Origin of the sequence: Moorena sp. SIO3A2, from assembly GCF_010672265.1 — a bacterium.
GTDB classification, from domain to species: domain Bacteria; phylum Cyanobacteriota; class Cyanobacteriia; order Cyanobacteriales; family Coleofasciculaceae; genus Moorena; species Moorena producens.
Map to the genome: position 1 here is coordinate 1 of NZ_JAAHHC010000024.1, position 57,671 is coordinate 57,671.

At 42.9% G+C, this 57,671-nt stretch carries 43 protein-coding genes and 7 pseudogenes; 36 read left to right on the forward strand and 14 right to left on the reverse strand.

From position 1 onward, the window contains the following. Positions 1–125: 125 nt before the first annotated feature. Positions 126–416 (forward strand): annotated as a pseudogene (locus F6K64_RS23540) (RRXRR domain-containing protein); the annotation flags it as partial. 3 nt (positions 417–419) lie between these two features. On the opposite strand, the pseudogene F6K64_RS23545 reads toward F6K64_RS23540, so the two are convergent. Both F6K64_RS23545 and F6K64_RS38375 read right to left on the reverse strand, forming a co-directional pair. Beyond that, positions 420–1,025 (reverse strand): annotated as a pseudogene (locus tag F6K64_RS23545) (iron-containing alcohol dehydrogenase); the annotation flags it as partial. Positions 1,026–1,444: 419 nt separating this feature from the next. Beyond that, positions 1,445–1,609, reverse strand: a complete 165-nt coding sequence (locus F6K64_RS38375) for a carbohydrate porin (protein WP_131827430.1) — start codon at positions 1,607–1,609, stop codon at positions 1,445–1,447. Positions 1,610–1,725: 116 nt separating this feature from the next. Between F6K64_RS38375 and nadA the strand changes: the two genes are divergently transcribed. The 21 genes and pseudogenes from nadA (at position 1,726) to F6K64_RS23650 (ending at position 30,645) form a co-directional block, all read left to right on the forward strand. Next, positions 1,726–2,700, forward strand: a complete 975-nt coding sequence (gene nadA, locus F6K64_RS23550) for a quinolinate synthase NadA (protein WP_008190756.1) — start codon at positions 1,726–1,728, stop codon at positions 2,698–2,700. Between the two features lie 147 nt (positions 2,701–2,847). After that, positions 2,848–4,572: an L-aspartate oxidase gene (gene nadB / locus F6K64_RS23555; protein ID WP_008190757.1), complete on the forward strand. Its 1,725-nt coding sequence runs from the start codon at positions 2,848–2,850 to the stop codon at positions 4,570–4,572. Then, positions 4,569–5,405: an SAM-dependent methyltransferase gene (locus F6K64_RS23560; RefSeq protein WP_008190760.1), complete on the forward strand. Its 837-nt coding sequence runs from the start codon at positions 4,569–4,571 to the stop codon at positions 5,403–5,405. Before nadB ends, F6K64_RS23560 begins: the two co-directional genes overlap by 4 nt. Before the next feature lie 18 nt (positions 5,406–5,423). Beyond that, the gene (ybiA, locus tag F6K64_RS23565; protein ID WP_008190762.1) at positions 5,424–5,864 is read left to right on the forward strand and encodes a riboflavin biosynthesis intermediates N-glycosidase; all 441 of its coding nucleotides are present in this window, start codon (positions 5,424–5,426) and stop codon (positions 5,862–5,864) included. Between the two features lie 591 nt (positions 5,865–6,455). Next, complete coding sequence (locus tag F6K64_RS23570; protein ID WP_287266411.1) at positions 6,456–8,120, forward strand: methyltransferase domain-containing protein; 1,665 nt, start codon at positions 6,456–6,458, stop codon at positions 8,118–8,120. A 360-nt stretch (positions 8,121–8,480) separates the two neighbouring features. After that, positions 8,481–9,875, forward strand: a complete 1,395-nt coding sequence (locus F6K64_RS23575; RefSeq protein ID WP_287266413.1) for a flavocytochrome c — start codon at positions 8,481–8,483, stop codon at positions 9,873–9,875. Positions 9,876–10,106: 231 nt separating this feature from the next. Then, positions 10,107–11,798, forward strand: a pseudogene (locus F6K64_RS23580) (vitamin B12 dependent-methionine synthase activation domain-containing protein); the annotation flags it as partial. A gap of 384 nt (positions 11,799–12,182) precedes the next feature. Next, entirely contained in the window at positions 12,183–19,844 is a 7,662-nt protein-coding gene (locus F6K64_RS23585; protein ID WP_287266415.1) for a type I polyketide synthase, read from the forward strand. Positions 19,845–19,947: 103 nt separating this feature from the next. Beyond that, entirely contained in the window at positions 19,948–20,694 is a 747-nt protein-coding gene (locus F6K64_RS23590) for a sulfotransferase-like domain-containing protein (RefSeq protein WP_287266417.1), read from the forward strand. Between the two features lie 568 nt (positions 20,695–21,262). Further along, entirely contained in the window at positions 21,263–22,189 is a 927-nt protein-coding gene (locus F6K64_RS23595; RefSeq protein ID WP_287266419.1) for a glycoside hydrolase family protein, read from the forward strand. 4 nt (positions 22,190–22,193) lie between these two features. After that, positions 22,194–22,307 (forward strand): annotated as a pseudogene (locus tag F6K64_RS23600) (element excision factor XisI family protein); the annotation flags it as partial. Positions 22,308–22,325: 18 nt separating this feature from the next. Next, positions 22,326–22,526, forward strand: a pseudogene (locus tag F6K64_RS23605) (element excision factor XisH family protein); the annotation flags it as partial. Beyond that, entirely contained in the window at positions 22,514–22,849 is a 336-nt protein-coding gene (locus F6K64_RS23610) for a XisI protein (RefSeq protein WP_071106653.1), read from the forward strand. The pseudogene F6K64_RS23605 and the gene F6K64_RS23610, both read left to right, overlap by 13 nt. A 56-nt stretch (positions 22,850–22,905) precedes the next feature. Continuing rightward, on the forward strand, positions 22,906–23,649 hold the full coding sequence (locus F6K64_RS23615) for an isochorismatase family protein (protein WP_287266421.1): 744 nt from the start codon (positions 22,906–22,908) through the stop codon (positions 23,647–23,649). A 13-nt stretch (positions 23,650–23,662) separates the two neighbouring features. Beyond that, complete coding sequence (locus tag F6K64_RS23620; protein ID WP_287266424.1) at positions 23,663–23,818, forward strand: hypothetical protein; 156 nt, start codon at positions 23,663–23,665, stop codon at positions 23,816–23,818. An 86-nt stretch (positions 23,819–23,904) separates the two neighbouring features. Then, a complete protein-coding gene (locus tag F6K64_RS23625) occupies positions 23,905–24,702 on the forward strand; it encodes an SDR family NAD(P)-dependent oxidoreductase (RefSeq protein ID WP_287266427.1) in 798 nt (265 codons plus the stop codon). A 231-nt stretch (positions 24,703–24,933) separates the two neighbouring features. Further along, on the forward strand, positions 24,934–25,791 hold the full coding sequence (nadC, locus tag F6K64_RS23630; RefSeq protein WP_287266430.1) for a carboxylating nicotinate-nucleotide diphosphorylase: 858 nt from the start codon (positions 24,934–24,936) through the stop codon (positions 25,789–25,791). A 120-nt stretch (positions 25,792–25,911) separates the two neighbouring features. Next, the gene (locus tag F6K64_RS23635) at positions 25,912–26,976 is read left to right on the forward strand and encodes an alcohol dehydrogenase family protein (protein WP_287266433.1); all 1,065 of its coding nucleotides are present in this window, start codon (positions 25,912–25,914) and stop codon (positions 26,974–26,976) included. A 50-nt stretch (positions 26,977–27,026) separates the two neighbouring features. After that, positions 27,027–28,433 (forward strand): MurL C-terminal domain-containing protein, encoded by a 1,407-nt coding sequence (locus F6K64_RS23640; protein ID WP_287266436.1) that lies wholly within the window; start codon positions 27,027–27,029, stop codon positions 28,431–28,433. A 61-nt stretch (positions 28,434–28,494) separates the two neighbouring features. Next, on the forward strand, positions 28,495–29,616 hold the full coding sequence (locus tag F6K64_RS23645) for a TauD/TfdA family dioxygenase (RefSeq protein WP_287266439.1): 1,122 nt from the start codon (positions 28,495–28,497) through the stop codon (positions 29,614–29,616). A gap of 105 nt (positions 29,617–29,721) precedes the next feature. Further along, on the forward strand, positions 29,722–30,645 hold the full coding sequence (locus F6K64_RS23650) for a phytanoyl-CoA dioxygenase family protein (RefSeq protein WP_071106660.1): 924 nt from the start codon (positions 29,722–29,724) through the stop codon (positions 30,643–30,645). A gap of 160 nt (positions 30,646–30,805) precedes the next feature. On the opposite strand, the gene F6K64_RS23655 is transcribed toward F6K64_RS23650, so the two are convergent. The 5 genes and pseudogenes from F6K64_RS23655 to F6K64_RS23675 form a co-directional block, all read right to left on the reverse strand. Further along, entirely contained in the window at positions 30,806–31,081 is a 276-nt protein-coding gene (locus F6K64_RS23655) for a hypothetical protein (RefSeq protein ID WP_287266443.1), read from the reverse strand. Between the two features lie 138 nt (positions 31,082–31,219). Beyond that, positions 31,220–32,635: an ABC transporter substrate-binding protein gene (locus tag F6K64_RS23660; RefSeq protein WP_287266444.1), complete on the reverse strand. Its 1,416-nt coding sequence runs from the start codon at positions 32,633–32,635 to the stop codon at positions 31,220–31,222. A 582-nt stretch (positions 32,636–33,217) separates the two neighbouring features. Continuing rightward, a complete protein-coding gene (locus tag F6K64_RS23665; protein ID WP_287266446.1) occupies positions 33,218–34,654 on the reverse strand; it encodes an ABC transporter substrate-binding protein in 1,437 nt (478 codons plus the stop codon). 59 nt (positions 34,655–34,713) lie between these two features. After that, positions 34,714–36,138 carry a serine/threonine-protein kinase gene (locus F6K64_RS23670; protein WP_008190803.1) on the reverse strand — a complete coding sequence of 475 codons (1,425 nt, stop codon included), beginning with the start codon at positions 36,136–36,138 and terminating at the stop codon, positions 34,714–34,716. A gap of 514 nt (positions 36,139–36,652) precedes the next feature. After that, a pseudogene (locus F6K64_RS23675) lies at positions 36,653–37,565 on the reverse strand (LysR family transcriptional regulator); the annotation flags it as partial. A 118-nt stretch (positions 37,566–37,683) separates the two neighbouring features. Here F6K64_RS23675 and F6K64_RS23680 point away from each other — a divergent pair. The 5 genes from F6K64_RS23680 (at position 37,684) to F6K64_RS23700 (ending at position 44,551) form a co-directional block, all read left to right on the forward strand. Beyond that, a complete protein-coding gene (locus F6K64_RS23680) occupies positions 37,684–38,400 on the forward strand; it encodes an NnrU family protein (protein WP_008190806.1) in 717 nt (238 codons plus the stop codon). An 86-nt stretch (positions 38,401–38,486) separates the two neighbouring features. Continuing rightward, positions 38,487–38,918 (forward strand): thioredoxin, encoded by a 432-nt coding sequence (trxA, locus tag F6K64_RS23685; protein ID WP_008190808.1) that lies wholly within the window; start codon positions 38,487–38,489, stop codon positions 38,916–38,918. 745 nt (positions 38,919–39,663) lie between these two features. Then, positions 39,664–41,730, forward strand: coding sequence for an NAD(P)H-quinone oxidoreductase subunit 5 (locus tag F6K64_RS23690; RefSeq protein WP_008190813.1), 2,067 nt, complete (start codon positions 39,664–39,666; stop codon positions 41,728–41,730). Positions 41,731–41,834: 104 nt separating this feature from the next. Next, on the forward strand, positions 41,835–43,418 hold the full coding sequence (locus F6K64_RS23695; protein ID WP_008190814.1) for an NAD(P)H-quinone oxidoreductase subunit 4: 1,584 nt from the start codon (positions 41,835–41,837) through the stop codon (positions 43,416–43,418). A gap of 521 nt (positions 43,419–43,939) precedes the next feature. Beyond that, complete coding sequence (locus tag F6K64_RS23700) at positions 43,940–44,551, forward strand: Uma2 family endonuclease (RefSeq protein WP_287266448.1); 612 nt, start codon at positions 43,940–43,942, stop codon at positions 44,549–44,551. A 169-nt stretch (positions 44,552–44,720) separates the two neighbouring features. Here the strand turns inward: F6K64_RS23700 and F6K64_RS23705 are convergent, their stop codons facing one another. Continuing rightward, on the reverse strand, positions 44,721–45,470 hold the full coding sequence (locus tag F6K64_RS23705) for a Uma2 family endonuclease (protein ID WP_287266450.1): 750 nt from the start codon (positions 45,468–45,470) through the stop codon (positions 44,721–44,723). Between the two features lie 90 nt (positions 45,471–45,560). Further along, the gene (locus F6K64_RS23710; RefSeq protein WP_287266453.1) at positions 45,561–46,388 is read right to left on the reverse strand and encodes a Uma2 family endonuclease; all 828 of its coding nucleotides are present in this window, start codon (positions 46,386–46,388) and stop codon (positions 45,561–45,563) included. Between the two features lie 63 nt (positions 46,389–46,451). On the opposite strand from F6K64_RS23710, the gene F6K64_RS23715 reads away from it, so the two are divergent. The 5 genes from F6K64_RS23715 to F6K64_RS23735 all read left to right on the forward strand — a co-directional run bounded on the left by F6K64_RS23715 (position 46,452) and on the right by F6K64_RS23735 (position 50,026). Continuing rightward, positions 46,452–46,625, forward strand: coding sequence for a hypothetical protein (locus tag F6K64_RS23715; protein ID WP_154659977.1), 174 nt, complete (start codon positions 46,452–46,454; stop codon positions 46,623–46,625). Positions 46,626–46,888: 263 nt separating this feature from the next. Continuing rightward, positions 46,889–47,014, forward strand: a complete 126-nt coding sequence (locus tag F6K64_RS23720; protein ID WP_267872122.1) for a hypothetical protein — start codon at positions 46,889–46,891, stop codon at positions 47,012–47,014. Between the two features lie 9 nt (positions 47,015–47,023). Further along, positions 47,024–48,199: an agmatine deiminase family protein gene (locus F6K64_RS23725; RefSeq protein WP_287266456.1), complete on the forward strand. Its 1,176-nt coding sequence runs from the start codon at positions 47,024–47,026 to the stop codon at positions 48,197–48,199. A 292-nt stretch (positions 48,200–48,491) separates the two neighbouring features. Then, complete coding sequence (locus tag F6K64_RS23730) at positions 48,492–48,986, forward strand: tellurite resistance TerB family protein (RefSeq protein WP_071106672.1); 495 nt, start codon at positions 48,492–48,494, stop codon at positions 48,984–48,986. Positions 48,987–49,174: 188 nt separating this feature from the next. After that, entirely contained in the window at positions 49,175–50,026 is an 852-nt protein-coding gene (locus tag F6K64_RS23735) for a tRNA-dependent cyclodipeptide synthase (protein WP_071106673.1), read from the forward strand. Positions 50,027–50,201: 175 nt separating this feature from the next. Here the strand turns inward: F6K64_RS23735 and F6K64_RS23740 are convergent, their stop codons facing one another. From F6K64_RS23740 to F6K64_RS39060, 3 genes and pseudogenes are all read right to left on the reverse strand, one after another. Then, entirely contained in the window at positions 50,202–50,363 is a 162-nt protein-coding gene (locus F6K64_RS23740) for a hypothetical protein (RefSeq protein WP_229420232.1), read from the reverse strand. 149 nt (positions 50,364–50,512) lie between these two features. After that, a complete protein-coding gene (locus F6K64_RS23745; RefSeq protein WP_502708061.1) occupies positions 50,513–51,313 on the reverse strand; it encodes a Uma2 family endonuclease in 801 nt (266 codons plus the stop codon). Continuing rightward, positions 51,289–51,375: pseudogene (locus F6K64_RS39060) on the reverse strand (hypothetical protein); the annotation flags it as partial. The gene F6K64_RS23745 and the pseudogene F6K64_RS39060, both read right to left, overlap by 25 nt. Positions 51,376–51,408: 33 nt before the next feature. Between F6K64_RS39060 and F6K64_RS23750 the strand changes: the two are divergent. The 3 genes from F6K64_RS23750 to F6K64_RS23760 are packed head-to-tail and all read left to right on the forward strand — an operon-like array spanning position 51,409 to position 54,680. Then, positions 51,409–51,591: a hypothetical protein gene (locus tag F6K64_RS23750; protein WP_271968388.1), complete on the forward strand. Its 183-nt coding sequence runs from the start codon at positions 51,409–51,411 to the stop codon at positions 51,589–51,591. A gap of 30 nt (positions 51,592–51,621) precedes the next feature. Then, positions 51,622–52,206, forward strand: a complete 585-nt coding sequence (locus tag F6K64_RS23755) for a hypothetical protein (RefSeq protein ID WP_008190833.1) — start codon at positions 51,622–51,624, stop codon at positions 52,204–52,206. Continuing rightward, entirely contained in the window at positions 52,188–54,680 is a 2,493-nt protein-coding gene (locus F6K64_RS23760; protein WP_411550863.1) for an NACHT domain-containing protein, read from the forward strand. The genes F6K64_RS23755 and F6K64_RS23760 overlap by 19 nt, the downstream gene beginning before the upstream one ends. Before the next feature lie 511 nt (positions 54,681–55,191). Here F6K64_RS23760 and F6K64_RS23765 read toward each other — a convergent pair. Next, positions 55,192–55,563: a hypothetical protein gene (locus F6K64_RS23765; RefSeq protein WP_229419075.1), complete on the reverse strand. Its 372-nt coding sequence runs from the start codon at positions 55,561–55,563 to the stop codon at positions 55,192–55,194. Between the two features lie 723 nt (positions 55,564–56,286). Here F6K64_RS23765 and F6K64_RS23770 point away from each other — a divergent pair. Continuing rightward, positions 56,287–56,919: a hypothetical protein gene (locus F6K64_RS23770; protein WP_287263256.1), complete on the forward strand. Its 633-nt coding sequence runs from the start codon at positions 56,287–56,289 to the stop codon at positions 56,917–56,919. A 227-nt stretch (positions 56,920–57,146) separates the two neighbouring features. Here the strand turns inward: F6K64_RS23770 and F6K64_RS23775 are convergent, their stop codons facing one another. Continuing rightward, positions 57,147–57,521 (reverse strand): hypothetical protein, encoded by a 375-nt coding sequence (locus F6K64_RS23775; RefSeq protein ID WP_044495632.1) that lies wholly within the window; start codon positions 57,519–57,521, stop codon positions 57,147–57,149. Positions 57,522–57,671: the final 150 nt, after the last annotated feature.

Sequence of the window (57,671 nt, forward strand, 5' to 3'; positions counted from 1 at the left end):
TAGCAATCTTTTTGTTTGTTTAGGATTTTTTTGGATGTAGTTCCAAGTGTAGCTCATGGTTTTTGAGGTTGATAAAAGTGATTAATTTTATCTTATTTTACCATAAGTTTGTTTTTTGGAGAGGTCTAATGTCGAGAGTTCATAATATTCTCACATGGGTAAAAAAACTTACTCGATTTTGTCCGATAACTGGCATTTCTCAGGAATTAGTTAGGTTCGATACTCAGAAGATGGAAAACCCTGAAATTTCTGGAACAGAGTATCAGCAGGGCACACTCTACGGATATGAAGTTAGAGAATATCTACTTTCCAAATGGAATCGTAAATGTGCTTACTGTGGTGTGACTGATACTCAACTAGAGGTCGAACACATCAAACCTAAATCAAAGGGCGGTTCTGACCGAGTAAGTAACCTAGCAAGTGAGGTATGGTTCCAGTGTATGAGTGAAGGAGTCAACTATCCCGTTACTGATTTGGTGTCGTGGCAGGGAAAAAGTTACTGTGGGGTCTAGTACGGAAAAGCGGGGAAATACTAACTCGCTTCTCCTCTGGAGTTTTTCTTGACTGGAACGTCTAGTTACTACAAAATAAGAGTTCATTTCTGAACCAGTCGCTGGCAAGGTTAGTACTGTCCCCAAAGGCAGTGCTGCTGTTAATGGAGCATTGGCAACTAAGATGTCCCACAAGTCCCCAACAAACGGAACCGCCACTGCGATAAATTTGGTAGCATCAATTACAGAACCGCCACCGACAGCTAACAGGTAAGTTATCTCTTCAGTGCGAGCAAACTTGACAGCATCTAACAGTATTTCCAGCTCAGGGTTAGGGGTGATACCACCGAATTCTAGAACTGTATGTTTGGCAAGAGCAGCTTTGACTTGTTCATATACCCCGTTCTTTTTAATGCTGCCGCCACCGTAGGTCATTAAAACTCTGGCATCGGTGGTAATCTCATTAGCAATAGCTGCAATCTTACCTTTACCAAATAGAACTTTAACAGGGTTGTATAAGTCGAAGCAATCCATTGGGTTACCTTCGATAGTGATAAACTAAAACGTTTGGTTGGTTTTGGTTAGGCTATCTATAAACATAGCAATCAACTATCAATATTCCGAGCCTAGGTTGTCTTTTATTTTCAGTCTTTTCATGAAGCCAGTTAGTTGTTCAGTTTGAGATTCACTTGATTAACCTTCCCTAATTCGGCTGAATTAAAAATCTTACCCCTTTAATTTTATTTATAATCTAATTTGGCTGTTTTTTTTAATAAAAATTAACATAGCCCATAAGTAAGTTTTCCGATCATAAAAGTTGTAATAGTAAAACTATACACTTGTCAATACCCTCCCCCAAAATTACTGAATCGAAGAGTGGGGGGATATCACGGGGAGCGAAATCGGCTCATAGTTATAATCATCAAATCAACAAAATCAAATCAACAAACAAATTAAAAACCAAATTGGATTTTGATCATTGGCACTAGGATACTAGGGTTTTTACTGTTGTGTTCTGGGTACAAAATTACAACTAGACCGGGAGTGATGCAGATCTTGTGATGAATCGGGTAGCGATAAAAGGTCTCTAAGTGGTAAGATCCGCAGAAAGATAGCAGAACTTAAGGAAATTTTCCTAGTACACCACCCAGTGGGCTACCGCAGATTTAATATTTATTAAAGAAAGAAAAGCTTCAAAAACTAGTAAACTAGTCAGAAATAGGTAAATAATACGATGTTTACAAATGTCCTCCCAAAAACAACCCTAGAGTTGGAGTATCCGCCCAAAGACCTTTTTGAAGCGATTGAAGACCTCAAACAAGAATTAAACGCAGTTATTCTCGCTCACTATTACCAAGAACCAGATATTCAAGATATTGCTGACTATCTCGGCGATTCTCTAGGTCTTTCTCAACAAGCGGCGGCTACAGATGCAGATGTTATCGTCTTTGCTGGGGTTCACTTTATGGCAGAAACTGCCAAAATCCTTAACCCCAATAAATTGGTACTACTCCCCGATTTAAACGCAGGTTGCTCCCTAGCTGACAGTTGCCCTCCCCAAGAATTTGCGGCATTCAAAGCAGCCCATCCTGACCATTTGGTGGTATCTTACATTAATTGCTCCGCTGCCATTAAAGCGATGAGCGATATCATTTGCACCAGTTCTAACTCAGTTAAAATCGTCAACCAAATTCCGAAAGACCAGCCGATTATTTTTGCCCCAGATAAGAACTTAGGTCGCTATGTCATGGAGCAAACCGGACGGGAGTTAGTCCTGTGGGAGGGGAGCTGTATTGTCCATGAAACCTTTTCTGAGAAAAAGATCGTGGAACTGAAAATACAGCATCCTGAAGCGGAGTTTATTGCCCATCCAGAATGCGAACCCCCTCTATTGCGTCATGCCAGTTACATTGGTTCCACAACAGGTTTGTTAAAGTATATCCAGCAAAGTTCAACGGAAAAATTTATCGTGGCTACTGAGCCAGGAATTATTCACCAAATGCAAAAGAGGGCACCCCAGAAAAATTTCATACCTGCTCCAGGTATGGATAGCAATTGTGCCTGTAACGAATGCCCTCACATGCGGCTCAATACTTTGGAGAAGCTGTATCTAGCCATGAAGCAGAAAACACCAGAAATTACTATGCCGGAAGATATCCGAGTAGCGGCGTTGCGACCAATTCAACGGATGTTGGAGTTATCAGTGTAGTGCTGTAGTGCCCCTGAGCAGGTTGACACAATTACTTGACAAAAGTATAAGTTATAAGTTAGAGCTTATAACTTATTAAGCAATTTGTCTTGTGAAAACGAATAACTGCTTAGGGATTAATCAAAAATTAGTGACATATGATCTATCGTGCAAGATTTTAAATCATCCCCTGACGAGTCTTCCAGATCTGCCAATACTCCCTCCCAATTTGACATCATAGTGGTCGGCAGTGGTGCAGCTGGGCTTTATGCAGCCCTTTGTCTACCTGCTCATTTGCAGGTAGGTTTGATTACCAAAGACACCCTGAAAACAGGCTCTAGCAACTGGGCTCAGGGAGGAATTGCTGCTGCTATTGACCCATCTGATTCCCCAGAGCTTCACCTAGAGGATACCCAGCGAGCGGGTGTTGGTCTTTGCGATCGCGAGGCGGTAACGTATCTGGTGGAAAATGCCTCTGCTGCCATTGACTCTCTAGTGAAGATGGGAGTAGCCTTTGACCGCAAAGGCAAAAAGCTAGCCATGACCCTAGAGGCAGCCCACTCTCGTCCCCGCGTCCTCCATTCCGCAGACACCACCGGTCGAGCAATTGTGGATACGCTGACTGGTAAAGTTTTAGAGCGTCCAAATATTCAGGTGCTATCTCACGCAGTGGCTTTGAGTTTATGGCTCAATCCAGCAACTGGTCATTGTCAGGGGATTAGCCTCCTCCATCAAGGTCAGATATCTTGGCTAAGAGCCTCTGCGGTAATCCTAGCAACAGGTGGTGGCGGTCAAGTGTTTGCCCAGACCACTAACCCAGCCGTAAGTACAGGAGATGGAGTAGCACTGGCTTGGCGGGCTGGGGCAATTGTTAGAGATTTGGAGTTTTTCCAATTTCATCCCACAGCTTTAACCAAACCAGGGGCACCTCGATTTTTGATTACAGAAGCTGTCCGGGGAGAGGGGGCACATTTAGTAGATCACAAAGGCGATCGCTTTGCTTTTAATTACCACCCTTCAGGGGAATTGGCTCCTAGAGATGTGGTAAGTCGGGCAATTTTTAGTCACTTAGAAAAAACCTCCGCCGATCCTAGCCACGGGAATGTTTATTTAGACTTGCAACCCATTGAGCCAGAGCAAATTCGCTATCGTTTCCCCAATATTATTAACGTATGTCAACATTGGGGCATTGATATCTTCAAACAACCCATTCCCGTTGCACCTGCTGCCCATTACTGGATGGGAGGAGTGGCTTGCGATCTGAGCAGTTGCACCTCGATTCCGGGGCTATATGCCATTGGTGAAACAGCTAGTACGGGGGTTCATGGTGCCAATCGCTTAGCGAGTAATTCCTTATTGGAATGTTTGGTTTTTGCCGCCCAATTAGCTGAAATTCAAACAGCTCCTAATCCAGTTCTGCAGGAATCCCTACCCTTTATAAAAGAGAAAGGTGACTGGGCAAGGGACATCGAGAAGATAGCATCAGTAAGGCAAAGTTTACCCTCCCTGATGTGGCAAAGTGCAGGAATTTGTCGCTCCCAGGAAGTTTTGGAGTCAGCCCTTGCTGAAGTTAATTCCTGGCGCTCTGAATTGGCTGGCTTAGAGGTGAGTCAATACTTGCTCGATTTACAGCCCAACCAAACAGTTAAATTTGAGTCACCATTAGCCGAGCAGCAATTGCGAACGGCTGCAGAAACCTTCAATCTCCTGGATATTGCCCATTTAATTCTCAAAAGTGCAGCATTGCGCACAGAAAGTCGGGGCGGACATTACCGCAGGGATTATCCCCAAACCTCACCCAGTTGGCAAGTTCACACCTTATTACAGGGCGAGCGCTGGTGGAAATCTCCACAACTTTCTCTAAGGTTAGAACCCAAGGAGATAGCGGTATGAATACCACTTATTCAGAAGCGGTGAAAACAGCGCAAACCTATTATGATGGTGCAGAAACAGACCGATTGTATGCTACTTTCTGGGGTGGTGAGCATATCACTTATGGGATATACAAGAGTTCGGATGAACCGATCCATGATGCCTCCAAGCGCACGGTGGAAACAATTGCCCAAACTCTGGAAAATCTAGCTCCCGATTCACGAGTCATCGATCTAGGTGCTGGTTATGGAGGGGCGGCGCGGTATCTGGCCAAAACCTACGGTTGTTCTGTCTGCTGTCTCAATTTAAGCGAGCGGCAAAATCAACGCAACCGCCAACTGAACCAAGAGCAGAATTTAGCCCACTTAGTTGAGGTAACTCAGGGGAGTTTTGAGGATATTCCCTATCCAGACAATTCCTTTAATATTGTCTGGTCCCAGGATGCCATTTTACACAGTAGCGATCGCACTCAGGTCTTTGAAGAAATTAAGAGGGTTTTGCAGCCAGGGGGAGAGTTGATTTTTACTGACCCCATGCAAAGGGAGACTTGTCCACCAGGGCTACTGCAACCAGCCTTTGACCGTCTGGGTATCAAGGATATGGGTTCCTATCGCTTTTATAGTCAGACAGCCCAGGAATTGGGTTTTGAGGAATTGCACTTTATTGACCTTTCTGAACATGTGCCTACCCATTATCGACGATTTGGGGAAGAAGTGCGCGTACGCTATCAGGAGGTAGTCAGAATTACTTCCACCGAATTTGCCGATAAAACCTTGAAAAGCATTGAACCCTGGATCGAGTATTACGAAAAAGGGTACATGCAGTGGGGCATTTTGCATTTTCGCCTGGGGTAAAATTTTGGGAGTCAAGCTGTGACCATTTACTTTTACGACATTAGCGAAAAGCCCTATGGTTGTTTCTCCAACTTTTCCCCCCATGGGTTTGAACTGGACGGACTCTGGTGGCCCACCTCAGAGCATTATTTCCAAGCCCAGAAATTTGCTGGTACGTCCCATGTAGAAGAAATTCGCTCTTGCAAGACTCCCGCAGAAGCTGCGAGCATGGGACGAGAGCGTACTCGTCCTCTGCGCAGGGATTGGGAAGAAATCAAAGAGGATGTTATGGGGCGAGGCTTACTCTGTAAGTTTCAAACCCATGCTGATATCCGCGAAATTCTGCTGGGGACAGGGGACGAACTAATTGTGGAAGATGCTCCCCAGGATTATTATTGGGGTTGTGGTAAAGATAGGAGCGGTAAGAATCGCCTGGGAGAAATTTTAATGGAAATCCGAGCTATCTTAAGGGAATCTTGAGCAGGAGGAATTCCGAACAAGCATGACAGAGTTAATGAAGGCAGTTATTCTTACTGAATTTGGGGCATTGCTTAATAATGGAATGATTTTAAGCATTTTGTAGAATGGGCATCTTGGTGGAACTGGCATCTTGCCAGTTTCAATCCAGTTTCAATATATTTTCGGGCGGGCAGGATGCCCACTCTACTCCTATTCATTCAAAGATTCAGTAACACCTAAAAAAGAGCCCGAAAAACTGGTACATACCCAAAGTACCTAAACCAGTCCGGAAAAAGGTAGAACTGTTAATTAAAGTTGGAGCTTGTAAGGGTTTTCTGGCTCTACCGGATTGGGGATGTAAAACTGTCAGTAAATAATTAATCTAATCTTGATTGGGCGGGAGTTTTAGTTGTTCAGATAAGGATTTTTCAGAAATAACCTGCCCAATCATACTTAGTGGGCTCATACTTACTGGGCAATAAGCGCGTTTTTCTGCATACTAGGTTCCCTAGAGCCATTTTTCTGTACTCCATCCGAAATGCTTGATCCGAAATCCTTCCCACATAACCAGGATTGTTGACTTTTTAAACACGAAATTACCTTGGAATAACCATGACACTATCACAACCAGAAAAAGAATATCCTCTCTCAAAAGATGAAGCTTTGATTTACGATTGGCGCATCCATAGTATTCGCCAAGCACTGAAACAAAAAGGAAAAGCCACAGGTCCTTTGCAAATTGAAGATTTGCTAGAATTGGATCACCTAGACCAATACCACTACTTTGGCACCAAAGCTTGCGATCGCGCTATCAACCGTTTGGCACTATCCCCCAACTCGCGAGTTTTGGACATTGGCAGCGGTGTTGGTGGGCCTGCTCGATACATTAGTTATAAAACGGGATGTCACATCCAATGTGTGGAATTAAGAAATAATTTTAACGAAATTGCCCAAGAACTCACCCAACGAGTGGGACTTGACAAACGCATCCAATACCTCACAGGCAATATTCTAAGTCCCCAAGTCATTGACGCCCTGTTACCAAGCTCATTTGACAGCATCATTTCTTTTTTATCATTTTTACACATTGAAAACCGCGATAAAATACTGGAAATTTGTTTTCGCTCTTTGAAGGACAACGGCCTGATCTATATCGAAGACTACGTGGCTAATGGCCCTCTGACACCAGACGTTAAAACCACTCTAGAAGAAGTAGTTCAATCCTCTTATTTACCAACCCGCGAAACCTACCGCAATCACCTCGAGCGTGTAGGATTTGCTGACATTTGTTTCATCGATTTAACAACAGGATGGAAAGGTTGGGTAAAAGAACGCTATCAAAAATTCCTCCAATCAAAAGAAGAATCAATCAAACTATTCGGTGAAAACGTTTATGAACACCGTCGTCAATTTTATCAAACCATTAGCGACTTGTTTCAAAGCGGGAAGATTGGTGGCTCCTCCATCCTTGCAAAAAAACCTTGTGTTCCAAAAATTCACCAAGTACCTGATACATATTTCTGCTCTGTAACCTCTGTCTATAGTGAACAATACCATTTCTTTCTCGAAGATGGTTCTCTACTTGCTCTAAGATATTTCAAAACAGGAACAATCGAGCATTATTCAGCCTGGTGGAGCGACACCAAGGGCTACTCCCTGGAACTTATCAATACCTCCGAACACCAACGCTCAGATCAACACATCTCTATCAAAAACAACGATGGAACCGGAACCATTTGTTTGCCAGAAGCTAATATAGAAATTCAATTCCAAGTTGCCGCCGAATTCACTTGGGCGGTTCCCGCTGAAAAAAATCATCGCGCCGTCATTCACCAACCAAAACTCCTGTGCACTGTGAACACAGGCGATCGCACTCAAAAAGCTATAGGTTATTGCAAAATTTATGATGGAGATTACCCCAAGTTTTGGGGCTACCACTTTGTTCATGCCTTTTTCCCTGATTACGGAATCATTTGGAGTGCTGAAGCCACATTTGGCGAAGAAAAATACAATTATTTCAAGCTCCTCAACACCTCCCAAACAGAAAAAGAAATATTGTTAAACGGAGAAGATTCTTACCATCGCAAAACAAGTGCCCATGGCCGCATTCAAGACAAAATATATCACTTGAAATTCGACAATAATGCTTTTGCCAATTGGTCGAGTATCCTGCGAAATCAACCATCGACTATGGAAAGTAAGCTATGCTTGGAATACAGACCCGCTATTCTAGAAATAGACGACCAAAAAGTTGGCGAAGGAATTTGTTTAAAATAATTTTGTTTCGGCACAATTACATAAATTGATTATAAATTAGTTCAAGGCTATCATATCGAAAAAAAAACAGCTGCTCAAAAAATAGCTAATCCATATAAAATTACCGAGAAACGATGGTGAAAACCCCTGTATTTTAAGCAGGGACTTAAACCGAGCCGTTTAGGCGCTTTCATATTTATCTGTCCTGCCTATGGTAAAATGATTCTTAAAGGGAGAGGTTATAGCAGAAGTCAGAAGTCAGAAGTCAGAAGTCAGAAGTCAGAAGTAAAACTATTGCGCTTACTTAGCTTTGAGACTTTTGTTATGTCCTAACTGCCCTGGCGACTGCTATAACAGCAGATTAACAATAGCAGTGAAGTGATGGATAAGTCTACTTTCTCTAATTGGGATACAGAGGCAGACGTGGTAGTTGTTGGTAGTGGAGTTGCTGGACTAGCGGCTGCGGTTGAAGCCAAAAATGCTGGTGCATCGGTAGTTGTTCTGGAAAAACGCAGCAGCTGTGGCGGAAATTCCATCATGAGTGATGGAGGGGTGGCGCTTGCGGGGACTGATTTTCAGAAACAATACGGTATTCTAGATTCTTGGGAACTCATGTATGAGGATATGTTGAGAGCTGGCTTGAATATGAATGATGCATCTCTGGCTAAGATAGTTGCTCAACAGTCTAATTCTGTACTAGAGTGGCTTACTGAATATTTAGCTGTCAAATTTAGAGATAAGCCCATAATCTTTGGCGGCCATTCTGTTCCTCGTATCCATCTGCTACACAATTTTTCTGGAACAGCAATTGTGAAACCTCTTCTTTCAAAGGTAAAGGAGTTGGGCATTGATATCAAAACCAATATTTGCCTCACAAAGTTCGGAAAGGATGTTCGAGAGATTGAAGTTTATGACAAAAAGGAAAACCAAGCCAGAGCAGTCTATGCAAATACCGGTGTCGTTTTAGCTACTGGTGGTTTTGGCGGAGATGTTGCTTTCCGAATCCTTCATGATGCTCGTCTAACCAGCACCGTAGGTAATACTAATCGTTTGGATACTACAGCAGAAGGAATGCTAGAGGCGATCAAGATTGGTGCTAGTTCTGTGCATTTAGAATATATTCAGTTATCACCTTGGAGTTCTCCTGACGAGAAACGTGATAAAATTGCTACCGAATTTTTTTATACAGTTTTTCCCTATGGGATAGTGGTTCATCCCTTAACAGGAAAGCGATTTTTTAATGAATTAGCGGACAGAAAAATTAGAGCAGATTCAATTTTAGACATTGGTCAACCCAGCATTGGTATTGCTGATTTGGAAGGCATGAACATTTCTGGTCACAGTATGGATCGGTACTTAAGCAGGAATATTGTGAAAAAGTTTGAATACTTGGAGGAACTTGCTGCAGCATATTCTCTGCCTTATCACGCTTTAAAAGAAACTCTCGATCGCTACAACAAGTATGTCGAGAATAAGAAAGATGAGAGTTGGCAAAAGCCTATTCCATTAGAGGCAAAACCTCTCCATGCTCCATATTATGCTATGCGATTGTGGCCTAAGGTACATTACACTATGGGAGGCGTTACCATCAACGCTAAAGCTCAAGTTATTGATAATAATGGCCAGCCCATAAAAGGCTTGTATGCTGCAGGAGAAGTGACAGGAGGTATTCATGGTGCCTCTCGCCTAGGGGGTTCTTCTTTAACTGAATGCCTGGTGTTTGGTAGAATCGCCGGTAGAAATGCTGCTTTACAAAAATTTACATCAATCTCCTAGACTTATTCTAGTAAGTTATGGAAAACTTTATATATATTCTGTTTGCTAAATAATAATTTGTAATTTGTGTTGTTGACTGACATGCTGGAATATACCGATGTACATACAATAGGCAAATTGCAACATGGCTAGCTTTGTATACTGAAGGGTATCAACCAAATCACTATTGATTTAGCCATAAAAACTTTAGCTATTTTATCAATGGGTGTCGATCTCCCACAACTAACAATGAACAAAATCGTTTTAGAACGTCTCAAACAACATATTATTGATAGCGAATCGATTGGTTTAGAGGAAGCTTTAGAGGAAGCTTTAAAAGACTATTCACCCCGACAGATTATTAACACTTGCCTCTTACAGGCTATGAGGACTGTCGGCGAATTATATGGTTCAAGAGAAATTCCGTTACCGTCCGTTATAAAATCGGCGGAGACTAAAAAAACGGCGGTAGCGTATTTAGAAACCCATATGGATAAGGAAGAAGCTGACGATATTACTCAGGGTAAATGTCTGATTGCGACGGTAGAAGGTGACCTTCACGATCTTGGTAAAAATCTAGTTGATATTATCCTTTCTAGCAATGGTTACAAGGTAATTAATTTAGGCATTAACCAACCAGTTGACAACATTCTCAAAGCCTACGAAGAACATCAACCAGACTGCATTGCCATGAGTGGCTTGTTGATCAAGACTATGGCAGTTATGAAAGATAATTTGGAAATTTTTAATCAAAAAGGCATTACCGTTCCTGTTATCTTAGGTGGCGCTGCATTAACTCCTAAATTTGTGGAAAAGGATTGCAAAACTACCTATAAAGGTCAAGTTGTATATGGTAAAAATGCTTTTGTTGATTGGCATTTTATGGATAAACTAATGGCAGCAAAAGCTGAAGATAATTGGGACGACCTGAAAGGATTTTTAGATGAAGAAACTTCACCTCCCCCCCCACTAACCTTAGAAGAGATGGGGCAAATGCCATTTGCAGAAGCCAATCAATATAAACTTTATATGAATGACTCATTTGTTTATACTGAAGAATCTTTGGCAAAAGAATCATCGGCAAAAAAATCTGTGGTCATTGATACTAAGCGTTCCCATGTAGTAACTTTAGATGTAGAACGCCCTACTCCTCCTTTTTGGGGAACTCAAGTATTAAAAGATGGAGACATATCAATTGAAGACATTTACCCTTATGTAGATGTACAGCTTTTATACGTCGGACGGTGGCGATTCCGTAAGCTAAAAGATCAATCACAACAAGATTATAATGAGTTTTTATCCACAAAAGCTTATGGAATTTTAGAAGAATGGAAAGAGAAAGTTATTGCCGATGACCTAATACATCCGGCAGCAATTTATGGCTATTTCCCTTGTAACGCGGAAGGGAATACAGTGTATGTCTACGATCCACAAGATCACAATAAACTACTAACAAGCTTTGAATTCCCCCGTCAACGGGTCGGAAAACGTCTTTGTATTGCGGATTTCTATGCCACTAAAGAATCAGGTCAAATTGATGTCTTCCCCATGCAAATTGTAACAGCAGGTGAAATAGGAACCACACATGCACAGAAGCTATTTGAAGCGGATAGTTATCTTGACTACCACTATTATCATGGTGTGGCGATGCAGATGGCAGACGCTATAGCGGACTGGCTGCACGCTAGAATCCGTAAGGAGTTAGGATTTGGGGCGGAAGAACCCGATAATATAACCGATATAATGCGCCAACGTTATCGAGGATCTCGTTATAGTTTCGGTTATCCTGCTTGTCCTAATATGGCAGATCAATTCAAACAAATGGATTTACTCGATACCTCTCGCATCGATGTGTATATGAATGAAAGCGAGCATCTACTACCGGAACAGTCTACCACGGCGTTTGTTGCTCATCATCCTGTAGCAAAATACTTTAATACTTAGTTAATTAGATATAGCGTTTCTAGGACTCATGAGGTACACAGAATTGTTTGACTATTGGCTCTTGCCTCTTCTCTCTTACCTGCTCCCTGCTCCCTGCTCCCTAAAACCTTAGGTGCGCTTGACCCATTAAGAATTAAATTCGCCACGGGTCGCACCTCAGATATTTGTACCTCACAAGTCGTAGAATTGCTATAAATAAGCCTATAATGGTGGGTTAATTACAACCTTTTTTGGTCTCGCGTAGAGACAGAAAGTTTGTATATAAATTTTCGACAATAATATATAGCGCTTTTAAGTTGAATGGAATACAAAATCATGTAATTTCATGTGATAAAATTCTGACGGGCAGGGATGCCCATCCCACTCATATTGGATTGAATTAAAGTGAAAACCGCTATAACATCAGAAATGATAATTGACAAAGACTTAATTTATGCAAAACAAAATTTTATCAGCTTACCTAATTTATTTAAATTACAAGCACAAAAAACGCCAGAGGAAATTGCAATCGTAGATCGTACAAATTCAATTACCTATCAAAAACTAGACCAGTTGACAGATAACTTAGCGGGTTACCTTCAAAAACAAGGAGTCACTTCAAATCAACCTGTTGGAGTTTTACTGGAAAAATCTCAAGACTATATTATTGCTTGTATCGCTATCCTAAAAGCTGGTGGGGCTTTTATGCCCCTAGAATTAAAATATCCTGATGCTTTGCTTGCCAAAATAGTGGCAGATGCTAAACCTAGTTTAATTATTAGCAAGAGCCAATATTACCAAAGATTAAGTAGTAAAAACCCTCTACAAATTTTACCTATAGATAGAGAAGATAACTGGAACTTTCCCCTAAACCCAGAACAAAAATTACCATCCATAGACCCTAAAAATATAGCCAATATTATCTACACATCGGGAAGTACAGGAGAACCAAAAGGCGTAATATTAACCCATCAGGCAATTGTTACTGGGGAATTGAGGCGAGAGCAAGTAAGTCTCAGTAAATCAGGATATCCTATAGCATATGTATTATTTCAATGGGAAATATATAGACCTTGGATTAAAGGTGCAACTATATATATTGTTCCTGATGAAATAATTTACGATCATCAGCTATTTTTAGACTTCATATCTCAAAATAAAATCAAGGAAATCACCATATCTCCTTCCTTAATACAAAGTATTTTGAATACAGTTGAAATCGAAACTATTACTGCACAATTATCAGGGTTGGAAGTTGCTTGGGTAACCGGAGAAGCACTAACACAACAACTAAAATATCAATTGATAGATAGACTCCCATCTGCTCGCTTATTCAATTATTATGGGATAAATGAATGTTTTACCGTTGCTATTGATAACCTGCGAGAAAGCGAAGATTTACCATCAGGATTCTGTGCTGTTGGGATTCCTTTTGAGGACGATGAAATTATTTTATTGGATGAGAATGGGCAGCAAGTTACTCCAGGAAATGAAGGGGAGATGTATATCCGTAGTCCCTGTATGTTTCGAGAATATTTGAATAAACCCAAGCTGACTGCTGACAGTTTTGTTGACATTAACGGCAATCGCTTTTTTAGAACAGGAGATTTAGCAGCTATTTTACCCAACGGCAAACTAGAAATTAGGGGTCGTTGTAATTATATGGTCAATCTGCGGGGATATAATGTATCTTTAGCTGGGATTGAAAACACCTTATTAGAACATCCTGAAATAAAAAGCTGTGTAGTTATTATTCAAGGCAAAGAAGAAGCAGAAAAGAAACTGATCGCCTATTTCGTACCTCAGAAACAAAGCACTGAAGCCCAGGAGATTAGGCAGATAAAATTAAGGTTACGTCATCATTTACAAGACCATTTACCTCCTCATATGATTCCATCGGTGTTTGTGGTAATTGATAAAATTCCCATGACACCGATGGGTAAGTTGGATCGTCGCCAACTACCAAGTCTAGACCATTCTCGCCCAGAATTAGCAGTACCTTTAGTCAAATCCCAATCGGATACAGAGAAACGTATTGCTCAGATTTGGCAAGAAGTACTTCAGTTAGAAGAAGTAGGAATTAATGATAATTTCTTTGATTTAGGTGGTAATTCTTTACTGCTGATCCGGGTTCACAAAAACCTGAGCAAAATCTTTGCAATTCATCTACCTGTAACAACACTGTTTGAACACCCAACCATCGCTACTCTAGCTCAACACTTGGAGCAAGATAAGGGAGGAAAAACAGCCGCTAAACAGTACCATAAAAGAAAGAAATCCATCGGGCATGGGTCTGATATCGCCATAGTTGGTATGTCTTGTCGGTTTCCTGGGGCAAACAATACCGATGCTTTCTGGAACAATTTACGAGATGGGGTAGAATCAATTTCTTTCTTTAGCGATCGCGAAATTGAGCTAGAAGATCCAAACTGGATCGAACACCCCAATTATGTTAAAGCCAGTCCTATCTTGCCAGATATTGACCTATTTGATGCTGAGTTCTTCGGCTACAGCGATAAAGAAGCTGAACTAATGGACCCCCAACATCGGCTTTTCCTGGAATGTGCTTGGGAAGCACTGGAAAATGCTGGCTATAATCCTGGAAATTATCCAGGTGCGGTGGGAGTTTATGGGGGTTCGAGTCCCAGCACCTATCTAATTAACAATATATCTCATAGCTTAGGATCTTCTCGGACAAGTCCTTTGCTTACCCATTGTCTATTTAGGGGCACTAAAGATGTCCATACCGACCTAGGCAATGGGGGAGATTACTTACCCATGCGGGTCTCCTACAAATTGAACCTAAAAGGGCCTAGTCTTAATGTTCAAACTGCCTGTTCCACCTCACTAGTTGCGGTTCACTTAGCTTGTCAGAGTTTACGCAGTGGTGAATCTGACTTAGCACTAGCTGGGGGGGTTTCGATCTTCGTTCCTCAAAAGACTGGTTATTTATACCAAGAAGGCATGATGTTGTCTCCCGATGGTCACTGTCGTGCTTTTGATGCTGAAGGTCAAGGAACTTTATTTGGTAGTGGAGTTGGCATAGTTGTATTGAAGCGATTAGAGGAAGCGATCGCTGATGGAGACCATGTATATGCCACCATCAAAGGGTCAGCAATTAATAATGATGGGGCGGTTAAAGTTAGCTACACAGCTCCTAGTATAGAAGGACAGATAGCAGCCATTTCCGAAGCACTGGCTATGGCTAACATAGATCCTAGGACGGTGAGTTATGTGGAAACCCATGGAACTGGGACACCCCTGGGAGATCCAATTGAGATTGCAGCACTGACAAAAGCGTTTCGACAAAGTACGAACAGCCAAGACAATAATTTTTGCGCGATTGGATCGGTTAAAACTAATATCGGGCATCTCGATGTCACAGCAGGGATAGCAGGTCTAATTAAAACAGTGCTGGCACTCCACAATAAAGCCATCCCGCCAAGCTTGCACTTTAAAGAACCCAATCCCAACATAGATTTCCCCAATAGTCCCTTTTACGTTAATACAGCCCTCACCCCATGGGAACCAAAGGTCACGCCTCTTCGTGCTGGAGTCAGTTCTTTCGGTATGGGCGGAACCAATGTCCATGTTGTTCTAGAGGAAGCCCCGAAACAAGTTGAAAGTGGATCCCCCCTAACCCCCCTTAATAAGGGGGGCATAAGCGAAGCATCCCATGGCTTCCCCCTTAATAAGGGGGACATAAACGAAGCATCCCATGGCCTTAATAAGGGGGGCATAAGCGAAGCATCCCATGGCGTCCCCCTTGCTAAGGGGGACGGGAGGGGGATCGACGGGGGTGATGCAAAAGTCAAAAGTGAACGTTCTCTGCATATTTTGACTCTATCAGGGCAAACAGAGCAGGCTGTGGCAGAGTCGGTACAGAATTATATAACTTATCTGGAGTCCGATCCAAAGGCAGAGATTGGTGATATCTGTTTTACTGCCAATGGTGGACGTCAGCATTTTAACCATCGTTTGGCTGTTATTGCTGGCTCCACTCAAGACCTTCTCGAGCAGTTGCAAAGGTTTGGAAAGCCTGTTGATATCAACGATAGTTCCGAACCCCCAACAATTCACTCCCTCAAAGCAGACTCTACCAAGCAGATTGCCTTTGTGTTTACCGGACAAGGTTCTCAGTATATTGGTATGGGTCGTCAACTCTACGAAACTCAGCCCACTTTCCGCAAAACTTTAGACGAATGCGATCGCATCCTCCGTTCCTACTTAGATATTCCCTTGTTAGAAGTTCTCTACCCGGATTTAGATAACAGGGAACAGGGAACAGAACCTGACTCACCCATTCACCAAACAAGCTATACCCAACCTGCCATCTTTGCCATTGAATATGCCCTGGCCGGGTTGTGGAAATCCTGGGGTATCGAACCGGATGTAGTAATGGGTCATAGCATTGGGGAGTATGTGGCGGCTTGTGTTGCTGGGGTTTTTAGCCTAGAAGACGGACTGAAACTAATTGCCCAACGGGGTAGGTTGATGCAATCCTTACCCCAAGACGGAGAAATGCTAGCGTTGTTAGCTTCAGTTGCAGAAGCAGCAGAAGCAATTAAACCCTATGGCCGGGATGTGTCTGTTGCTGCGATTAATGGACCCCAGAGTGTGGTAATTTCGGGAGAAAGAGCCGCGATTAACACCATTGAGCGCAATCTTGCCGCAAAGGGAGTCAAAACCAAGAAATTAACTGTTTCCCATGCTTTCCACTCTCCTTTGATGGAACCGATATTGGGAGAATTTGAGCAGGTGGTGGCACAGGTGCGGTTTAATCTACCACAGTTAAAACTAATCAGTAATGTTACCGGAGAACTAGCCACAGAAGAAATAACCACTAGCAAATATTGGTGCGATCATCTCCGGCAGCCTGTGCAATTTATGGCTAGTATGTCAACCATTGCACAGCAAGGGATAGATGTATTGGTAGAGATTGGAGCCAAACCAATTTTATTAGGAATGGGTCGTCAGTGTCTCCCAGAACATCAAGGGTTATGGTTACCTAGTCTGCGTCCTGGACAAGAAGATTGGCAACAAATATTAACCAGTTTGGCAGAACTATATTTGCATGGTGTGCCAGTCAATTGGCTCGGTTTTGACCAAGACTTTGCTCGTCACCGCATTCCCTTACCGACTTATCCTTTTCAAAGGCAACGTTATTGGGTGAGTCCAGAGGATAGTTTAATGGGAATAACTGCCCCTTCAACATCCCCAGGAGCGATTGGCGCGGTAGCGCCAGGGCTAAAAGCGATCGCACCAAAAGATATAGGTAAAAAGCCGGATATTGCTGACTGGTTTTATATTCCATCTTGGAAACGGTCTATTACCCCCGCTTATCAACCAGGTGAAAAGCTGCTTGAGTCTGACACTCTAGTATTTATCGATGAGTGCGGACTCGGAGAAAAACTCGCAGAAAAACTGGCAATACAGGGGAGTGACGTTGTAAGGGTGAGTCACGGTTCGGAGTTTGCTAAGCAAAGCGATCGCGTCTACACCATTAATCCGACCCAAGCTGATGACTACCATACCCTACTCCAAGAACTGAAACAACTGAATAAAAACCCCAGTAGCATTATTCATCTGTGGAGTGTCACCCCAAATAACCACACAGAATTAGGAATAGAATCTTTTGAAGCATCTCAGGATTTGGGTTTATACAGCCTGATATTTCTTGTCCAAGCCCTTGAAAAACTGAATTTTATTGATCCACTCCAACTTACAATTGTATCAAACAACCTGCAGGAAGTGAGCGGAGAGGAAGTATTATCTCCAGAGAAAGCAACATTGCTGGCAGCCTGTAAAGTTATTGGACAAGAATATCCAAATATAAACTGTCGCAGTATCGATCTTGTTCTTCCGCCATCCCAAAAGCAAAACCAGGAAAAACTTGTTACCCAACTACTGGGGGAAATTAAAGCACAGTCGGAAGATTTAACCATCGCTTACCGGGGTAAACATCGCTGGGTGCAAAAGTTTGAACCCATGGGATTAGAAAAACCGGAAGCAGGGACATTACCTCTGACAGAAGAAGGGGTTTATCTGATTATCGGTGGACTAGGGGCGATTGGTATGTCCCTAGGGTTACACTTGGCAAAAACTGTACGGGCCAAACTAATCCTAATAGGGCGTTCGCAGTTTCCTGCCAGGGATGATTGGTCTCAATGGCTAGCTACTCACAATGCAGAGGATCGGATTAGTCGCAAAATTCAGAAATTGCAGGCTATGGAGGCTATGGGAGCGGAGGTGATGGTACTCAGTGCTGATGTAGCCGATGGACAACAAATGGAAGAAGCGATCGCACAAGCAGAGGCTCGGTTTGGTAACATCAATGGAGTCATCCACAGTGTTATGTTTACTGGAGACAAGGCATTGTGTTCCATCAAGGAGATAACTAAAACTGATATTTGGCAGCACTTTCAAGGAAAAGTACAGGGAACCATAGTTTTATCAAAGGTTTTGCACAACAAAAACCTTGACTTTTGCATCTTAATGTCCTCCATAGCATCAGTACTGGGAGGTTTGGGGGACGTTGCTTACTCGGCAGCCAATCTGTTTATGGATGTTTTCGTTCACCAGCAGAACCGAAGTAATTCCGTTCCTTGGCTGAGTGTGAACTGGGAGACTTGGGAATTCGAGAAACAAGATCAAAATTATGAGATTGCAGCAGGGCTGGCTGAATTTGCCATAACTCCAGAAGAGGGTATCCAAGCCTTTGAAAGGGTTTTATCCACTCAAGAACTCAATCAAATTCTTGTTTCCAGTGGAGATTTACAAACTCGTATCGATCGATGGGTCAAGCTTAAATCTGTAAAACAACAAAATAATTCCCAAAATCAAGTATCATCTACACCAGTTACCTTCCGCAAGCAATTGGAGACAGCTCCTGTGGGAGAGCGTCAGGGATTATTGGTTACTCACGTCCGGGCGCAGGTAGCTAGGGTACTGGGAATTTCTCCTGAGCGAATAACATTAGAGCAAAAACTCATAGACTTAGGATTAGATTCTTTGATGTCTATTGAGTTGAGAAATGCTCTTCAATTGAGTCTGGGTTTGTCTGTGCCTTCTACTTTACTCTTTGACTATCCCACACCAGAAGCGTTGACTAGTTATTTGGTGAGAGAAGTTGCTCACTTGGAGGACTCAAAAAGTTTAAGCAATGGCTCCATCAAACAAGGTATAGTTGAGGATGACTCTTACCACTCTACCTTAGTATCGATTCAGCCAAATGGTTCAAAACCTCCTCTGTTCTTTGTCCCCGGAGTCTTGGGAAATGTTTTCGATATCTATCCCTTGGCACAACACCTAGATTCAGAGCAACCTTTATACGGCTTGCGATCGCTTGGTTTAGATGAGGGGGAAAAGCCATTAACCCGGATGGAAGACATAGCAGCCCACCACATCCAAGCCTTACAAGCCGTTCAGCCTGAAGGGCCATACTTTCTGGGCGGTCATTCAGCAGGAGGAAAGGTGGTTTTTGAGATGGCTCAACAGTTAAAAAATCAGGGACAGGAGGTGGCTTTACTTGCCATTATGGATGGTTTAGGGACAAATCTGCAAAAATATCAAGATTTTGCTGAGTGGGACAATAGCAAACTGATCGACGATCTAAGCAGTTTCTATCAAGGTTCTTTGGGAGAAGCGGTCAAAGTTGATCCTGAAACACTTCAATCTATTGGAGAAGACCGCAAGTTAGATTACCTTCTGGAAAGATTGACCATAGGTGGTTTGAATTTAAGCCAAGGTGAACTAAAACGCATTTTTCAAATTTACAAAGCTAACGTTCAAGCTGATGTTGACTATATTCCACAGGAGAGTTACCCAACTGCAATTACTTTCTTCCGAGCTATGGAAACAGAAGTCTTTGAGGCTACCCTCGGTGAAACAACAATACTGGAAGACCCAACTTGGGGCTGGGGAGAGATTTCTGCTCAACCTGTGACAATTCACAAGATTCCAGGCAACCATTTCACGATGATGCGAGAACCCAATGTTGGAGTTCTAGCTCAAACCCTTAGGACTTGTCTGGAAAGCTACCCACGGGCGGTGCATCACCCCCTATGAATGGAAGAGCCCAATTTCTTTTCCTTTTCCGAAGCTCCCTGCTCCCTACTCCCTGTTCCCTGTTCCCTTGTGTTTTATAAAATTACCAACAAATAGAAAAACCATGAGAAAAATATTAGCTTTATGGGCGACACCTCGCTCCACCTCCACTGCCTTTGAAAATATGATGCGCCAAAGAGGTGATTTTTTGGTTTTTCATGAACCTTTTGGCTTATCCTATTACAATTCCCCAGAGCGTCGCGGTGCCAGTCGTTATCCAGATCTAGAACTTAACCCTGAATATAATCACCAAAAAATCTGGCAAAAACTACGACAAGAAGCAGATTCCAAAGCAGTTTTCATCAAAGACATGTCTCATTTTACGTTCTACTTAGCTGATCGAGAATTTTTGTCTATATTTGAAAATACTTTTCTGGTGCGTCATCCCAATAAAACGCTACCATCACTTTACGATAAATGGCCTGATTTTACGTTAGAAGAAACGGGTTATGCCGAACTATACAAACTCTTTGAAATGGCTAAGGAATTCAACGGTAAAACTCCAGTGGTAATTGATTCGGACGATTTGGTACAAAAGCCCGAAGCAACCGTTAAAGCCTACTGCGATGCTGTGGGTATACCGTTTATTAAAGAAGCCCTAGAATGGGAACCAAAATTCCGCCCTGAACTTACCCATTGGGAAGGGGGGTCTTGGGTACTTAACGCCATGTTTAGTACTGGCTTTAAGGAACAAAAAAGAGATAATTATGTGTCAGTAGAAGATAATAAACACTTACAAAATGCTTATGAATTTTGTTTGCCTTATTACGAAAAGCTTTACGAATATCGAATTCGTATTGCTGAAAATTGATCTTGAAATTAATTAACATTATAGCAACTATAGCAATTCTACGACTTGTGAGGTACAAATTTCTGAGGTGCGACCCGTGGCGAATTTAATTCTTAATGCGGAAAGCGCACCTAAGGAGGGAGCAGGGAGCAGGGACTGAGGCCGTAGGCCACGCTACGCGAACGGAGCAGGTAAGAGAGAAGAGGCAAGAGCCAATAGTCAAACAATTCTGTGTACCTCATGAGTCCTAGAAACGCTATATTAAATTTACAATTCAAGCTGTAATATTCCAAGAAATCCAATGATTAACTGGGGAATGGTAAAATTAGAAGGCGATATCAAAAATTAGATATCAAACTCATACCAAACAAACGTTTTATAACAGTTTATGGCAACCGTTTTTACTATACGGCGCTTTGCATAACTATTAAGTACACTGAATTTTTTTCCTATTCTCTCTTACCTGCTCCCTGCTCCGAAGCTCCCTGCTCCCTAAAAACCCAGAACTTTGTACCTAATTGAATTGCAAACCGCTGTATGTGGTTGCGGAATAACTGCCAATGATCATTGAAAACCCCTGCAAAGATATATGAAATTCCCAATTAAAGCTGTACGCTTCCCAATAAATCCAATTATTAAGCAGGGAATGCCAGGATTAGAAGGCGATCGTGGTACTAATATTAATGGCCCATCCCTGATTCGTGTTCCTGAGTGGATTGAAAATCCCCTAGGACGCTATTATCTTTATTTTGCTCATCACTTGGGTAAATATATTCGTCTTGCTTATGCCGACTCTCTAGAAGGAGAGTGGAAGATATATGAGCAGGGAACCCTACACTTGGACGAAACAACTTGCTTGGATCATATTGCTTCTCCAGATGTCCATGTTGACAATGAAGCCAAAGAAATACGGATGTACTTTCATGGCGACTATCAGGGGAGAGATAAGTACGATCAGGTGACAATGCTGGCAAAATCTGAAGATGGTCTACATTTTACTGCTTTGCCAGAGATACTTGGACCATACTATTTTCGAGTTTTCCAGCACAATGAATTCCACTATGCTATTGCCAACAACTGGTATGGTACAGTGATGAATAATCGTCCCATAGCTGGCATTTCACTGCGCTCGAAAGATGGTGTGACGGCGTTTGAGCCAGGACAAGACTTTATACCTAATCTACGACACGGTGCTGTATTGGTAAAAGGTGACTGGTTGCTCCTATTCTACTCCAGATATGGTGATGCTCCCGAACGTATTTTAATGAGCTACGTGGATTTAACCAAGGATTGGGACAAGTGGATTTTTTCAGAATCAGTTACAGTTCTCGAACCAGAAATGGATTATGAAGGAGTTGCTTTACCTATTGTTTCTTCGGAAGTTGGTATTGCAGAAGAACCGGTGCGAGAACTCCACGATCCAGCTATCTACACCGAAGGAGAGAAAACATACTTACTCTATTCAGTAGCAGGGGAAGAAGGTATTGCGATCGCTGAACTAAAATTTTGCTATTAATGGGACAGAGGATGGCATCGCTGGGGAACTCCTAGAAGCAGGAATTCCCAAAGAGCGTATTGTGTTAGGTTTCAAATCACCCGGAGTGAGGAAGCACACAGGGTTTGCAGTTGCATAAAGTGAGTCTGAATTCCATACGGTTTTGGGACAATTCCTTAATTATCGCTTTGCCCTCAAAGCAGAAGATCCAGATAGATTATTGTATTTAGCTATTCCTCTTGAAATTCACGAGACCTTCTTTGCCCGTCGCTTCGTTCAACTTATTACCCAAGAGTATCAAATAAAATTGATGGTATTCGAGCCAACTAAGGAGGAAATTGTTCAATGGCAAAGCTAGAGCAATATCGGCAACTCGTCAAAGAAATTATAACCGAATACAGCAGCCACAAACCCGCTTATGGTGAAGTAGAAGTGGAATTAATCTTTGATACCGAAAGAGACCGCTACCAGCTTGTCCATGCCGGATGGAGTAATCGTCGCCGTATTTATGGTGCCACAATCCACATTGACCTTAAAGATAATAAGATTTGGATTCAAAATGATGGTACAGAAGTTGGAATTGCCAACGTCTTAGTTGAACGCGGTGTGCCTCACCAAGATATTGTTCTGGCCTATCATGCCCCTTACCTCAGGAAATTTACTGACTTCGCAGTAGGATAAGAAATGATAACTGAGCTTTTTTAATTGTCCATACCAAAAATAACCAGGAGGTTTTGATGGTAACTGCTTTAACCACTCCCGATGCCACCTTAGCAGCAATTGAAGCGGCCTTACCCATTGACCCTCAGCCCTATACTATTGGCGATCGCGCCACCGGTTTGATCGTTGTGGATGTGGTCAATGGCTTTTGCACTGTTGGTTTTGGTCCTTTGGCTCCAACAGAACCAAATCAGCAAATAGCCACCATGGTATCAGAAAGCGATCGCTTAGCCAAAGCTTTCACAGCCAAAGGTTGGCCAGTCTTAGCTTTCCTAGATACCCACGAACCAGGGAAACCAGAACCTCCCTATCCTCCTCATTGCGAGAAAGGGTCTGGGGAAGAAAAGCTGGTTCCTGAACTGGAATGGCTAGAAACTCATCCCCACGCCACCTTAATTAAAAAAGACTGCATCAATGGTTTTATTGGTTCCATTGATGTAGATACTGGCAACAATAGTTTAATTCGCTGGATAAACCAGCACAAGCTAGAAGCCTTAGTAGTTGTGGGCATCTGCACAGATATTTGTGTAATGGACTTCGTGGTTACTATGCTATCAGCACGCAATCATGATATGGTACCAACGTTAACAGATATTGCCGTCTATACCGAAGGTTGTTCCACCTTCGACCTCTCGGCACAGATGGCAGCCCAGCAGGGTTTGCCAAAGACGGCAATTCATCCCCAGGAAATCGCTCATCATGTTGGTTTATACACCATGGCAGAGCGTGGAGCGTTCATTGCTTCTACAATTTTGATGTGACCAATTCCAGGCATTGCTGAATCAAGGAATTAATATGAGTGGGGTGGGCATCCTGCCCGCCGGAAAATATATTGAAACTGGCAAGATGCCAGTTCCACGCCAGATGCCCATTACACAGCAAGATGCCCATTACATAGCAAAAGCCTATTACATAGCAAAAGCCCATTAAACCTCACTCTTAAAATCATTCCATTATTAAGCAACGCCCAATCCCAATTTCAAAATCAAGTAAAATTTACCTTTTTAATAAAAATCATGAAATCTAGACTAACAATTGTTACAGGTGCAAGCGGCGCTCTGGGTAATAGTTTTGTTGAACACTTTATACAGCAAGAAAATACCACTTGCGTAGCCATTTCTAGATCCCCTATGGAAACGGATGCCCTGCATTGCCAATTCGATCTTCTCGATAGCCAAGCCGCAGAGCAAGCCATCACTAATCTCGACCTTTCGGAAGTTTCTGATGTGATCCTTATCCATGGCGTAGGCAAATTCAAATATGAAATCGAGACAGAAACTCCCGAGGCAGACTGCGATGACAAGGGAATTGATGATGAAGTATTCTCATCAAACTACCATACCTTTGTCAACGTAGCCCAGCCACTTGTCGAAAAACTTAACCAAGAGCATCAATGCAATCGCCAGACGACCCTTGCTCTTTGTGGTTTCGGTTCTGTTACGGATAAATATAAGATCCCTTTCTGGCGCTCTTATACTTACGCCAAAGATACCTTACGGAGCTATATCCAAGACCTAGCTCAGTCAGAAGACTGGCAAGGACTAATCAGGGGACGGTTTATCAATGTGAGTACTACAGACACAGGTAATGAAAACAAATTGCGACCCAATGCAACAGCTGAAGATAAAAAATATTGGCTCAAGCCAGAAAAAATCGTCCAGCAATCTCTAGAATCTCTGGAGTCCTTGCAGCCTCTGTGGCAGGAAATAGATGTCTATGAACCCATGCCAGGATTCGAGCCAGACGACTATTACAGCAATTACGATAAAATTCAAGAAAAATGGCAACGACAGATGGGAGTGCCATCTTCTTAAGAAGATTAATGTAACAGAGGCAATAGTAAGCTAAAAGTAGCAACTCCAAAAATGCTGGAGGCACTGCTATTACCTTTATCTATTCCCTTAACTGCATTTTTGCTAAACTCTTAACTGAGGAGTATTTCCTTATCCTTTTTTGGCAAGAAGATAGGAAATATTCCCATTGGGAGCTACGAAGTATAAATATTAGTCTAATTGCTGCATAGGAAATTAAATTGGTTAAGAGTTATGGCAATATTACCTCCCCCAATAGTGTTAGACTCTCTACTGCATCAATGGCTCAAAGAAGATATTGGTAGAGGCGATCGCACCACCCAAGCTTTGTTCACTCAAGAAGCTAGTTCTGGAAACGGACAATGGATCGCTAAGGAAGCAGGTGTAATCGCGGGATTGCCAATTGCAGCGCGGGTGTTCTATTTATTAAATGAACAGGTCAGCTTTATCCCCCTAGTAGCAGAGGGAGAAAGTTGTCAGCCAGGGCAGGCTATCGCTCGTTTTCACGGACCATTTGATGCTTTGTTGATGGGAGAGAGGGTAGCTTTAAATCTAACTATGAGTCTGAGTGGCATTGCTACCCTAACCCGTCAGTATGCCGAAAAAATTGCTGATTTGCCCGCCCAGTTGGTGGATACTCGCAAAACTACTCCAGGCTTAAGACTATTGGAAAAATATGCAACTCAAGTGGGAGGAGCTATTAACCATCGCATGGGCTTGGATGATGGGGTGATGATTAAGGATAATCATATTCAAGCGGCTGGGGGAATTGGGGAAGCGATCGCTCGAATTCGTAAGACTATTCCCTATCCTATGACCATAGAAGTAGAGACAACAACCCTCGCGGAAGTAGAAGAGGCGATCGCCCACCATGCTGATATTATCATGTTGGATAATATGCCAGTTGAGCAGATGGAGGTAGCAGTTAAGCTAATTCGCGTACGCAACAACAACATTAAAATTGAGGCATCGGGTAATGTGACCTTAAAGACGATTCGTGCAGTGGCCGAAACAGGAGTAGATTACATCTCCAGCAGTGCTCCCATTACTCGGTCTAGTTGGTTGGATTTGAGTATGAGATTGGGGAGTTGAGATCAACAGTAGTATCGCCGTTTATCTCAAAGAGTATAGCAAGTATACCCTGGGATAGATTTTGAAGGAAGTTCGAGCTTATTACTGTACTATTAACGAGGATGACTTGAGCGAGCAGCCATGACAGAGTTAATGAATGCTGTGATTCTTACCGGATTTGGAGGGCCAGAAAAACTGGTCTATACCCAAGTCCCTAAACCAGTACCGAAACAGGGAGAAGTGTTAATTAAAGTGGGAGCTTGTTCTGTTAATAATACAGATATAAATACTCGTACTGGCTGGTATGCTGCGGAGGATAATTTTCAAGATATTCTGCGAGACACCAAACACAATGACCCGAATCACTCCTCTTGCTGGGCGCAAAGTGGTATAGAATTCCCTCGGATTCAAGGTGCTGACATTGTTGGTAAAGTTGTGGAAATGGGTTCCGATGTAGAACCGCAACTCCTTCATCAACGGGTTATGGTTGACAGTTGGATTCGTGATGAAACGTTAGATGACTATCAATATGTTGGCAGTGAATTAGATGGGGGATTTGCCGAATATGCAGTGATTCCAGCCACCAATGTTTATCCGATTAAGTCTCCACTTTCCGATATTGAATTGGCTACATTTCCCTGTTCTTATTCCACAGCAGAAAATATGGTAACCAAGGGAAGAATTTCAGCAGCAGACACGGTATTGATTATGGGGGCTTCCGGTGGTGTAGGGAGTGCATTGATTCAATTAAGCAAAATTAGAGGAGCCAAAGTTATTGCCATTGTTGGCGCGAATAAAGAGCATTTTGCAGAGGAGTTAGGTGCTGATTATGTCTATCGACGAGATGAGCAATTAGCCTCTAATTTAGAGCAACATCTAATTACTGTTGCTCTAGATGTGGTGGGAGGAGATTATTTTAATTTGATGATTAAAGCGCTTCAACCCAGAGGAAGATATGTTTCTTGTGGTGCAATTGGAAATCCAATGGTTACTCTAGATTTGCGGGATTTGATTTACAAAGATTTAGAGATGATTGGAGCAACGCGGCTTGAACCTGATGTGTTCCAGCAATTGGTTGGATATCTTGAAGAAGGTCTTTTAAAACCTTTGATTGCTAAAGTTTTTAAACTTTCTGCAATTAAGGAGGCTCAGCAATTTTTTCAGACTAAAACATTTTTTGGAAAAGTGGTTATAACCCCTGAGTAAATAACTCATTCTATAGTTAACATAAAAAAGAGGTAAATTTAGAGCATTAAATGAATATCACTTTAAAACTTTTAGATTGTACTCGCTCCAAACACAACCTTACATTACTTTATCAATATGATGAAATAACTTTTACAACTACTCTCTGGTATTCAACAGTTGACTTTCATCAGCTTGAGTCTGACTATAGTCAGGAATACATGGAAAAAATTTATTTCCATATTTTGTTATTTCATGGTTTAAAAATATTAAGTTTAAAACCGACTCATCTGGATTTAGGAAAATATGGCAAATATTGGACAAATAATCTACAAAAACTATGGGAAGTAAGTGTTGAACAATGTTTAGGGCAGTGGCGGTATGAAACGGGTAATTTAGATTATCAAGGAGCCGAAATTATTCATCAAGATGTTACCACCATGAAAAGAGAAGCGGTAACTCTAGTTCCAGGAAGCACTCCCTTGCTTCTTTGTAATGGTGGTGGTAAAGATAGTCTACTAATGGCACGTTTGTTGGACGATAATAGTGTTCCTTTTGATAGTTTCAGTATTAACCTACACACCCATGCTAATCCTGAAGAGTTATTTGAACTGCACGAACAACATCTTTACAAACTCCAAAATCCGCCACCCAAAATTCATCGTCAGTATATTATCGAGTCATTCCTCAATTCTCCAGCAGCTAAACTTCATGGGGTAGAAGGTGTAGAGGTTTCTGAAATTAGAAACTATGAAGACTTACCCCTCGCTTATGGTATATTTGGTATTCTTCCCATAATCCTTCAGGAGAAATATACCCAACTTTGTTATGGAAATGAAAAAAGTGCTGACAGCGAACAGGTTAAGGTAGATAATCAAGTTATTAATCACGCCTGGTGTAAAAGCACTGAATGTGAAATTTTTTATGAAGAATATATTCAACAAGAGTTTATTAGTAATCTAACAATTTTTAGTTTACTAAAACCCATGTCAGATCCCTTAGTTTATCGGTTATTATCTCAAAAAGTTAGAGAAGAAGATCTCAAATTAGTTTATTCATGTAACACCAATCCTCCTTGGTGTAAATCCTGCCCTAAATGTGCCTATGTTTATTTATCTTATATGGCTTATGTTACTCCAGAGCAGGCAAATGAGGTTCAACACCTCTTAGGCAAGGAAAATCTTTTTGATCGCCCAGATTTACAGCTTTATTATCGTCAGTTGATGGGGCTAGAAGCTCATAATGCTTTTGAATGTGTGGGCGAAATCGAAGAAACGAAACTTGCTTTAGAAAAATGTGTTGAACGGGGATTTACTGGAGAGGCGATTAACTGCTATTCTAAAAAAGCCCGTCTAGATAGGAGCGAATATCAAAAGTTGTGGATACAATACCACCAACTGGATTTATCCTATCAGCGTCTGCCGCCAAAACTGATGGAAATCTTGCTAGAGGAATGTCAGAAATTGGAGAATAAATAAAATTTTATACTGGTTGTAAATATTACACACCATTGCAACAACAAATAATCAGGAGGTCTTGATGACAAGCAATGTAATCATAAAAGAGAACTTTTTAACAGTCGGAGGCAAACGCTTCCACTATATCTGGTTGCGGCAAAATTGCTTATGTCCCGATTGTCGGCATCCAACTTCTTTCCAGGGGTTATTCGATCTCAGCGATCACCCCTCACCCCCAGAACCTTTATCTGTAGAGGAAAAGGATGGAGCGATCGAGATTACTTGGAAAGAAGAACCTCCTCATCGGAGTATATTCCCTGTTTCCTGGTTGCTGAATCGTGCTTACGATCCCTCGCCTCAGCAGCCCGAAGAGCAGAAAATTCTATGGGATCGGGCTTGGTTAGATACTCACCCACCCAAAAAGTACGATATTCATTCCTGTAGTCAAGATATCTGGATGAGTCAGCTTTTCCCATTGGGTTTTACCGTACTCAAGAATATCGCTGCTGACGATTTAGATACTTTCATCTCATCCATTGGACCGATTCACCAAACAGAATACGGACGATTCACGGAATTAAAGGCAATTCCAAACAGCACAGATCTAGGTCAATCACCTACAGGTCATCGGTTGCGACTTCACACTGATCGATGCCACGTCCACGAGCCGCGTCTAGTACAGGTTTTATATTGTGTAGATAACAATGCTTCTGGCGGCGAATCGTTACTTGTTGATGGCTTTCGTATTGCTAAAGATTTTCACCAGAATCATCCAGACTACTTTCAGATTTTGGCAAAAACCCCCTTGCAGTTTCAGGATTTTGACCCAATGCGAGGATATTTTTTCTCCCGCAAAACCCCGATTATAGAACTAGACTGGGAGGGTAAAGTTGGTGGAATCTACTTTAGTCGCAAGACCTCTACTTGGAATCTACCTTTCGATGATCTAGAAGCTTTTTATGAAGCCTATTCAGCTTTTTGTAGTTACTTAAAAAATCCAATTTACGAATACCGCTTCCGCCTTGAACCTGGAGACTGTTTACTAGCGCAGAACTTTAGGATAATTCACGGACGAACAGCTTACGATCCGCTCTCGGGACAGAGACATCTTAGATGGGCTACTATTGCTTGGGATTACATCAGCGCCAGGCATAACTTTGAGATTGTTAAACACCTGTACCTCATGGAAAATTCATCAATTTAATGACCGGTGGTTGACTATAAATTTGGAGTAAATTACAATAATTTATTGTCCTACTTACAGTTACAGCAACAAACACTTTCATAAGTCTATAGAGGAAAGGAAAACATGATCAATAACAGCAACGTGGAAACAAACAAGGAAAAGATTTGCACCACCCGTCCCCTCTCAAAGGAGCAAATTGCACAATACCATGATGAAGGATTTCTCATTGTCCCTAATTTCTTTGACCCTGAAGAAGTTGCACCGATAAAGCAGGCTTTGCAACCCGATTCTGAGTTGAGTGGAATATGGACACAATATGTAGATAATCATGGTACAACATGGGTGGATAGCCATGGTCACTTGAATCAACAACTAGCTTGGATAGAGTTAGGAGACTCTCTACTCAGTGTTATTCCTCGTACAGTTCGGATGGTAAATGCAGTCGAGGTACTTTTAGGAGGATTAGAGTGTTATCATTGGCACTCAAAAATAACAGTGAAAAATCCACATACCCAAGCCTGGATTGAATGGCATCAGGGCTATGGAGGCTGGTATAACGATGGTTGTTTATACCCAGATTTTGTAACTTCCACGGTGGCTATTGACAAGAATACTAAAGAAAATGGATGTCTTCAGGTCATCAAAAAATCCCACTTAATGGGTCGCCTGGATCATAAAGTTTTTGATGGTGGAGGTGGGGCTCTACGTATAGATTCAGAATGGATGGACACAATTATAGACAGACTAGGTATTATCTACTGTGAGCTGGAACCTGGTGATGCACTATTTATACATGCGAATACGATACATTGCTCAGGATATAACCAAACCGATTTACCCCGAACAACTCTAACTTGTCACTACAATGCACGATCAAACGAGCCATTCTGTTTGGAGCGAGTTCCACACCGTCGTTATCGTTTCCTGGAGCGCCTACCAGATACAAGCATTATTGAAAAGAACTACAGTTCGGTCTTGAATAGTCAGGTTTTCATGAAAAAAACATTTGATAAAATTATCACTTATGGGATGGACCCTGAAAAATGAATAGCTCCGAAAAATATTTAGCAAGTCGCTACCTATTGATGATAGTTGCTTGGGAAGGACTTTCCTATTTTTCCAAGTTATAAAATACTCCCATTGGGAGCTAGGAAGTAGTGCGTAGGGTGCGTTAGGGGCGGACTTGCCCTTATTTTTCGCCTCGTAGTCAGCCTTGCGATAGTCCGCCCCGTAACGCACCACCAAAAGGCTCGCCCTCATTTTCTCGGTAGCCAGTGTTGGGACAGTCCATCTGAAAAGAGCAGAAACGGGCAAGATGCCCATTCCACCAAGATGCCCATTCCACCAAGATGCCCATTCCACCAAGATGCCCATTCCACCAAGATGCTCGTTCCACCAAGATGCCCGTTCCACCAAACCAAGATGCCTGTGCCACACAGGGGATCTGGGAACAGGGAACGGGAAATAACCAATTTAAATGCACATCAGCTTACCAATTTTCAAAAATATTGCTACAGATTAATAATCTCCCTATCTCCCTATCTCCCTATCCCCCCATCTCCCCATCTCCCCATCTCTCCATCATCATCGGTAGCAGGCATAAATGAAATTAGTATCAGGATTAAGGAATTGGCACAAATTCATACTCCAAGCTAGAACTATTACTTGGTTCAACTGTTACCAACTTCACCGGTTGATAGCGATCGCCTGATGGAAAAAAACGAATCGGAGCAGCAGCACCTCTAGCAAAAAAATTCGGTGCTGAAAGTTCCTGTTGAACTCCCGTGCGAGTAGGATTACGTCTAATCGCCGCACTTAGGGCTTGCACAGCATCATAAGCCATGGCTGTGCGCCAGTTAACATCAATACCCCAAAGCTGATCAGCGGTTTTGGGAAATTCCGAGCGAGGGTTGGCTAGGGGATGCCAGGGTAATGCTACTACCATCCCTTGAGCATCTTTACCTGCTACTGTCAATGTCTTGGTATTGTAAACTTGATTTCCCGCCAAAATCACTAATTGTTGACCCAAACTATTGCGGTGTTTGCTATTGAGCTGAACCACATTTAGTACCTGATCAAGGGTGCTAGAATCAGCACCTAACATCAGCGCTTGAGCACCACGATTAATCGCTTCTTTAAAGCTTTTAGCAGCACTAAAATTTTTATCAGACACGTCAAACTCACTAACTACTCGTCCTCCTTCCAAGAAGACAGCGGTTACAAACTCTGACTTAAGAGACTGACTAGACTCACTTTGAGAATTGTAGAAAACAGCAACATTATGCTGCTTGAGGTCTTGCACCATGTGTTTAGCTAATGCTCTACCTGCCAGGAAATCATTCGGGACAGTACGAAAAACAAAGTCGCTAATTCCTGATAACTTTACTGAGGTACTAATGGGAGAAATCGTGACCAATTTACCAGAGTCATAGATATCTGCTGTCGCTTGGGTCACCTTACTTGTGAAATTACCAACAACTGCCAAAATCTCTGGATTACTCACCAACTTTGATGCTAATTTTTTTGCCACCTTTGGATTATTATCATCATTAGCGATCAGTACTTTGACAGGAATACCTTTAATTCCACCAGCTTGATTGATTTCCTGTTGAGCTTGAGCCACACCCCGAAGTATATCTTTAGCAGTATTTAAGTCATCACTAATGGACACAACAGCAGCAATGGTGTAATAGGGTTTGTCCCCAATACGAGCGTTATTAAGGTAGATTAGAGCTTCTGGATCATCACGGTGGAGGTCTAAGGATTCAGTGAATTTAACAACTGCCTGGTCGTAGTTACCAGCAGTAACCGCTTCTACTCCTAGCTGTTTTTCCAGTGTTGTTGAATCAGAAAATAAAATATGGTCTCCCCCACTAAGGTAATTTGGTATGCTTGTTTTCTCTGAAGACGTATTGTTCGATACCAGCATAGATAAGGGAGATGTGGTCACTTTAAACCACCACAGACACCCAGATACCAAAGCTAAGGAGATCATCAATGATAGCCCAAGAAGCTTAGTTTCGTTGTTCTGATACATACGCTATTGCTAATTTTTATACAGGCCAACCCTGTTGATTACCCGGAATAATGCTTAATATTAATTTTTTTTGTAATCTTTCAAGGTAATTGATGAGTGGAATGGTTGATGCTTAACGGTTGACAGTTGAAGGTCAACGAAAAACCATCAACGGCGCTTGAAATAGTGACCCTGTAGAATACAACTGAATACAACTGAATACAACTAAATACAACTAAATACAACTAGTTAACAAAAGCCCTTGTTGGATACTCCTGGTTAGTAAATAACTTATGGAAATAACTTATGGAAATAACTTATGGAAATAACTTATGGTACAAGATTTCACCACTGATCAGGTGACAAAATGGCAAAAATATTGATCAGTCCTGAGTTCTTAGTGCTAATGCATGCTGATGGGTGAGTCCTTAGTTATTAGTCAACTCGACTGTTGCCATTGCTGAATAGGGTTTGGGTACTCAAATCGAGTTAGGTCAGTTACCGATTACCGATTACCGATTACTGATTACTGATTACTGATTACCTATTACCCTCAATCATTCCAGAATTGGGCAACGCTCTTATTTCTATGTTGCCCCGTTTCTACTTGCTAGGAATCGGCACAAAGTCATAACCAAAGCTGGAACGATTACCTGGTTCAATCTTGACCAGCTGGACAGCCTGGTTGCGATCGCCTGATGGTAAAAACCGAATTTTGCTGGATACTCCTTGGGGCTGAAAACCTGATCCGGATAGGGAGTTTTGCACACCGGAACGGCTTGGTTGCTGTTTGAGGGCTGCAATTAAAGCTTGAGTAGCATCGTAAGTTAAGGCCGTGCGCCAGTTCACATCTGAACCCCATAATTTAGTGGCGGCTTGGGGAAAGGGGGAATTTGGAGCGCCCAAAATATGCCAGGGGACTGCCAACACCATACCAGCCGCATCCCTACCACCGATTTGCAAGGTCTTGGGTTTGTAAACACTATCCCCTGCTAGCATCGGTAGACGTCCATCATTGACTTGCACGACTAGTAAGGCTTGGTTAAGGGTGGCGGAATTGGGGGCTAAGATCAACACTTCTGCACCTTTTTCGATCGCCTGTTTGACATCAACACCAGCATTAAAGTTAGGTTGAGCAAAGTCAAACTCTGCCACTACCTCACCACCATCAGCAAACAAAGCAGTGGTAAATGCATCGGCAAGAGATTGGCTGTAGTCGCTCTGGGAATTAAAAAAGACAGCTGCTTTGCGTAGATTTAATTGATTGAGCATGTAGCTAGACAGGGTGCTACCAAAAAAGCGATCGCTAGGGATAGTCCTAAAGACATAATTACCCAGTCTTGAAATAGTTACTGAGGTACTAGTCGGAGAAATCACCACCAACTGATTCTCTTGATAAACCTCTGCGGCTGCCAGGGTGACCTCACTGCTAAAATGACCAATAACCCCCAAAACATCTGGATTATCCACAAAAGCTTTAGCTATTTTTTTAGCAACCTTGGTATCATTGTCATCATTAGCAATCAGCACCTTCAATGGTATATTATTAACGCCACCCCTAGCATTGATTTCCTGTTGGGCTTGGGCAACACCCCGTAACATTTCTTTGGCTGCATTTACCTCGACACCAATAGGTATTGAGATCGCAATTGTATAAGACTCAGATGTACCGATCCGAGCGTTATTGAGGTAAATCAAAGCTTCTGGATCGTTTTTCTTACTTTTAAGCGATGCCTCCAGTAAGGAAGCCGCTTTACCATAATTCCCAGAAGCAAATGCTTTGACTGCTGCCTGTTTTGCTGGTGTTACCTCTGTTGATATTAAGCTTCTATCTCCGGCACTAAGGTGCTCTGCTATGATTATCTGAGGCTTAATGTTTGTAGTTTTTGGAGTTACCTTAGCCCTAGGTTCATCTTCCTCCGTTTCCTCCGGAAATGGCAGTGTGATTATCTGACTTTTCTGAAGCCACCATAACCCTCCCAACACCATAGCTACCGTAATCACCATGGATAGCAAAAGAACACTCGTTTCGTTTTTCATCGGACATAAGTTCCGTTGTCAGTTACCCTGCATCATTCCTTTAATCAGCAACGCCCCTGCTATAGTATTCGAGATAACAGTTGATAAACCAGCCGGAAAAGTGCCGTCAGAGCGATCGCTGCTGCTGCAGCTAGAACTGATATTATGATAACTAACTGGATTGACTGCTGGACTCGCAGCACCGGGAAAAGTATCAAAAGTCCCAAGCTTATGCCTCCAATAATCACTAAGTCAATTTTTTCAATAAACCTGCGATATTGAGCATAAATTAGCCCTCCCAAACTCATTCCCCATAAAAGCATACCCAGTGGGTTGGAGGAGACGATCTTAGCAAAAGCAGTTGCAGCAATGAATAATAAAGCTCCCTCAAATCCAGTAAACGCAGCCGCCCCTAGTACCTCAAGTAGAGAAAAGTTTGGTCTGAGGGGTTTGGATAGGGGTGAGTGGGTTTGTGGTCGCCTGGTGTGGGGCTGGGAGGGTGGGGATACTGGTAGAACTGAGCCATAATGGCGTTGAGGGGTTGTCTGAGCAATGTTTAAACAATTTATGGCATCAAGAACCTCCTGAGCAGACTGAAAGCGTTGATGGGGCATTGGCATAAGTAGTCGATTGAAAATACTCTCAAGTGCATTGCTGATTTGGATATAACTTCTCCAGTTCCATTCATGGGTAACAGGTTCGTAGAGTTCATTGGGTTCTCTGCCAGTCATCAAAACCATCACAGTCACTGCCAGAGCATACAAATCCGTTGAAGGGTAAATTTGAGAACCGGTCATTTGCTCCGGTGGTGCAAATCCGATGGAATAAATACCAGTAGACCTCGCCGCTGTTGATCCTGGGTTGACCTGTTGCTTAACTGCACCAAAGTCTAATAGATAGAGAAGCCCATTGCGATCGCGCATAATATTGGAAGGCTTGATATCGCGATGAATGGAGCCATTGTCATGGACAAATTGGAGGACTTTGAGAATTTCTGTTAACACTTCTATGGCTTTGGCTTCAGAAAATGCTCCTAAGGTGTTGAGTTCTTCCTCCAAGTTTTGTCCATCAATATATTCTTGTACCAGATAGAAAAACTGGTCTTCTTTACCCGGTTTCAGACTCGGCACAGTCAACGGAAAGTAGGCATACAAATCGGGGATTTGGGGGTGACGCCTGCCCAATTTCTCTAAAACCGTTGCTTCCCGCTCAAACAATCTGTGGGCAGTTTGTAGTTCCCTCTGGCTAATTCTCCCAGACGGTTGGAACTGCTTAACTACACATTGACGCAAGGTAGGGGTATAGCGATCGCGTGCTAGAAATGCGGCTCCAAATCCTCCTTTCCGCAGCAGCTGGGAGGGAATGTAGCGACTTGCTACAATCAGGGGCATACCACAGCTATTACAATACCTTTGCTCTGTGGTGGTTAGAGTGGTTCTGTTATCTAGATCATCAAAGTAATTATGGGGATTTGGGCAGCCAGGACGGGTGCAGAAAATTTCCATGTTTTAGAGGATCACTATGAAAGACAAGGCGCTACCAGGCATCTACTTGATACTCTACTAGAGTCTATTTATATTCCTCAATCGAGGGCTAGGCATTTGTACATTAGTTCTATAGTTTTAATCTATATCTATATCCAAATGCTAATGTTCATTCCTTGCTACCGCTTCGCGCTTCGCTCAGGTATCAGAGGTTAGAACTCAGCTGACAAGCTCTAGCAAGTCGCTCGTTGTTGTGTTTATTTTAGTCGTTAGCTAATATTAAACTCACGCCATTTTGAAGAAGCCCCTGGAATTTTTTGCATTACTGATCAGATCTTCTCCTGGGCAGCGGGATAAATTCCGTCACTTGTTTTCTACCTTCTCTTGATGCAGTCGCTCATGGGGGAAACCCCCAAGACCGCGCTGCATCGCTTTCAACCCCCGGCTTCAGCGTGGGGGCTATCCACTTCTAGATTGTTGGGATTAGTTACCATCCCTGATAGTGGCAAGGATTGCCCGTGCCATGCTACTGAGCCAAACAAGGGCAAAATCTGCCTACAGAAGGCTTCTGTTGCTTTGGAAAGGTAACGATTGGGGTTAATCACCAAAGACAATACCCGTTTAACCACTACTCCCTCTATTTTTGCCCTGTGTAGCACGCCCATTTGTAATTCTTTTTCAATAGCTGTAATCGATACAAAGGCAGCTCCTAGTCCTGACTGTACTGCGTTCTTAATCGCTTCAATGGAGTTAAGTTCCATCTCCACCTTAAACCGTTTAGCATCAATGCCACTGCGACCTAATACCTGGTCAATTACCTTACGGATGGTGGATTGGGAGTCCAAGGCAATAAACTGTAACTTATACAGGTCCTCTTTTTCGATCTTCTCCAAAGAAGCCATGGGATGAAATGCAGGCAAGATTAGCACTAGCTCATCTTCAGCATAAGGACTAATGGTCAAGGTTTCCTGAAGTTCTAGGGGAACTTCACCACCAATAATGGCCAAATCCACCAGTCCATTGGCTACACCCCAGGAAGTGCGGCGAGTGGAGTGAACCTGTAATTGTACTGTCACTTCAGGATAGTGTTGTCGGAACATACCAAGCATCCGAGGTAGTAGATAGGTTCCGGTAGTTTGAGATGCACCAATAATTAAGGTCCCACCTTGGAGACTTTGTAAGTCGTCAATGGCTCGGCAGGTTTCCTGGCATAGAGCCAGAATTTTTTCCCCATAGTCCAACAGCAGGTGTCCAGCTTCGGTCAGTTGGGCACGGCGTCCACCCCTGTCAAATAACGGCACCTCTAACTGTCGCTCTAAATTTTGTACTTGCAGGCTGATAGCAGGTTGGCTTACGTATAGACTATCAGCAGCACGCTTGAAACTCCCCTCAGTAGCGATCGCTTTGAGTATACGGAGTTGATCGAGAGAAAAAGGTAGGTCAGACATAGGGCTAAACCATTAACAGAAAGGAGCGAGCTGAAATCGACACTAACATAACCAGGACTCAAATTCTTGCTCTTTTTTGCTATAATAGAGCGTTATTTCTCATCTATCACCCTTGCCTATGGTATTTCCAAATTGGCTGAGTGTCAGCCACTTTGTCATGTTTGGGTTGCTATTGACTTTTGCGATCGCTCATAGTGGTTTAGCCGCCCTGCGTTCTAAGGGTGAACAAATAATTGGTCCAAGGCTTTATCGTATTGTCTTTGCTTTAGTGAGTCTTCCGCTAGCAGTTGTATTAATTATTTACTTTTTGAACCATCGGTATGATGGTCTACAGTTGTGGCTCCTTCAGGACCTGCCAGGGATGAAGTCATTAGTATGGGGGCTTTCAGGGATTTCGTTCTTGTTTCTTTATCCAGCTACGTTTAATTTATTGGAAATTGCTGCGATTCAAAAGCCCCAAGTCCATCTATATGAGTCTGGCATTATGCGGGTTACCAGGCATCCCCAAATGGTAGGACAAGTAATATGGTGTATTGCCCATACCCTCTGGATTGGTAGCACCTTTACCCTATTGACCTCCGTGGGATTAATTCTCCACCATCTTTTCGCTGTCTGGCATGGAGACCGCCGGTTGTTGGCACGGCATGGAGAAGCCTTTTGTACAGTCAAAGCTCGCACATCGGTAATCCCTTTTTTGGCAATTATCCAGGGACGTCAATTCCTGAAATGGCAAGAGTTTGTTCGTCCGGCATACCTAGGAGTCATCGGTTTTACTGGGCTGTTGTGGTGGGTACATCCCCTCATGATTACAGCTGTAGCCCAAGTAAATTGGTAATTAGGGCATTTCTGTTGTTCAGATGATCCCGATTCGATGTAGCATGATCCCAAACAAATGTAAAAACCCTTATATTTTCAAAAACCATGGTATTGTCTGTTGATGAACGGACGTTTTCAAAAACAGTTTTAGACTCTTCCACCCCAGTTATCGTTGATTTCTGGGCCCCTTGGTGTGGAGTGTGCCGGTTTGTTCACCCCATACTTGAGGAATTCCAAACTCAAGGAAGCAATTATGTCAAGGTTGTCAGAGTAAACGCCGATAACAATCTCAAGCTTGCCAATACCTATCGACTCAAGACCCTACCGACATTGCTATTCTTTGAGCAAGGTCAGTTGGTCTCACGAATAGAAGGTTTCCAAGGTCGGGATGAGCTGCTCAGGGAAATTGCCAGGCTGCTCAAATCACACTGCCAATACCCAGATTTCACCAAGGACTTGGATAAAAGGCAGCGCCAAGGTTTGAAAGCTTTTTCGGTCAATATCTCCTCAAGAGAAATTATAGGTATTAGGTATTAGGTATTAGGTATTAGGTATTAGGTATTAGGTATTAGGTATTAGCTATTAGGTATTAGGTATTAGGTATTAGGTATTAGCTACAAGAGGGTAATGGTACAGAAGGAAAGCTTTTGAGAGCCTCCGTGCTTGACCAGGCGCTAGCCAACTAGGTCAGAACACCCTTAGCCATTCAACCTAAAAGCCTAGAACCTTAACTTAAACTAATTAGCGCGCCTTAACCTAATTAGCCATTGAATTGGTCATCGGTAACCAGGTTGTGGGTTTACCCTTTCCCATGACCAATTACCGATTGCCAATTACTAATTGGTTTCTGACTCTTGTGCCTGATCTGTGCCTGTGAATTTATAAATTATCGATTATAGCACTTCCATTCCTAGTAATTGGCAATGGCTCCGTAACGAAAAGATAAATTTTTGTTAACTAAACTTTTTTTATTATTTTCATCAATTAGTCCGATTATCTCATGATGATTACCCATTTTGATGAGATATTTTGTGATGAAGATTACGAAAAAGGTTAAGATTTGTATCAGATATGAGACCTTAGTAGCCTATTCACGGGATGGCGGCTGTTGGTAGTAGTCGCCGCAAGCCAATGCCGACCGTAAGTCCATGGCCTAGGCTGCTATAGTGCAGTTGAGATTAAAGCGTCTGGCCTTCTACAGACAAACAAAAAGAAAAACTTTAGACATGAGCGGTTAACAGTTTGCCAAAATAGTAACGAAATCTGAAGTAGGCTGTCTTAAATGGAACCGCTTTATCAATATGCCTGGCTAATCCCAGTGTTTCCCTTGGCAGGGGCAATGCTGGTTGGTCTGGGGCTAATTTCCTTCAATAGAGCAACGAACCGTCTGCGGCAGCTGTTAGCTGTATTTATTGTCTCCTGGTTGGGGGCGTCCATGGTGTTCTCCTTTGCTATACTCTGGAGTCAATTTCATGGTCATGAACCCTATCAACGCACCCTGGAGTGGGCTGCTGCTGGCAATTTTCACCTAATGATGGGCTATACCATCGATCACTTAACGGCACTGATGCTGGTAGTTGTGACCACCGTAGCTTTTCTGGTGATGATTTATACCGATGGCTACATGGCTCATGACCCCGGTTATGTGCGCTTTTATGCTTATTTAAGCTTGTTTAGTTCCTCTATGCTAGGGTTGGTCGTTTCTGCCAACCTGTTGCAAGTTTATATTTTCTGGGAACTGGTGGGAATGTGTTCCTACCTGTTAATTGGATTCTGGTATGACCGTAAGGCAGCAGCAGATGCTTGTCAAAAAGCTTTCGTGACTAACCGTGTCGGAGACTTTGGTCTGCTGTTAGGCATGTTGGGACTCTACTGGGCAACTGGCACCTTCGACTTTGATGTCATGGGAGCCAATCTGGAAGCCTTTGTGGAATCAGGTTACCTGGGTGCAGGCATGGCAGCTGTGTTCGCTGTCTTAGTGTTTCTAGGTCCGGTGGCTAAATCCGCCCAATTTCCCCTCCACGTTTGGCTTCCCGATGCCATGGAAGGCCCAACCCCGATCTCTGCCCTAATTCACGCCGCAACCATGGTAGCTGCTGGGGTGTTTTTGATTGCCAGGATGTACCCCGTGTTTGAAGGGATTCCAGTCGCCATGACTGTGATTGCCTGGACGGGAGCATTTACCGCTTTCTTAGGGGCAACCATTGCTATTACTCAAAATGATATTAAGAAAGGGTTAGCCTATTCAACTATGTCTCAATTGGGTTATATGGTAATGGCAATGGGCATTGGAGCCTATGGTGCTGGCTTATTTCACCTGATGACCCACGCTTATTTCAAAGCCATGCTGTTCCTCTGCTCTGGGTCAGTAATTCACGGTATGGAAGCTGTGGTTGGCCATGACCCGATTTTAGCTCAGGATATGCGGTTAATGGGAGGCTTGCGTAAGTTTATGCCCATTACCTCCCTGACATTCCTAATTGGAACCTTGGCAATTTGTGGAATTCCCCCCTTCGCAGGGTTCTGGTCAAAAGATGAAATCTTAGGCAGTACTTTTGAAGTAAGTCCAATACTTTGGGGAATTGGCTGGCTGACTGCTGGAATGACTGCTTTCTATATGTTCCGGATGTATTTCTCTACCTTTGAAGGGGAATTTCGGGGCAATGAAATGGAAATCCGTCATCAACTCAAGGAAGCTGCTGGTGTAGCTGTACCTGCTTTTGGTCCTGGTGCTATGGATGTACGGGAACTTGAAGCTCAGGCTGACCATGATCACCACGACCACCACCACAGTGAGTTTCCCCATGAGTCACCCTTAACGATGACTCTACCGTTGTTAGTCTTAGCCGTGCCATCGGTACTGATTGGTTTGGTGGGAACTCCCTTTAACAACTACTTTGAGGAATTTATCCACCCAGCCAGTGAAACCATAGCCGAAGTCGTGGCAGAAGCAGAAGCCTTTGACTGGTCAGAATTTCTGATTATGGGCGGCAGTTCCGTGGGAATTGGTCTGATTGGGATTTCCGTTGCGGTACTGATGTACTTACAGGGCAAGATTGACCCCAATGCGATCGCTAAAAAAATCCAGCCCCTATATCAGCTGTCTCTCAATAAGTGGTACTTCGATGAAATTTATGACCGGCTGTTTGTTCAGGGAAGCCGTCGATTAGCACGGCAAGTTATGGAGGTAGACTACCGTATCGTTGATGGTGCTGTAAACCTGACTGGCTTTTTCACCCTGCTCAGTGGTGAAGCACTGAAATACGTAGAAAACGGTCGTGCCCAATTCTATGCTCTAATTGTCTTCCTCGCAGTACTGGGTTTAGTAATTGTCTCAGGTGTGACCTGACCTGCTTTGTTAATTGTTAGTTGTTGATCAAAAATTAACAATTAACAATTAACAATTAACAATTTGCAATTTTCTTTTGACCAATGGTGACTGACTAGTTGACTATGACAGATTTCCCCTGGCTAACAATAATTATTCTGTTTCCGATTGCGGCATCGCTTCTGATCCCGTTTCTGCCAGAAAAAAATGGGACTTGGGAGCGTTGGTACGCTTTAATTATTGGGTTAATTGATTTTGCCCTAATTGTCTATGCTTTTGTGACCCAATACGACCTGAGCAACCCAGAACTGCAACTGGTCGAAAAATACAGCTGGGTGCCTCAAATGGACTTGAATTGGTCAGTAGGTGTAGATGGCTTATCCATGCCTCTAGTGTTACTGACTGGCTTTATTACTACCCTAGCGATGCTGGCAGCTTGGCCGGTAACCTTCAAGCCTAAGCTGTTTTACTTCCTGATGTTGGCAATGTACGGTGGTCAGATTGCTGTATTTGCTGTTCAGGATATGCTGTTGTTCTTCTTGGTATGGGAACTGGAGTTAATTCCGGTTTACATGCTACTGTCAATCTGGGGGGGCAAAAAGCGTCTCTATGCAGCTACCAAGTTTATCCTCTACACCGCAGGGGGTTCCCTGTTTATCTTGCTAGCTGCCTTAGGCATGGCATTCTATGGAGATACCGTAACCTTTGATATGCGATCGCTAGCCCTCAAAGATTACGCCCTCAATTTCCAGCTATTGCTTTACGGAGGCTTCCTGATTGCTTACGGGGTCAAGCTACCCATCTTCCCTCTACATACCTGGTTACCAGATGCCCACGGGGAAGCCACAGCCCCGGTACACATGCTCCTGGCTGGAATTCTGCTGAAAATGGGGGGATATGCCCTCATCCGCATGAATGCTGGCATGCTACCCGATGCCCATGCCGTGTTTGCTCCGGTATTGGTGATTTTAGGGATTGTCAATATTGTCTACGCTGCCCTTACCTCCTTTGCCCAGCGTAATCTCAAGCGTAAGATTGCTTACTCATCCATTTCCCATATGGGATTTGTCTTAATTGGTATTGCTTCCTTTACCGACTTAGGCATGAGTGGGGCAGTGATGCAAATGATTTCCCACGGTTTAATCGGTGCCAGCCTATTCTTCTTAGTAGGAGCTACCTATGACCGTACCCATACCTTGATGCTCGATGAGATGGGGGGTGTTGGTAAGAGAATGGGCAAAATGTTCGCCATGTGGACAACCTGTTCCATGGCATCCTTAGCATTACCCGGAATGAGTGGGTTTGTGGCAGAAGTGATGGTGTTTGTTGGCTTTGCTACCAGTGATGCTTACGGTTCCTTCTTCAAGGTATTAGTGATCGTCCTGGCAGCTGTCGGGGTTATCTTAACACCAATTTACCTGCTCTCGATGCTGCGCGAGATTTTATACGGTCCGGAAAACAAGGAATTAGTCGCCCACGAAGCCTTGATTGATGCGGAACCTCGGGAAGTGTTTATTATTGCCTGTCTATTAGTACCAATTATCGGGATTGGTTTGTATCCGAAAATTGTGACTCAGATCTATGACGCTACCACAGTCCAGCTAACCGCACGACTCCGCAACTCTGTACCAACCTTGGTCAACGAACCACCAGTAGCACTAGAAAATGCTCCAATAGTTTCTTTCGCTCCACCCATTAGTCCTCGTTAAGGATTGATATTTTACTGTTGACTAGCTAGTAGCAAAAACTAGTAGGGTGGGCAAAAACAGTTCTATTTTTTTGAGCTTGTAGGGTGGGCAAAAACAATTCTATTTTGTTGATTCTTTTAGACTCGATTACTTTGCCCACCCTACTAGTGCTTAACAAATTAGTAGGGTTTATTAATGTAGTAATGTAGGGGGAGTATGAACCAACCCCTACATTTTTTTGTTGAAAAATACACTAACTATAGTTAATGTTCTCTTCCCTTAGAGAAGCTCTTGCCAGCGATCGCTTAACCAAAACTTTAGAATAGAATAAACGTAAGCATTCAGCCGTCAGCCGTCAGCCGTCAGCTTTAGACTCACGCTGCTTGAGGTGCTTATTTTGTTCAAAAGCTAGCTGTTTGGTGTAGCGTGCGCTATGGGTATAAATTGTTTACGTAGCGTCGCCACAAGCTTTTGGCTGATAGCTGATAGCTGAGAGCTGAATGCTTACGAAGAAACTCTTTTATGCGGGAAGTAGCTAAATCATGACAGTAGTCACCACACCTGTTGAAACTAATCCCATTGTGCTGAGGATGCCTCCAGAATTGGATATGGATGATGACCAATTTTTTGAGTTTTGTCAGGTTAATCGAGATTTACTTATTGAACGCACATTCGACGGAGAAATAATTATTATGCCCCCAACAGGAGGTGAAACATCTGACAAAAATTCCGACATTAATTTTCAGCTACGGTTATGGAACCGCCAAACAAAGCTAGGGAAGGTTTTTGAGTCTTCTTGTGGCTTTAAGCTGCCCAATGGGGCAGATCGTTCTCCTGATGCATCTTGGCTCAAGCTGGAGCGCTGGGAATCCCTGAGTAAAGAAGAAAGAAAAAAATTTATTCCTCTGTGCCCAGATTTTGTGATTGAGTTGCGTTCCCCCAGTGATAGGGTAAAAGATCTCAAGGAGAAGATGGAGGAGTACATGGACAATGGTGCGAGGTTGGGGTGGTTGATTGAGCCAAATAGTCGTCGAGTGTATATTTACCGTCCTGGTGCTGATGTGGAGCAATTGGAAAATCCCGCTACGGTGAAGGGGGATGATTCGGTGCTGCCTGGTTTTGTCATGGTTATGGAAGAAATTTGGGAAGCTTGAGGAGTGGCACGTTCGTAAGCATTCAGCTATCAGCTATCAGCGTGTCGCGTATCAGCTTATGGGCTACGCGCACGCTACGCCAATGGCTGACAGCTGACGGCTGACGGCTGAATTCTTAAACACTTTCAGCCTACTCCCTTCGCTCCTCCTTATCCAAAACTGACGTTAGTTATTCTTGCAGTCTGTGATTAATGTCTTCTACTGATAAGCTCAAGGCTTCAGCTATCTGTTCCACACTTAACCCTAATCCTAATAAATGGGAAATAGCTTTCTGTAGTGCTTGTTCAGTTTGCTGTAGTGCTTGTTCAGCTTCCTGATAAGCCATGTCCAGTTCTTGAAAGTTTAATAGCTTTTTTCCCAACTTCGGATCGAAAAACTCTAGTTTTCCCTGATTCACTTGAAGTTCTAAACCTAAGACTTCACTGTAAATCGAGAAATCTTCATCTCCTAAAGGTTTGCTAGCCATAGGCTCATAGTTTCCCTCCACCAGACGTAATCCTTTCAGGGGTGGTTGGAGATAATCTTCCACAGGGTCATACTGCATGTATTCTAATACTCCCATATCTTGGTATGTTTGGCGATTAAATCTTTGATCAGTTCCCTTAGTATTTATTGAAGTTACTTCTAATATCCAACTCGGAAAATTTCCTCCTTCTTCCCAAACTTTGTAGTGTTTTCGTAGTTTATTTTCTACTCCGAAAATTACAAATACATCAGGCTCAATTACCGCATCATATACGCCTTCTAGGTAGTAAATCGATAAGTTGCCGGAAACATAAACATCGTCTCGATTTTTGAAATAGTTTTTCAAGGCTTCTACGCCATAAATGATATAATCTCGGTTAGGGTCACTTTCTGCCATTGGTGTACCATTAGTATTGCGATAAAAAAATTTAGGTTTTAATTGCTCATTAGTCATTGGTCATTCAGCAAGGGAGTAGGGAGTAGGGAATAGGGAATAGGGAACAGGGAATAGGGAACAGGAAATAGGTAAGGGGGAATAACCAATTTAAACGTGACGGTTAACCTCTGCCACTGATAAATTTAGTGCTTCAGCTATCTGTTCAACAGTCAAGCCTAAGCTTAATAACTGGGAAATAGCATTCTGTAGCCCTTCTTCTGCTCGTTGTCGGGCTTGAGCTTCAGCAGCTCGCTCTAACTCCGCTTGTTGTCGGGCTTGAGCTTCTGTGGTTTGCTCTAACTTTGCTCGCTGATAAGCTATCTCCAGTTCTTGAAAATTTAATAGCTTTGTACCCAGCTTCTGATCAAAAAATTCTAGTTTTCCCTGATGCACTTGAAGCTCTAGACCTAAGACTTCACTATCAATAGAAAAATCTCCATCCCCTAAAGACTTGCTGGGGATAGGTTTATACTTTCCCTTCACCAAAAGTAATCCCTTAAGTGGCGGGTTAAGATAATCCCCAGTAGGGTCATACTGAAAGTATTCTAATACTCCCATAGTTTGGTATAGTTGGCTTTTTGTGGTTTGATCACTATTCCGGCTGCTTTTTGAGGTTATTTCTAATACCCAACTGGGCAGTTTTCCTCCCTCTTCCCAAGTTTTGTAGCTTCTTCGCTGTTTGTTTTCTACGCCAAAAACCACAAATACATCGGGAGAGACTACCTGATCGGGTTCTCCTTTCTGGTAGTAAATAAATAAGTTACCGGAAACATAAACATCTTCCCGATTTTTGAAATAACTTTTTAAGGCGTTTACCCCATAAATCAGATAATCCCGAGTAGGATCACTTTCTGTCATAGGCTTACCATCACTGTCGGGGTAGAAAATTTCGGTTTTGAGTTCGTCAGTTACTTTAGTAATAGGTACTTTAGTCATAGGAAAGACACCATTCGATTAAAATTGAAACTAGAAACTTGAAACTTAACAAATTAACCGGACTTGGTATTAGTGAGTAAGCAGTCAGCGGTCAGCGGTCAGCGGTCAGCGTGGCACAGGCTTTGGCCTTGGCCTTTCGGCCACGCTACGCGAATGGCCACGCTGTGCGAACGAAGCTGTGACTTCACTGAGATTAAACCAATGCTTACCTGTTTGATTCAAAAGCTGTTCCCATAGCGCATTAGCTGATAGCTGATAGCTGATAGCTGATAGCTGATAGCTGATAGCTTACATTAGTGAGCATTTTCTGTATGGGAAATAAGGGTAATGGTAAAAAGACTTTCCCCATTACCCAAAGGTGTAATTGCAATCACACCGCATTACAGAATCTCTAATTACCTTAATTTGACCATCAGTAGAAAAAACAGATCACCTGTCACTGGACATTTGAGCCACTCTATGATACCGCTGCTAGCATTGACCATCAAAAAGTGTGTTAAGTGTCGGAAGTGTCGGAAGTGTTGGAAGTATGGCAGGATTCCGACTCCCGACTCCCGACTCCCGACTCCCGACTCCCGACTCCCGACTCCGGACTCCCGACCCAAGTGATAAGTACTCTAGAATAGATACACGCTATGTTGAATCGTCGAAGGTTACTAAAGTTAAGTCTTGTTTCAGCTGCTAGTGCCTTGGGTATGTCAGCAGTCTGCTCAAGGGTGAGAACTGAGGTTAGTAGTAGAATGCCGGACTATAGCAGCAGTGGAGTTACGTTATTACAGCAGACAACACCCCTTGAGGATGGCTTTTTCTTTCCAGCGGAATGGCAGCCCCATGAATTCACGATCATGGTGTTTCCTCCAGCTCAGAATTGGAAAGGCTATGGTCTGAAGAAGGCAAGGCGGGAATGGGCAGCAGTGGCGAATGCTGTCAATGAGTTTGAACCGGTTTCGATGGTTGTTCATCCTCAAGACAAGGGTGTGGCTAAAGGCTTGTTGAGTTCAGATATCGAACTAATTGAATTTCCCGTAAACGATGGCTGGGCCAGGGATTCCGGTCCAATGTTTTTGGTGAACGGCAAGGGTTCACGTCGGGTAGCTGGGTTTACTTTCAACGGTTGGGGCGGTAAGTTTCCCCCCTATCAGGACGATGCTTTACTTAAGGCGCGATTATCTCACTATCTTGATACTACCATGTACTCATCCTCTCTAGTGGTGGAGGGGGGTGGTGTGACATTAGATGGTGAAGGCACTATTATCACCACTGAGGAATGTTTACTGAACCCTAATCGCAACCCCACCATGAGTAAGTCTCAAGTTGAGAGAGTGTTGAAGCACTATCTCGGGGCTGAAAGGGTGGTTTGGCTAGGTCGTGGTATCGTACCTGATCCGGTGACAGATGGACATGTGGATGGGATTTGCGCATTTGCCGCACCTGGATTGGTCTTACTCCATAGCACTGATGATGCTAATGATCCAAATTACAAGATTTGTCGGGATGCTAAGCATCGATTACAACAAAGTACTGATGCTCGTGGACGTAAGTTTGAGATTGTTGAGATTCCTCTTGGCTTAGATATTGCTCACATGAATTTTTACATTGCTAATGGTGCGGTAATCGTTCCGATTGCTGGTGACTCCAGCCAAGATGATGCTCCCCTTGCTATTCTGCGTGAGGTTTTCCCTGGGCGGAAGGTTGTTGGTGTAAATAGTCTGATTCTGGCTGAAGGTGGAGGAGGAATTCATTGTATTACCCAACAGGTACCTGTGGCTAATGGGGTAAGCCGTCAGCCGTCAGCCGTCAGCAATCAGTAAATTTTGGGACAGGAAACAGGCAAGATGTCTGTTCCACCAAGATGCCCGTTTTACAGAAATAAATATTTAAGCAAGATTTAACAAATAGTCTGTGATTTTAGTACAGTTTTATATTATCTATTACTAGATAATTTTATTGATAATCTTCTCAAACTACAGGTGATTAACCTCAAAAAAGTATTGAGTTTTATAACCTTTAAAAACAGGGGGTTTACCCCATGCTCCCATCAATTTATCTTGTGGTATAATAAACTTGCTCAAAACACCTATATCAAAAACAGAGAGTAAAACTATGACAAGTGGAAAAAGTCTTCAGGTGACCCCATATGCTCAAAATAGATATAACATTACTCAACCAGTTGATTTTGAGGTAGGCGTGAATTACAGCGGTGCCTTAATGGCAATTGCTGGAGCGGATGGGGAATTGGCAGAAGCAGAATTACAGTGGTATATTGATGAACAGGAAATGTTGCTAGTCGAATCTGAAGAAAAAAAAGAATACATTGAAGCGCTCCGCCAATTCGATTGGAAAAATGCTAAAGTTGAGGAGCTATTGAGTAGTCTCAAGTATGACTTTCCTCTGAATTTTCGTCGAACCCTTTTGTACCAAGGGATCAAGATGTGTCGAGCCGATGGTAATTACCATGACAAAGAAAAAGCATCTGTGGCTAAAGCGGCAGAAATTTTAGGGATTGAACGCAGCGTGGCGGTTAGCCTGGAGTCCCTGGCCGAACTGGAAGATTCAGCGGAGCGATTGCGCCTTGCATTGTTTGAAACCGACGTTTAATTCGGGTGTATCTCATTAAAGCTGTTTGACCCGATGGTGCGTTACGGGACGGACTTTCCCAACACTGGCTACCCAAAACAGTAGGGTGATCCCGTCCCTAACGCACCCTACTGTTTTACTGACAGTTTACCAGATTGCCGCCAAGAACATCTAAAAGAATGAGTAGCCACAGGGACGAAGAAACGATCATGGAAAATTTTGACTGGAATCAGCTTTCACTAGAGCAATTGAAGTTGCTTCAATCGAAAATAAGCAAAGCGATCGATCTTAAGAGACGCGACTTAAAGTTGACCCAATCTACTGCCAATATCACCCAAGTTTATGAGTACAAGGTAAGTTTGGCTAAGGTCTCTCCTGCTCGCCTACGTAGCTCCCTGTCTGATTATCAAAAGTGTGTTTTCATGATCAGTCTGGGAAGTAAAAACTTTGTTTATAGTGAGCGAATCGAAGCCTTGATAAAATGGATTAGCGAACAATTCAAAGCTTGCCTAGTATTAGTTGGGGACAGTTTATATCGACTGACAATCGAAGTTAGACAGGGACTTAAAGGGGATGAAGCTTGGCTGGAGGCAATTCGCACTGGAGAGACCTTTATTAATCAAAACCGTTTCTTGTTCCAGCAATACTCTGGAAGTTGTCAATTCCAGTTCCAGATGGCTTCCCAAATAGAGAAGCAATCAGAATTTGAGATGTATTACAAAGACTTTCAGGGTCTTTATCAACAGGATGAATCTTTTCAAAAGATGGTCAACTCCTTTGCCCAAACCTATCTTAATCGGGGGGAACAGTCAGAAGAAGAGGAAGTAGAGCAGCTTCTCCAAAGGCAAAAGCACCTGGCGATCACCTACCTGCTGGAAGAGTCAGCTGTGTTTACCTGCCTTGCTAAAGAAGGATGGCCAGTTTTTGTTTATCCTGGGTCAATTAAAACTTTTGAAGAAATTGCGGAAGGGTTGCACCCAGAGGTTCCTTTACCTCTCAAGCAAATGATCTGGGTCAGCCTGCGTCTTAAAAGGAAGGCTACTGCTGGAGAAAGCATCTAAGGGCTTTGAGGTCAATGGTGGTTGCAGAATCGGGAATCGGGAATCGGGAATCGGGAATCGGGAACAGGGAACAGGTAAAAAATCCTGTGTACCTCATAGGTATGGAAAACGCGATAAGACAACAAGAGGTATTTGAAATTATGACTCCTGACTCGAAGTTGCTGACTTCAGCCTTTCAAAAGAAGCCATGGAATTCACCAGCCTCAAATCTTTTTCTCAATTCCTGGCGCTGAATTTTGCCGATCCCTGTTTTCGGAATCGTCTCTTTGGGAACGGGAATCAGGTAATCTGGATTTAACCCAATCGTGTTCACAACGGTTTTCCGAATTTTCGCCATGCACTGCGTTTAAGGAATTATCGTCAGTATCAGTAGCACTGAAAAAGATTGCCAATCTATCAGTATTGTCCCCAATTATCCGAACATAATCTAACCCACCACCGGGTCAAACAGCTTTAATGAGATACACCCACCAACTCAGACAGGGGTTAAATTTCATCGGGATTAATACCCATCTGTCGTAACCGTTCTGCTAATTGTTCAGCTCGTTGTTGAGCCAGTTCAGCTCGTTGGTGTTCCTGTTCAGCTCGTTGTTGAGCCAGTTCCTTCTCTTGACGTTCCTGTTCAGCTCGTTGTTGAGCCAGTTCAGCTCGTTGCCGTTCCTGTTCAGCTCGAAGACGTTCAAGTTCAGCGTCAGTGGGAATCCAATTCCCCTGTTGATCATACCAACGTAGCCACAACCGATTCAATCCCCGATATTCCCCAAACCATAGTCCTAAACCCAATTGCAACTCAGGCATCCAAAATTGGGAATTGTCTAATGTTTGTGGTTGATAGCTGCCCTCATCTAAGTGAAAGATTTGTAATTCGTTACTGACTCGGTCAAAGGTGACATAGTAGGGAATAGCTAAAATTTGCTCGTACACTTCCCATTTGGTCGGTGGTTCTCCCGTTCGTTCACTGTAACCAAGGTCTTGATCTTTGGTACTAGCAGAGAGCAATTCTATGGCCACAATTGGTCTGACCTCTTCTTGCCAGATCACATAACTCATTCTGAGCTCTCGTTCCTGGTAGAATCGGGAAATCCCCACTACAGCAAACCAATCCGGTCGTTTGTACCAAGCGGTATGGTTGGGGTCATAATATAAATTTAAGTCACTGGCCACAAAAACGCGATCGCTCTCATAATTGGGAGGGCGAAATGTCTCACTACACAGTTGTGGTTGCCAAAGATGAAATTCGTCAGGCAAACCCGGTTCCTCGGGATCTTCACTGGGTAAATCATACATGGTGGGCAGGGTTTCTTTGGCCGGATGAGGGAGAATAACCTGCTCAAATAAGGGTTTGGCAACAGACATGAGATTACCTCAATTTTTTCCGACTCATGATTTTGATTTTAGCAACTGTCGGTAAGCATTTAGCCGTCAGCTGTCAGCTGTCAGCCATCAGCTGTGCTCCCTGTTCCCAGATCCGCTGTTCCCAGATCCGAAGTTCCCTACTCCCTACTCCCTACTCCCTACTCCCTACTCCCTACTCCCTACTCCCTTTTCCCTTTGCTCTATACTAATAGATAAACTAAAAAACAAATACCAATATCATGCTGGATTGGTTAGCAGTTTGGGGAATTTCTAGTGCCGGTGGCTATCTCGCCAAAGAAGTAATCGGTCCCTTGGCCAAAGAAGCTCTAGAAGACTACACCAAAGATTTTTTCAAAGAATCCATCAAAGACTATACTGGACTATCGGATCAAAATACCCAGAAAAAACTCTTCGGTAAAGCTTTAAAAGAATTTGTAGCCTTAGTTGAAAGAGAATTGGAAGATGCTGAGTTATCCAAGCAAGAATTAAAACAGTATACTAAACCCCTCAAGCAGTATATTAAAAACAAATCCATTAAAGCTATCCTAGGAAGTGCGTTTAAATATGGCTGTCAACACATAGATACCGAGACATTAACCAAGACTTGGATTGAGCTTAAGTTATTACCATTACCAGAAGAATTTCGTTGGAAGTATATTGCTAGACAGTATCTCAAGCAAGTACACACTATCATCCGGGAGTCGGATCAGTTACGGCCTATCCGAGATTCCCAAACCTTGGATGCGATTAGCCCGAAGGGCTACGCTACGCGATCGCAAAAAACACTAACGCTACCGCAGGCATTATCCCAGACTTTGACTTAAGCACCTATCAAGAAGGACTTCTAGAGCGCTACGGTAATCTGAGCTTAGATAGTTTAGATACCAATGCTTGTGCCTATAACGAACTAAAACTCTGGAAAATATTTATCCCTCAAAATGTGCGAGAGGTTCATGACCTGATGCCGTCAGCTATTCATGAACTGCCTAAGGATTATTATCGAAAACTCCTAGAGAGTGGTCAACTAGATCAGGAAATTGACAAAGAGGAGTTGAAACGAGCCAAAGAGATTTATCATCAACAGCCGGTTAAATCCGTATTAGATGTTATTAATGAGTCTCAAGGTTATCCCTATTTGGTAGTTTTAGGAGACCCAGGCTCCGGTAAATCTACCTTGCTGCAATATTTAGCATTAAATTGGGCAAGAACGGATCTGACTACTGCCCTTTCTCTACCAATTCCCTTACTGATTGAATTACGTACCTATATCCGCAATCGCGATAGTGGACAGTGTAATAACTTCTTGGAATTTTGCAATCAAAGCAGTGGAGCGATATGTCATCTCAATCAACATCAACTGCATCACCAGTTAAAGGCTGGTAACGTATTAGTGATGTTTGATAGCTTGGATGAAGTCTTTGAGCCAGGGAAACGAGAAGATGTGATTACGGATATTCATCGCTTTACCAATACCTATCCTAAGGTAAGAGTAATTGTTACATCTCGCGTCATTGGTTATAAATCCCAACGGCTACGAAATGCTCAATTTCGTCATGTGATGCTCCAAGACTTGGAGTCAGAACAAATTCAAACCTTTATCGAGCACTGGCACGAGTTAACCTTTACTAATCAAGCCGATAAAGTTAGGAAACGCGAGCGCTTACAAAAAGCAATAGACACATCACCTCCAATTCGACAACTGGCGCAAAATCCCCTATTATTAACTATGATGGCAATCCTGAACCGCAATCAAGAATTGCCTCGTGACCGCTCTGAACTCTACAACCAAGCGTCTCGATTACTGCTCCATCAATGGGATGTGGAACGAGCATTACTAGAAGATAATCGTGTTGATCCCAAGACGATTGATTATAAAGATAAGCAACAAATGCTTGGAAAAGTGGCATATTTTATGCATGAAAATCAAGCAGGGTTAGCGGGAAATCTGATTAGTGGAGAGGATTTAGAAAGGATTATCAAAGATGAGCTGAAATTACGGGAGGTTACTAATCCCAGAGCCGTTGCTAAGGTAATGATTAATCAGTTGCGCACCCGCAATTTTATCTTGTGTTTCATGGGAGCCGATTACTACGCCTTTGTGCATCGGACATTTTTGGAATATTTCTGTGCTTGGGAATTTGTCAGTAAATTTGAAAAAAAACAGGAAATTTCCCTAGAACATTTGAAAAACGAGGTATTTGGTAAACACTGGCAGGATGAATCTTGGCATGAAGTGATCAAGTTGATTGTGGGCATGATTGATTCCAAGAAAGGTGGAGAGATTATTGAGTATTTGATGGCAAAAGATGGAGAAGGGGATAAGTTTCATAATTTATTTCTGGCAGGGGATTGTTTGTCTGAAGTCAGGAATCGGTATGATATTAAATCAACGGATACTGAATTACTGAATTGCTTCAAAGACTTAATTCACTATGATCTAAATTATGATTATAAAAAGTATGAATATCAGGGATTCTTAGTCCGTTATATACGCACTACAGCTGTTGTAGGAGTAGCCACCCATTGGCAAGACCATCGAGATACCTTACCCCTACTTCAAGTATCGGCTCGCTCCGATACTGATTCGGATGTGCGAGGTACAGCAATTTACCAGTTAGCTCAATGTTACCAAGACCATCGAGATACTTTACCCCTACTTCAAGTATCGGCTTGCTCTGATCAGCATTGGTGGGTGCGAGGTATTGCAATTGAACAATTAGCTCAAGGTTACCAAGACCACCCAGATACCTTACCCCTACTTCAAGAATCCGCTCGCTCTGATCAGATTTCGTGGGTGCGACGTACAGCACTTGAACAGTTAGCTCAAGCTTACCAAGACCACCGAGATACCTTAGCCCTACTTCAACAATCCGCTCGCTCTGATAAAAATTCGTCGGTGCGACTTACAGCAATTGAACAGTTAGCTCAAGGTTACCAAGACCACCCAGATACCTTAGCCATACTTCAAGAATCGGTTCGTTCTGATAAAGATTCCTGGCTGCGAAGTACAGCAATTGAACAGTTAGCTCAAGCTTGGCACGATCAGCCTTGGTTATGGGAATTTTTATGCGTTCGCGTAGCGGCTCTTTCAGAGCATCGCATTCTCCATGACCCCTTTGAGCGTGATCAAGACGAGGATTACGACAATGTCAATCCTCGACAAGTAGCCCTTCAGGCCATCCTGAAATATTATCCTAACCATTCCCAAACCCGGTCTTTATTGAAAAATAGAGCAGAGCATGACCCCGATCCTAAACTGCGGGAATTTGCTCAAGAGAAATTAGCAAAGTTACGCTAGTTCTGATAGTAATCAAGTATACAGGATTTTTTACCTGTTACCTGATTTACTAAAATTCTTAACTGATTTACCTCACCTTATTGATAACTGCTATCTATTATCAATAAGGTTTCAAAAAGGCTTGATAAGTATTATGAAATATAGTAAATTGCTTAACAGCAAGTAAATACTCCCAAAGTCGAAAACCTTGGGAGAGTCATTTTAGGTTACATTAAATCCAGTCTAGCATCCCTATTTTAATTGTGAAAATAAAACCATGGGAATAGATTCTAATTTAGAATGTAGAATTTATAATTTAGAATTTGTAAGCAGGTATACAAAATTGATTACACATTTCACAAAATTAAAAACCTTACAATGTCAGGATTACAGAAATTGAGAGTAGGTAATTAATTCTGTGTAGGTGTTTAATTCTACATTCTTAATTCTACATTCTTAATTCTACATTCTTAATTCTACATTCTTAATTCTACATTCTACCTTCTACATTCTTAATTCTACATTCTTAATTCTACATTCTGCCTTCAAGACCCTTCGACAACAATCGCTCCAATAACGGTTTAGGAATTGTCTCGAAATCCTCCAACAAGAGATCCATAATGGCCAGATGGCGCAAGTGACCAGGAGTGGGAGGGTAACAGCGACGACTGGTGTTAAACCAGCCGTTAACGGTGTGAACGGAACAAGAGCAGATTAAAGCCATATCTTCCCGACTCAAGTCCCACTTATTGTAAAACCGTTGCGGTGTCATACCCAATTCGGAGTAACTGTAAAGTCGGATCAAGATTTGCTCGCGCTCGGTAATGGGATAGGGATAGGAATACTCGCCCTTTAACTCCCTCTGTTGTGCAAGCTGTTCCAGGCGCTCCATTGTGCTACGCACACGCTATGCGAAAGCTTCGTGATAATCGATGGGATGATAAACGAATCGTTTTTTTGGCATGATAGAGTTACCTCCATTTAACTTGGGGGGGAGAGCCGCGCTTCCAGGTTGGTGGCCGATGATCGCGGCTCTTTTTCCAATGATTATAGTATAACCAATGGCTACTATTCTTGTCAACAATAAAATCAAAAAAATCAAGGTAATTTACATAAAAGTTAATAATTATTTAAAATATAACGATTAGAATGGTAGTTTTTTTAGCTAGTAGCTTAAATCTGGATCATGGCAGTATAAACTTAGTGATTGCCCCAAGTTAAAAATTTACTTATCAAGGTAGGAAACAGGGAACAGTGATAATATTTGATTTTTTAAGTACTGAAATTGATTGTTATATTATGTCGGGATAATTACCCTTAATAAAAAGGGTGCATCTCAGTGTCTTGATGCAAAGCGCGAGTGGGGGAAACCACGGCAAAGCGCGAGTGGGGGGAACCCCCTTTGGCGGCGCTGCCTCCCCTGTTCCGAAGCTGCATCACTTTTGCAATTAGGCAAAAATTCGGGCGAAAATTCCCACACTCCTCACACTCCCCGCGCCCGGGCCCCACACTTCCCACACTTCCGATCTTTTTTACAAATATGAGATGCACCCAATAAAAATCTCCCCCATCTGGCCATCTGGCCATCTGGCCATCTGGCCAGATGAGGAGATGAGGAGATGGGTAATTGGTAGCGAAGCAACCGTTAACCTTTGACCAACCTTTGACCAACCTTCGACTAACCTTCAACCTGCAACCTTCACCCAACCTTCACCCAACCTTCAACCAACCTTCAACCTGCAACCTACCCTACACCGAACGCCAAAGGCGAACAACCTGCAACCTGCAACCGTTAACCAACCTTGGCCTTTCGGCCACGCTACGGGAACAACCTACCCTACACCGAACGCCAAAGGCGAACAACCTGCAACCTGCAACCTGCAACCGTCAACCAACCTTCAACCTGCAACCTGCAACCTACCCTACACCGAACCGCCAAAGGCGAACAACCTGCAACCATCAACCAACCTTCAACCTGCAACCTGCAACCTACCCTACACCGAACGCCAAAGGCGAACAACCTGCAACCTTCAACCTGCAACCTGCAACCTGCAACCTGCAACCTTCAACCTGCAACCTTAAACCTGCAACCGTCAACCAACCTTCAACCTTCAACCTGCAACCGTCAACCAACCTTCAACCTTCAACCTTCAACCTGCAACCTGCAACCTGCAACCTGCAACCTGCAACCTTCAACCTTCGTAGGATACTCTTGAATGTTCTCATCAAAAAACCCGGTCAAGACCGGGAAAATTGCTGAAAAACCAATCAACTTACCAAAGCTTGGCTTTATTACAAAAAATCGTGGAATGTTTGGAAGCCCCGTCTATGAACGGGCAGGGTGCTGACCCTTGATGACCTTTAGACGGAAAAGAGAAAACACTCCCACACCTTGTACCCTTTTTTGAGATCCTAGAAGGTCATCAATTATTAACATTCCGAGACTTGGGTCAGCTCACAAACCTTCTATGTGACTATCTGATCATGTTACCTGATAATGTTACAGGTGAGGGGGCAAGCCGCATAAACGGGAGTCTGGATCAGATCAGGCTCGCCATGTAGCCAATTTAACCAACGAACTTCCTGAGGATGAACCCCCTTAAAGGTTAAGACTCCTGCACCTAATATCACTGCTAAAACATTTACTCCAATCATACTACCTGCTACTAGTAATACAGCACTAACCGGCAGAATCGATTGTAGAGCGATCGCTAACAGAGCGCCGGTGGTCACCATCAATACAATCAACGGAAAACCGACAACCAGTAAGCAAACTGCCAAGGTAAATGCCCAAATTAAAAAGCTTTTGACCACTGCTAATGAATCAGTTTGTGTCAAGCTTTGACTTGTGGTTAATGCCATGGTGTTTTCTCCAGTAATCATTAAAAAAATGAATTGACAGTGTCTGTCATTCATTGACAGGGTCTGTCTTTGAGTAAATTCTTTGATTGGAAATTTTCTAGGTGAGTTTCAGTATAGGTAAAATTTTGATGAAGATGAACCTTTTGTCAA

Coding starts and splice junctions, on each gene's coding strand:
- nadA (WP_008190756.1), top strand. CDS start 1,726: ATGTTTACAAATGTCCTCCCAAAAACAACCCTAGAGTTGGAGTATCCG.
- F6K64_RS23560 (WP_008190760.1), top strand. CDS start 4,569: ATGAATACCACTTATTCAGAAGCGGTGAAAACAGCGCAAACCTATTAT.
- F6K64_RS23570 (WP_287266411.1), top strand. CDS start 6,456: ATGACACTATCACAACCAGAAAAAGAATATCCTCTCTCAAAAGATGAA.
- F6K64_RS23575 (WP_287266413.1), top strand. CDS start 8,481: ATGGATAAGTCTACTTTCTCTAATTGGGATACAGAGGCAGACGTGGTA.
- F6K64_RS23590 (WP_287266417.1), top strand. CDS start 19,948: ATGAGAAAAATATTAGCTTTATGGGCGACACCTCGCTCCACCTCCACT.
- F6K64_RS23595 (WP_287266419.1), top strand. CDS start 21,263: ATGAAATTCCCAATTAAAGCTGTACGCTTCCCAATAAATCCAATTATT.
- F6K64_RS23610 (WP_071106653.1), top strand. CDS start 22,514: ATGGCAAAGCTAGAGCAATATCGGCAACTCGTCAAAGAAATTATAACC.
- F6K64_RS23615 (WP_287266421.1), top strand. CDS start 22,906: ATGGTAACTGCTTTAACCACTCCCGATGCCACCTTAGCAGCAATTGAA.
- F6K64_RS23625 (WP_287266427.1), top strand. CDS start 23,905: ATGAAATCTAGACTAACAATTGTTACAGGTGCAAGCGGCGCTCTGGGT.
- nadC (WP_287266430.1), top strand. CDS start 24,934: ATGGCAATATTACCTCCCCCAATAGTGTTAGACTCTCTACTGCATCAA.
- F6K64_RS23635 (WP_287266433.1), top strand. CDS start 25,912: ATGACAGAGTTAATGAATGCTGTGATTCTTACCGGATTTGGAGGGCCA.
- F6K64_RS23640 (WP_287266436.1), top strand. CDS start 27,027: ATGAATATCACTTTAAAACTTTTAGATTGTACTCGCTCCAAACACAAC.
- F6K64_RS23645 (WP_287266439.1), top strand. CDS start 28,495: ATGACAAGCAATGTAATCATAAAAGAGAACTTTTTAACAGTCGGAGGC.
- F6K64_RS23650 (WP_071106660.1), top strand. CDS start 29,722: ATGATCAATAACAGCAACGTGGAAACAAACAAGGAAAAGATTTGCACC.
- F6K64_RS23660 (WP_287266444.1), bottom strand. CDS start 32,635: ATGTATCAGAACAACGAAACTAAGCTTCTTGGGCTATCATTGATGATC.
- F6K64_RS23665 (WP_287266446.1), bottom strand. CDS start 34,654: ATGAAAAACGAAACGAGTGTTCTTTTGCTATCCATGGTGATTACGGTA.
- F6K64_RS23670 (WP_008190803.1), bottom strand. CDS start 36,138: ATGGAAATTTTCTGCACCCGTCCTGGCTGCCCAAATCCCCATAATTAC.
- F6K64_RS23680 (WP_008190806.1), top strand. CDS start 37,684: ATGGTATTTCCAAATTGGCTGAGTGTCAGCCACTTTGTCATGTTTGGG.
- trxA (WP_008190808.1), top strand. CDS start 38,487: ATGGTATTGTCTGTTGATGAACGGACGTTTTCAAAAACAGTTTTAGAC.
- F6K64_RS23690 (WP_008190813.1), top strand. CDS start 39,664: ATGGAACCGCTTTATCAATATGCCTGGCTAATCCCAGTGTTTCCCTTG.
- F6K64_RS23695 (WP_008190814.1), top strand. CDS start 41,835: ATGACAGATTTCCCCTGGCTAACAATAATTATTCTGTTTCCGATTGCG.
- F6K64_RS23700 (WP_287266448.1), top strand. CDS start 43,940: ATGACAGTAGTCACCACACCTGTTGAAACTAATCCCATTGTGCTGAGG.
- F6K64_RS23705 (WP_287266450.1), bottom strand. CDS start 45,470: ATGACTAATGAGCAATTAAAACCTAAATTTTTTTATCGCAATACTAAT.
- F6K64_RS23710 (WP_287266453.1), bottom strand. CDS start 46,388: ATGACTAAAGTACCTATTACTAAAGTAACTGACGAACTCAAAACCGAA.
- F6K64_RS23725 (WP_287266456.1), top strand. CDS start 47,024: ATGTTGAATCGTCGAAGGTTACTAAAGTTAAGTCTTGTTTCAGCTGCT.
- F6K64_RS23730 (WP_071106672.1), top strand. CDS start 48,492: ATGACAAGTGGAAAAAGTCTTCAGGTGACCCCATATGCTCAAAATAGA.
- F6K64_RS23735 (WP_071106673.1), top strand. CDS start 49,175: ATGGAAAATTTTGACTGGAATCAGCTTTCACTAGAGCAATTGAAGTTG.
- F6K64_RS23740 (WP_229420232.1), bottom strand. CDS start 50,363: ATGGCGAAAATTCGGAAAACCGTTGTGAACACGATTGGGTTAAATCCA.
- F6K64_RS23745 (WP_502708061.1), bottom strand. CDS start 51,313: ATGTATGATTTACCCAGTGAAGATCCCGAGGAACCGGGTTTGCCTGAC.
- F6K64_RS23750 (WP_271968388.1), top strand. CDS start 51,409: ATGATTTTGATTTTAGCAACTGTCGGTAAGCATTTAGCCGTCAGCTGT.
- F6K64_RS23755 (WP_008190833.1), top strand. CDS start 51,622: ATGCTGGATTGGTTAGCAGTTTGGGGAATTTCTAGTGCCGGTGGCTAT.
- F6K64_RS23775 (WP_044495632.1), bottom strand. CDS start 57,521: ATGGCATTAACCACAAGTCAAAGCTTGACACAAACTGATTCATTAGCA.